Genomic DNA, 57671 nt, shown 5'->3' with positions numbered 1-57671 from the left:
CTCGCCTGGGCCGTGCTGCGCGAAAGCCTGCGCGAGCACGACTGCGAAGGCCTGGCCGTGCGCGTGATGACCGGCTCGCATGCCCAGACCGAAGGCGACGCCGCCGAACTGCGCGCCGAGCTGCGCGACCTGCTCGACCGCATGCTGATCGAGGACATCAAGCGCCAGCAGAACCTGCTCATCCTGCAGGCCGCGCGCGATCCGCAGGCCCTGGCGCAGTACCGCGTGCTGGAGCAGCGCCGGCAGGCACTGCAAGGGATCGCACCGCGCCAGCCTTGAAAAAACGGCGCGGGCTATAATTTAGGGTTAATCGGCAAGAGCGACAGCAGCACCTCCGGGCCCGGCAACCGTGACACACACGCACCACCGCCCCCATACCGCAAGGACTGCACACCAAATGTTCGCCCACACATCTTGCCCCTGAGGGCCCACCCCTCGAACCGCGAAGGCCTCCTGCCTTTGCCGTGCCACCCGCGCCGGTATCGATGGCGCTTGCGTTTCCTTTGTGTGTCCGTTTTTGAATCTGAGGTCGTCCATGCCCGCTCAAAAGTCCGCGAAGCCGCCCAAGTCCGCCCCCGATACTGCCGTGAAGGCCGCGTCCCCCTCGAAATCCGCTGCGGCCAAGGCCGCTCCGGCCGCCAAGAAAGCCCCATCCGTGCCCGTGAACAAGTCCGCCGACAAGCCCGAAGCCTCCGAAGACACCACCGCCAAGAAGGCCAGCCGCGCCAAGGCCGCCGCCCCTGCCGTGGCCGATGACGACGAAACGCCCAAGAAGCGCCCCGGCCGCCCGGCCAAGGCCGCAGCCACCACGACCGCCGCCGCGTCCAAGGCACCCGCCAAGCGCGGCCGCAAGCCCAAGGCCGCGGGAGAAGAATCCTCGGGCGACGATGCCGACCTGTCGGACATCGAGTCCGAACTCGAAGGCGAGGCCGAGCCTGCCGAGGCCGTCGAGGCCACGCCCACGGCCGAGAAGGTCAAGCCCCTGCGCATGAAGATCAGCAAGGCCAAGGAACGCGCCTTGATGAAGGAATTCGGCCTGGACGACACGGTCCTCTCCGAAGAAGACCTGGCCAAGCGCCGCTCGCGCCTGAAGGCCCTGATCACGCTCGGCAAGACCCGCGGCTACCTCACGCAGGTCGAGATCTCCGACCACTTGCCCGACAAGCTCGTCGATGCCGAGACCATGGAAGTCGTGGTCACCATGCTCAACGACATGGGCGTGGCCGTGTACGAGCAGACGCCCGATGCCGAGACGCTGTTCCAGAACAACGTGACGCCCACGGCCACCACCGTGGAAGAAGCCGAGGAAGAAGCCGAAGCCGCGCTCTCCACCGTGGACAGCGAATTCGGCCGCACCACCGACCCCGTCCGCATGTACATGCGCGAAATGGGCACGGTCGAGCTGCTCACGCGCGAAGGCGAGATCGAGATCGCCAAGCGCATCGAAGGCGGCCTGCAGGCCATGATGGAAGCCATCAGCGCATCGCCCGCCACCATCGCCGAGATCCTCTCGATGGGCGAGGAGATCCGTGAGGGCAAGGTCGTCATCTCCACCATCGTGGACGGCTTCTCCAATCCCAACGAGGCCGACGACTACGTGGCCGAAGAAGACTTCGACGAATTCGACGAAGAAGACGACGACGACGGCAAGGGCGGCTCCAAGGCCCTGACCAAGAAGCTCGAAGAGCTCAAGAACGAAGCCCTGCGCCGTTTCGACACGCTGCGCGAGCTGTTCGAGCGCATGCACAAGATCTACGACAAGGAAGGCTACGGAACGCCTTCCTACATGAAGGCGCAGCACTCCATCTCCTCCGAGCTGATGACCATCCGCTTCACGGCCAAGACCATCGAGAAGCTGTGCGACATGGTGCGCGCCCAGGTGGACGATGTGCGCAAGAAGGAACGCGAACTGCGCCGCATCATCGTGGACAAGTGCGGCATGCCCCAGGAAACCTTCATCAAGGACTTCCCGCCCAACCTGCTCAACCTGCAGTGGGTGGAGAAGCAGGCTTCCGCCGGCAAGCCCTGGAGCGCCGTGCTCGCGCGCAACATCCCGCCCGTGCAGGAACTGCAGCAGCGCCTGATGGACCTGCAATCGCGCGTGGTGGTGCCGCTCTCGGAGCTGAAGGACATCAACAAGCGCATGAACGAGGGCGAGACGGCCTCGCGCGACGCGAAGAAGGAAATGATCGAGGCCAACCTGCGCCTCGTGATCTCCATCGCCAAGAAGTACACCAACCGCGGCCTGCAGTTCCTCGACCTGATCCAGGAAGGCAACATCGGCCTGATGAAGGCGGTGGACAAGTTCGAATACCGCCGCGGCTACAAATTCTCGACCTACGCCACGTGGTGGATCCGCCAGGCCATCACGCGCTCGATCGCCGACCAGGCGCGCACCATCCGCATCCCGGTGCACATGATCGAGACCATCAACAAGATGAACCGCATCTCGCGCCAGCATCTGCAGGAGTTCGGCTTCGAACCCGACGCCTCGATCCTGGCCGCGAAGATGGAGATCCCGGAAGACAAGATCCGCAAGATCATGAAGATCGCCAAGGAGCCGATCTCCATGGAAACGCCGATCGGCGACGACGACGACAGCCACCTGGGCGACTTCATCGAGGATGGTGCCAACACCGCCCCGATCGATGCCGCCATGCAGGCCGGCCTGCGCGACGTGGTCAAGGACATCCTCGACGGCCTCACGCCGCGCGAAGCCAAGGTGCTGCGCATGCGCTTCGGCATCGAGATGTCCACCGACCACACGCTGGAAGAAGTGGGCAAGCAGTTCGACGTGACGCGCGAGCGCATCCGCCAGATCGAAGCCAAGGCGCTGCGCAAGCTCAAGCACCCGAGCCGCAGCGACAAGCTGCGCAGCTTCATCGATTCGCTGTAATCCAGCCCAGCCATCGCCCCGGCCGGACCATCCCCTCGCGATGGCCTCTCCCCGCGAAAGCCCCGCACCTCCCTGCGGGGCTTTTTTCATGGCACGGGGACTCCGGCCAGCGCGCCGGAAAGCCTCCTGCGAGCAACCATTCATCCATCCACCACCCAGGAGCCCCGATGTCCGACCCACTCTTCGCCCCCACGCCGCCGCTGCGCATCGCCGTGCTCGGTGCCGGCGCAGTCGGCTGCTACTTCGGCGCCCTGCTGGCGCGTGCCGGCCACGGCGTCACGCTGATCGGCCGCCAGGCGCACGTGCAGGCCGTGCAGGCGCACGGCCTGCGGCTGCAGACCGCCACGCTCGACGTGCACGTGCCGCTGGCCGCCAGCACCGACGCCAGCGCCGTGGCCGGCGCCGACGTGGTGCTGTTCTGCGTGAAATCCACCGACACCGAAGACGCCGCCCGCCAGATGCGCCCGCACCTGGGCCCGCACACGCTGGTGCTCACGCTGCAGAACGGCGTGGACAACGACGAGCGCGTGCGCGCCGTGCTGGCAGGCACGCCGTCCCCCGTGGCCGCCGCGGTGGTCTACGTGGCCACGGAAATGGCCGGCCCCGGCCACGTGCGCCACCACGGCCGCGGCGAGCTGGTAATCGCGCCCTCCCCCATGAGCGGCGCGGTGGTGCAGCAGTTCGGCGCAGCCGGCATCGCCACCGAAATCTCGGACAACGTGCGCGGCGCACTCTGGGCCAAGCTGGTGCTCAACTGCGCCTACAACGCGATCTCCGCCCTGTCGCAACAGCCGTACGGGCGGCTGGTGCAGGTGCCCGGCGTGACGGACGTCATCGCCGACGTGGTGGCCGAGTGCCTGGCGGTGGCCGGGGCAGACGGCATCCACATTCCGGGCGACGTGCAGGCCGCCGTCACCCGCATCGCGGCCACCATGCCGGGGCAGCTGTCGTCCACGGCGCAGGATCTGGCGCGGGGCAAGGCCAGCGAGATCGATCACCTCAATGGGTATGTGGTGAAGCGCGGGGAAGCGGTGGGGGTGGCAACGCCGTTGAATCGGGCGTTGCAGGTGTTGGTGAAACTGGTGGAGGCGGGCAAGGGCTGAGCGGACAGACATCCCGCGCCTTGGGATGCGCCGGGGTCGCCCGCGATCGTCTGGTCGTCAGCGGGAGAGTCCACCGAAGGAGTCATGGATGTCTGCAGCCAGCGCGCGCGGTTGTTCGACGGCGGCGAAATGGCCACCCTCCCGCATGACCGTCCAGCGCTTGACGTCGAAGACCCGCTCGACCCATTCGCGTGGCGGCGTGAGGATTTCGGCCGGAAACGCGGCATAGCTCAACGGCGCTTCGATCCGTTCGCCGTGCGCGAAGCTGAGCGGCGCGGCGGCGTTTTTTTTTCCTTGTACATGCGCAGCGTCGCGCCGACGTTGCGCGAGAACCAGTAGATGGAAACGTTGGCCAGCAGTTCGTCGAGTTCGAACTTCTCGCCCATTGCACCGTGGCCGTCGCTCCAGGCGTAGAACTTTTCCAGCAGCCAGGCAGCGAGTCCTGAGGGCGAGTCGACCAGCGCCTGGGCCAGCGTTCGGGGCTTGGTGGCGTGGATGTGGCTGTAGCCGCCTTCGGCTTGCATCCACTGCGCGCGCGAGGCGAGCCATTGCGCCTCCACCGCCGACAAAGGACGGTCTCCGTCGCCCAGGGGCGGCTGGTAGCCCGCGGAGATGAAGTTCAGGTGCAGCGCGCGCACCGATTCCGGATGGAGCCTGGCCAGCCACATGCTCACCCCCGAGCCGATGTCTCCGCCCTGTGCGAAGAAACTGGTGTAACCCAGGCCGTGCATCAGCGCATGCCACAGTGACGCAACCTTGCGGCTGCTCATACCGGGCTGGGTGGGCGCCGCAGAGAAGCCGAAGCCAGGCAGCGAAGGAACGACCACATCGAAAGAGCGACGACCGGGAAAGCCGTTCTGTTCCGGATGCGTGAGCAGGGGCAGGACCTTGTACATCTCCACGAAGGAGCCCGGCCAGCCGTGCGTGATGACCAGCGGCGCCGAGGCGCTGTCCGCGCCCTTGGCGTGCACATAGTGGACTGCATGGCCATCGACCTCGGCGATGAACTGCGGGAGCGCGTTGAGCCTGTGTTCCGCGGCGCGCCAGTCGAACTCTCGCCTCCAGTATTCGACGACATCCCGCAAGGCGCGGGTTGGCGTGCCGTCCTCCCACCCTGGTGCAGCGAAGTCGTCTGGCCAGCGCGTGCTGTCCAGGCGGCGATGCAGGTCTGTCAGCTCCTGCTCCGGGATGTCGATACGAAACGGTGTGATCTTCATTCAAACTCCTACGTCAACGTGTGGCGGCGGCCAGGAGGGCCTCGTTGTGTTGCTGAGCATCGTATGACGGAGCAGCACCCACGATGCGTCGATACGTACACAGCCCGCTGTCTGGCGCCCAAACGGCTATCGGAGCGTTCTCCGATGCGGATGGCTGCGCCAAACCGCTCCCCCACGATATCCGCCGTGCGGTCGGCGTACTCCTTCCGGAGCACGAAAACAAAAAATGGCCGCAATGCGGCCATCTCCAGATCCCCGGGCTGCCAGCGCTTTTGCGCCGGCACGTATGCGTCACTCCGCCAACGCCCGCATCTCCGCAATCAGATCCGACTTCCCCTCGAACCCGATCCCCGGCAATGCCGGCAGCGTCACGTAGCCGTTCTCCACCTTCACCCCATCCGGGAACCCGCCATACGGCTGGAACAGGTCCGGGTAGCTTTCGTTGCCGCCCAGTCCCAGCCCGGCCGCGATGGCCAGCGACATCTGGTGCCCGCCGTGCGGGATGCAGCGGCTCGGTGACCAGCCGTTCTCCTTGAGCATGTCGAGCGTGCGCAGGTATTCGACCAGGCCGTAGCTCAGGGCACAGTCGAACTGGAGCCAGTCGCGGTCGGGGCGCATGCCGCCGTGGCGGATGAGGTTGCGGGCATCCTGCATGGAGAACAGGTTTTCGCCGGTGGCCATGGGGCCCTGGTAGACCTCGCCGAGCTTGGCCTGCAATTCGTAGTCGAGCGGGTCGCCGGCTTCCTCGTACCAGAACAGCGGGTACTGCGACAGCGCGCGGCCATAGTCGATGGCCGTCTGCAGGTCGAAGCGGCCGTTGGCATCCACCGCGAGCTGCTGGCCGGGGCCCAGGATCTTCAGCACCGATTCGATGCGTTCGCAGTCTTCGGCCAGCGATGCGCCGCCGATCTTCATCTTCACGACCGAGTAGCCGCGCGCGAGGTAGCTCTCCATCTCTTTCCTGAGGCCGTCCAGGCCCTTGCCGGGGTAGTAGTAGCCGCCGGCCGCGTAGACGAAGACGCGCGGGTTGGGCGTGCCGGTGCCGTAGCGCTCGGCCAGCAGTTGGTAGAGCGGCTTGCCGGCGATTTTTGCCACGGCGTCCCACACGGCCATGTCGATGGTGCCCACGGCCACGGAGCGCTCGCCGTGGCCGCCCGGCTTCTCGTTAATCATCATGCGGGCCCAGACCTTGTGCGGGTCGAGGTTCTCGCCGGAATCATGAACCAGCGTGGCCGGGTCGGCTTCCAGCACGCGCGGGATGAAGCGGTCGCGCATCAGCGCGCCCTGGCCATAGCGGCCGTTGGAGTTGAAGCCGTAGCCGATCACGGGCTTGCCTTCGCGGACCACGTCGGTGACCACGGCGACCAAGCTCAGCGTCATCTTGGAAAAATCGATGTAGGCGTTGCGGATGTCCGACTTGATGGGGCGCGTGGATTCGCGGATGTCGACGATTTTCATGAGGGTCGTGTGGTTGGGGGATGGAACGGAAGAAAAGAGCAGGAAGGTCAGCGGGCGAGCGAAGAGCCCCCGCAGATGGCGATGTCCTGCCCGGTGATGGCGGCCGCCGCGGGTGACAGCAGGTAGCCCACCAGCGCGGCGATCTCGGCGGGCTCGATGAGGCGGCCGATGGGCGGCAGGCGCGGCGCGCTGCCGGCGCGCGCCGGGTCGTTCAGCATGACGGTGGCCGTGGCGGCGGGCGAGACGACGTTCACCGTCACGCCCTGCCTCGCCACTTCGGCCGCCCAGCTGCGCGCGAGCGCGATCAGCGCCGCCTTGGTGGCCGCGTACTGGCCGCGCCCGGGCATGCCCTGCGCCACGCGGCTGCCGATGAAGACGACACGGCCCCGCCCGCGCGCGGCCATGGCGGGCACGAGCGCGTCGGCCAGGCGCGTGGCGGCATCGACGTGCAGGCGCCACATGAGTTCGCCGCCCGACAGGTCGAGCTGGCCCAGCGTGCCCACGCGCAGCACGCCGGCGGCATGCACCAGCGCGTCCACGTCCTGCAGCGCTGCCGCCGCCTGCGCGATGGCCTCGCCGTCCGACAGGTCCGCCGGCACCGCGGTGAAGGCCGGGTGCGCGACGACCGGCGGCGCCACGTCCAGCCCGCTCACGCGCCAGCCGGCGGCCAGCAGCGACTGCGCGATGGCATGGCCGATGCCGCTGCTGCTGCCCGTCACCACGGCATGGGCCAACGGGTCCGGGACCACCGGGGTGGCGTCACTCGGCACGGATGTTGCCCTCGGTCACGATCTTCTGCGAGCGCTCCATGTCGGCGCGCTGGAACCTGGCGAAGTCTTCCACGCTGCCGGGCGTGACCAGCAGGCCCTGGTCCTTGAGCTTGGGGCCGATCTCGGCCAGGGCCTTGTTGACCTCGGCGTTCAGGCGCTGCACGAGCGCGGGGGGCGTCTTCGCGGGCGCCCACAGGCCGTACCAGCTGTAGAACTCGTAGCCGGGAATGGTCTCGGCCACGGTGGGCACGTCGGGCAGGTTGGGCACGCGCTGGGCGGAGGTCACGGCGACCACGCGCAGCATGCCGCTCTTGTGGTACTGCAAGGAGCCGAGGATGGGGTCGATGAAGCCGTCGATCTGCCCGCCGATCAGGTCCTGGAAGGCCGGCGCGGTGCCCTTGTAGGGGACGATGAGGTAGTCGATCTTGCCGGCGCGTTTGAGCAGTTCGGTGGAGAGGTGACCGGCCGAGCCGATGGAGCCCACCGCGAAGGTCATCTTGCCGGGGCGGGCCTGCGCGTAGGCCAGCAGCGACTTGATGTCGGTGATGGGCAGGTCCTTGTTGATGGCCACCGACAGCGGCGCCTTGGCCACCAGCGCCACGGGCAGGAAGTCCTGCGTGACGTTGTAGGGCACGGTCCTGAGCGTCATCGGCGCGGTGGTGTGGGTGGAGGCGCTGAACAGCAGCGTGTAGCCGTCCGCCGGGGCCTTGGCCACCGTGTCGCCGCCGATCACGCCGCTGCCGCCGGGCTTGTTGTCCACCACGAAGGACTGGCCCATTTGCTCGCCGAGCTTCTGGGCCAGCATGCGGCCCACGGCATCGAGGGTGCCGCCCGGCGGGAAGGGGATCACCATCCGCACCGGCTTGTTGGGATACGTCTGCGCGAAGCCACTGGCCGCCGCCACGAGGGCGGCGGCGCCCAGGGCGGCGCGGAGGAAATGTTGGCGTTGCATGGTGTCTTGTCTCCGTCGTTGTTTCTTGTGCGGGCACCCGATGGGCAGAGGCTTCATCCCCCTCTGCCCATCTCCTTTCAGCGCTTGAGCAGGCCGGCCTGCTTCACGGCGGCGCGCAGGGCGTCCACTTCCTGGGCATTGGGAGCCTCGGTGGGCGGGCGCACGGTGGCGTCGTCGATCACGCCGGCCAGGTACATGCCGCCCTTCATGCGGGCATGGGCCTCGCCCGTGGGCTCGCCGCCGCCGTAGACCGCGTCCTTGAGCGGCGTGATGACGGCCTGCACTTCCATGGCTTTTTTCAGGTCGCCGGCCTTCACGGCGTTCCACAGGTCGATGATGAGCTGCGGGATGAAGGTGGCGAAACCCACCAGCGCGCCGTCCACGCCCTGCACCATCGAAGCGAGCAGGTATTCGTCGTGGCAGGTCAGGATGGCCTTGGAGGCATCGGCCTCGCGGATCGCCTGGATGTCGCGGGCGTACTTGTTCATGTCGCGCTGGCCCACCTTGAAGGCCTGCAGGTAGGGCAGCCTGGCGAGGTCGGCCAGCAGTTGCGACGAGTACGAGGCGCGCGTCCAGGCGGGGTAGACGTGGCAGACCAGATCGGCCTCGGGGGCGGCCCGGTGGATGGCCTCGAAATACTGCAGCGCGTGGCCCGGCGTGAAGCCGAAGCGCAGCCAGTGGTGCGGGGGCATCACATCCAGCGCCACCGCGCCGGCACGGACGGCGGCGCGCGCATGGTCGGCCGCATCCGACAGACCTTCGCAGACGATGGACGAGATCACCGGCATGCGGCCCTTGAGTTCGTCGGCCACGATGCGCGTGACCTCGGCCCGCTCGGCCGGCGTGAGCGAGAACACCTCGCCCGTGTGGCCGTTGGTCATGATGGCCACCACGCCTTCGTGGCCGGCGAGCCAGGAGGCGAGCTTGCGCAGCGCGGGCTCGTCGATGCGGTGGTCGGGCGTGAAGGGACACGAGATGGCGGGAATGATCCCCCGATAATTCGCGATGGCAGGCATGCTGGGCAGTCTCCGTTCCGGGATGGTTTTGTGGATGGATCGATTGGCGGAGCGGATCATTTCCCGCGCCGGCCCGGCCGTCCAATACCCGAAACGCATACAACTATCCGACCCGAGGAGACGCATGGGCCCAGGCAACCGACCGCTGGATCTGGAATGGCTGGAGGATTTCCTCGCACTGGCCGAGAGCGGCAATTTCTCGCGCGCGGCCGAGGCCCGCGCCATCGCGCAGCCGGCCTTCAGCCGCCACATCCGCGCGCTGGAGGACTGGGTGGGCGCCGAGCTGTTCGACCGGAGCGCGCACCCGGCCACCCTCACGGCGGCGGGCCAGCGCTTCCAGCCGCTGCTCGAGGACGTGCTGGCCCGCCTGGAGGCCGCGCGCATCAAGGCGCGCGCCGCGCAGACCCAAGCGGCCGCCAGCCTGCGCTTCGCGGCCACGCACGTGCTCTCGCTCACCTTCTTCCCGCGCTGGCTGGGCAGCCTCGAATCGCAGCTGCGGCTGGGGCCGATCCAGACCATCTCCGACAGCTACCGCGCCTGCGAAGACCTCGCGCTGCAGCGCCGCGTGCAGTTCGTGCTGTGCCACGGCCATGCGGCCGTGCCGGGCCGGCTGGACGAAGCCGGCTACCCGGCAGCGCGGCTCGCGGACGACGTGCTGCAGCTCGTCTCGGCGCCGCGCGCGGGCGGCCACGCGCCGCTGCACGCGATTCCTGCGCCCGGGGCGCCCGCGCAGGCCCTGCCGCCGCTGCCCGTGCTGGCCTACAGCGACGCCTCGGGCCTGGGGCGGATCATGCGGGCGCTGCGCAAGGGCGTGTTCGACGGCGCGGGGATGCCGGGCCTGCCCGGCGAAGTGGCGGTGGTGTTCACCGCGCACCACGCGGCCCTGCTCAAGGCCATGGCCCTGGAGGGGCGCGGCATGGCGTGGCTGCCGCACAGCCTGATCGCCGAGGAACTGCGGGCCGGTACCCTGGTGCCGGCCGGCCCCGCCGACTGGGACGTGCCCGTGGAGATCCGGCTGTACCGCCAGCGCACGGAGATGTCCGATGCGGCAGAAACGCTCTGGCGCCTGGCAGCCTCTGCATGATTTCTCCCGCATGCCGCCGGATCCATTCAATAGTTTGCTATTAATTTAATAGCAAACCACTCCCGGCGCGCACACTGCGCCGGGGCGCCTGCGGGGCTCAGTCCTTGCGGAAGCGCGTGCCCTGGCCGATCGCGCAGCGGTAGGCCACGGCGGCCGTGCGCAAGTCGTAGCCCGGCAGGTTGAACATCGTGGTGGTGAAGTCCACCGTCTGGTCGGGGCGGATCTGGTAGCGCATGAACTGCACGATGGGCTGTCCGTCGCCCGCGACGGTGAAGTGCGAATCGCTGAACGAGAGCGTGCCGTCCGGCACGATGCGGTAGGACTCGATGCGGCGCCCGCCGCGGGTCTGCGACGGACCGGCGTTGCCCTGGGGCACGCATTGCGACAGGTCGATCGCCACCGAGACGCTGTCGCCCTCTTCCAGCGCATGCTGGATGGCGGCGAGGGTGGAGAGGTGGTCGCTGGCCCGCGCGGCCGGGGTGGCGGCGATCCAGAGCGCCGGGGCGAGGAGGAGACAGCCGATGCGGTATCGGTGCAGGCGGGTCATGGAAATCCTTTCTTGCGTTGCGGAGTGAGGGAAGCACCCGGCGCGCAGGTGCGCCGGGCCGCTGCATGGTAGGCAGGCACCGGCCGGGAAAACGTATCGATTTCCGACAAGCGGAATGCCCCGAACCATGCACCCGGGCCCTTTTTCCGGCCGGCCGGAATCGCCCGGGCCCTTGCTGCACAAGGCCTGCGGGCCGACCGGCGCGGCAGCCCGGGGGCACCGCGAAGGCCGACCTATGCCGATACGCCATGCACTGCATTAGCCGGGCGGCCGGTTGGCACACCGGGCACTGCGTGCCGCAGGGGCCCCCCGGGCCGCTTCGATAATCCGGCCCCATGCAAACAAAGAACCGCGCCACGCTCATCGGGCTCATCGCCATCGCCCTGTGGTCTTCGATCGTGGGACTCATCCGCAGCGTCAGCGAAGGCCTGGGTGCCACGGGCGGGGCCGCCATGATCTACACCATCGCCTCGCTGCTGCTGTGGGCGACGGTGGGTTTCACGCCGCTGCGCAGTTTTCCGCGGCGGTACCTGGCCTGGGGCAGCCTGCTGTTCGTCTCCTACGAACTCTGCCTGGCGCTGTCGATCGGCTATGCGGCCTCCGCGCGCCAGGCCATCGAGGTGGGCATGGTGAACTACCTGTGGCCCACCTTCACGATGGTGGCGGCCATCGCCTTCAACGGCCAGAAGGCGAACCTGCTGGTGGTGCCGGGGCTGGCGATCTCGCTGGCCGGGATCTGCACGGTGCTGGGCGGCGGCCGCGGGGTGGACCTGCCCGGCATGCTGGCGAACGTGCAGTCCAACCCGCTGAGCTACGGCCTGGCGTTCACCGGCGCGGTCATCTGGGCCGCGTACTGCACCGTCACGGCCCGCATCGCCGGGGGCAAGAACGGGATCACGATGTTCTTCATGCTGACCGCGCTGGTCCTGTGGGCCAAGTACCTCGCCACCGGCGCGGCGGACATGGACTGGAGCCTGCCCACCGCGGTGTCCCTGGCCTTCGCCGCCGCGGCGATGGGCTTCGGCTACGCCGCCTGGAACGTGGGCATCCTGCACGGCAACGTCACGCTGCTGGCGGGTGCGTCGTACTTCACGCCCGTGCTGTCGGCCGCGCTGGCGGCGGTGCTACTGCGGGTGCCGCTCACCACCGCCTTCTGGGCGGGCGCCTTCATGGTCTGCGGAGGCGCCATCCTGTGCTGGCTGGCGACCCGCGGCGCCCCGAAGGCCGGCAGCGCCGAAGCCGCTTCCTGAGGCGGCCGCCGCCGCCGCCCGCCCCCGGCCCGTCAGTCCATGGTCACGTGCGCGCTCTTCACCACCTGCGCCATGCGCGCGGCCTCGGTGCGGAAGAAGGCCGCGGCCGGCTCGGGCGGGGTGAGCTTGATCTCGTAGCCCTGGGCGATGAGCGCGTCGCGCGCCTCGGGCATCTCCATGGCGGCCTTGAAGCCGGCATAGAGGCGCGCGAGTTCGGCCCGGGGCAGGCCGGCCGGGCCCACGGGCGCGATCCAGCCGTCCAGCTCGAAGCCCGGCAGGCCCTGCTCGGCGATGGTCGGCACGCCCGGCAGCGTGGGCACGCGCGCCGCGGTGGTCACGCCCAGCGCCCGCAGGGCCCCGGACTTGATGTGCGGCGCGGCCGGCGCCGCCGCCACCACGCCGAGCTGCACCTGCCCGCCCAAGATGTCGTTCATCAGCGGCCCCATGCCCTTGTACGGGATGTGCTTGATGTCCAGCTTCGCCTGCTCCACGAACATGGCCGCGCCCAGGTGCAGGATGGTGCCGTTGCCGGACGATCCGTAATTGAGCACGCCGGGCCTGGAGCGCGCATAGGCGATCAGCTCCCGCACGTTGGCGGCCGGCACCGAGGGGTGCGCGACCAGCACGAACGGCGTGGCGCCCAGGATGGTGATGGGCGTGATGTCGGCCAGCGAATCGAACGGGATGTTCCTGTACACGCTCGGGTTCACCACGTGGTTGTTGGAGACCACGCCGATCACCGAGCCGTCCTTGGGCGCGCGCACGATCTGCGCCGTGCCGGTGATGCCGCCCGCGCCCGGCAGGTTCTCGATCACCACGGGCTGCCCCAGTGCCTTCGCGAGGCTGTTGCCGATGGCGCGGATGGCGCCGTCGGCGCCCGAGCCGGCCGACAGCGGCAGGATGATGCGCAGCGGCTTGTCCGGGTGGCCCTGGGCCCGGGCGGGCCGCAGGCCGCTCCAGGCGGCGGCGCCCAGGGCGGCGGCGGTCCAGGCCACCGCGGCGCGGCGGGTCAAGGCTGCGGCGGGACCGGGGACGGGATCGGCGCGGCCCGGGGCCGGCTGGGTCGGTGGCGAAATCGGCATGTGCATGTCTCCATCGTTGTGGTGGGCCGCGCGGACTGCGCCGCGTTCGGTGAAAGGCCCGGGGCAAAGGCGGTAGGTCAGGCCACGGCGCGGGCCTCCCGCAGCGCATCGATGGCACCGGGCGCGTAGCCCAGGCCCGCGAGCAGTTCGCGCGTGTGCTCGCCCAGGCGCGGCGGATCGGTGCGCACGGGCAGGCGCTCGCCGTCCAGGCGCAGCGGCATGAGGGTGACGCGCGCGCGCTCGCCCGCGCGCTCGCCGTCGGGCAGCGTGATCTCGGCCAGGCCGCCGGTGGCGTTCAGGTGCGGGTCGTCGAAGAGCTGTTCGGGCCGCAGGATGGGCGCGAACGGCAGGCCGTGGCGCTCGAAGACGGCGGCCAGCGCTTCGGCCGTGTGCTCCGCCAGGCGCCGGCGCAGCTCGGGCAGCAGCGTGGCGCGCGCGCGCACGCGGTCGTTGTTGAGGGCGAGGGCCGGGTCGGCCAGCAGGTCACCGTAGCCCATCGCGCCGCAGAAGGTGCGCCACTGCGCATCGCTCACGGCCGCGAGGAAGATCTGCCCGCCGTCCTTCACGCTGAAGACGTCGTACACCGCCCAGGAGGAGATGCGGTCCGGCATGGGCGCGGCGGGCTGGCCCGTCACGGCGTACTGCATCATGTGCTGGCCCACGAGGAACACGTTGTTCTCGAACAGCGCCGAATCGACCTCCTGGCCGCGGCCCGTGCGGGCGCGCTGCATCAGCGCCGCCATCGCCCCGATGGCGCCGAACATGCCGCCCATGATGTCGTTCACGCTGGTGCCCGCGCGCAGCGGATCGCCGGGGCGCCCGGTCATGTAGGCCAGGCCGCCCATCATCTGTACCACCTCGTCGAGCGCCGTGCGGTGCTCGTAGGGCCCGGGCAGGAAGCCCGTGTGGTTCACGTACACCAGCCGATCGTTCAGGCGCGAGAGCGCGGCGTAGTCGAGCCCGTACTTCGCCATCACGCCGGGCTTGAAGTTCTGCGCCACCACGTCGGCGGACGAGGCCAGGCGGATCGCCACCTCCAGCCCCTCGGGGCTGCGCAGGTCGATGGCGATGCTCTTCTTGTTGCGGTTGAACATCGGGAAGAAGCCCGCGCCCGCGCCCAGCAGGTGGCGCGTGCGGTCGCCGTCCACGGGCTCCACCTTGATGACCTCGGCCCCCAGGTCGGCCAGCACCATGCCGCAGGTAGGGCCCATGACCATGTGGGTGAACTCCACCACGCGCAGGCCCGCCAGCGGCAGGGAGCGGTCGTCGGGAGGCGCGGAGGGAGCGGTCGGAATCGTCATGGAGCGGTCGGAAGGCAGATGGGAGGAATCGAAAGCGGGGCAGGACCGGCACTGGCCCGGCGTTCAGGCCAGGGCCGGTACGGGCACGGGCGACTGCGGCACCAGGCCGCCCCGGGGCAGGCCGGCGCGCCAGAGTGTCCCATGCAGGGTCTCGCCCGCGAGCCAGCCCTGCACGCGCTCGCGCAGCGCCAGCAGGGCCGGGAGATGCAAGCCCGTGTCCACGCCCATGCGTTCCAGCATGAAGGCGAGGTCTTCGGTGGCCGCGTTGCCGCTCGCGCCGGGCGCGTGCGGGCAGCCGCCGATGCCGGCCAGGCTGGCGTCGAAGCGCGTCACGCCCGTCTGCCAGGCCGCGTAGGCATTCGCCAGGCCCATGCCGCGCGTGTCGTGGAAATGCGCGCAGGCCAGCCGGTCGCCCACCAGCGCGCGGGCCTTGCCGAAGAGCCGCTCCACGCCGTGCGGATCGGCATAGCCGACGGTGTCGGCCAGGCTCACGCGGTCGGCACCGGCATCGAGCAGCGCCTGCATCAGGCGCAGCACTTCGCTTTCGGCCACATCGCCCTGCAGGGTGCAGCCGAAGGCCGTGCCCACCCCGCCTTCGATCAGCGTGCGGCTGCCGGCGGCATCGCGCGCGGCGCGGATGCGCGCCACCTCGGCCACCACCTCGTCGGGCGTCTTGCGCAGGTTGGCCAGGCTGTGCGCGTGGCTGGCCGAGAGCGGTACCACCATCAGGTGGGCGCCGCATTCGATCGCGCGTTCGGCACCACGCAGGTTGGGCACCAGCACCGAGGCCACCAGCCCCGGCAGCGTGAGCGCATACGCCAGCACCTCGGCCGTGTCGGCCAGTTGCGGCAGCAGCCGCGCGGGCACGAAGGAGCCGACCTCGATCTCGCGCTGGCCCGCGGCGTGGGCCGCAGCGATCCAGGCGATCTTGTGCGCGGTGGGCACCACCGTCGCGATGCTCTGCAGGCCGTCGCGCAGGCCGACTTCGCGCACCAGGGCCGCGGGCCGGGTCTCGAGAGGATGGGAAATCATGGGGCGGCGTCTCCTCGTTGCCATCCGGGGGAAAGCGATGGTGGGAGGATTCTAGGAATTCCCACACACTTCACGATCTCAATTTCGGAAGCCCAAAGTTTCCGTTCAGGAACACCTCGAACCCATGCGCCCCCTTGATCTGCAGACCCTGCGCCTGTTCGTCACCGTCTGCGAACAGCGCAACATCGCCCGCGCGGCCGAACGCGAATCCATCGTGGGCTCGGCGGTGAGCAAGCGCCTGGCGCAGCTCGAAGACACCGTGGGCACGCGGCTGCTGGTGCGCAAGCGCCACGGCGTGGCACCCACGCCGGCCGGCGAGACGCTGCTGGAGCACGCGCGCGAGATGCTCGCCGCCGTGGGCCGCATCGAGCGCGACATGGCCGGCTACGCCACCGGCGTGCGCGGCCACGTGCGCATGCTGGTCACCGCCTCGGTCATGGCGGAATCGCTGGCCGACGACGTGGCCGCCTTCCTGCAGGACCCGGCCCACCGCGACATCCAGGTGAGCATGGAAGAACGCGTGAGCCCCGAGGTCGTGCGCGGCGTGCGCGAAGGCAGCGCGTCCCTCGGCATCTGCTGGGACGCGGCCGATCTGCAGGGGCTGGACACGCGCGGCTACCGCAGCGACCACCTCGCCATCGCGGCGCACCCCTCCCACCCGGTGGCGGCCTGCGGCGCCGTGCGTTTTGCCGACGTGCTGGGCCACGAGTTCGTCAGCATGCCGGCCCTGAGCGCCGTGCAGGTGCTGCTCGCGCGCGCGGCGGCGCTGGAAGGCCGGACGCTGCTGCACCGCGTCTTCGTCTCCAACTTCGATGCCGCGCTGCGCGTGGTGCGCGCCAACCTGGCCATCAGCGTGGTGCCGCGCGAGGTGGCCGAGCCGTTCGCCGCCGTGAGCGGCGTGCGCGTGGTGCCGCTCAGCGACCCGTGGGCCCGCCGGCGCTTCGCGATCTGCTCGCGCGCGGGCGAAGCCCTGCCCGCCGCCGCGGCACTGCTGGCCGACTACCTGGCGGCCCGCGGCGGCGGCGCAGGGCCGGCGGCCGCGGGCAAGGCAGGCTCCGTGGCAGGAGTGCAACAACCCGGTAACACCTGAGTTTTTGCGCGAGGCGCCGGCCGGATATAACTCTGGAGCTATTAAACTTGTAGCAAAGCCATTTCCAAGCTATATTCCGCGGCGTCTCGGGCACCCCCCGCCCCGACGCCGTCTCTCTCTACCGAGCAAGGAGAAGATTCCATGAGCTCCAAGGAAAACGCCGCCATCAACCAGCTGTTCGAGAAGCTCGAATGCCGCTATGCGCTGCGCGTGCTCTGGGCCTTGCGCGATGGCCATCCCCAGACCTTCCGCCTGCTGCAGGACAGCGTGGGCGGCATCACCCCCAACACCCTCAACACCCGGATCAAGGAACTGCGCGAGGCCGGCCTGCTCGACCACGGCACCGAGGGCTACACGGTCACCCCGTCCGGCGTGGACCTGCTCAAGCGGCTGAGCGACGTGCAGGCCTTCGCCACGCGCTGGGTCGCGGCCCGCACCGCCAAGGCCGCGGCGCCCGCCAAGCCCTGAGGGCCCCGCCTCCGTCTCCCGGCACCTGCTGCCACCCCGCCGACCCGCGCCCTGCGCGGGTTCGGTCCATTCAGGGCTCATGCCGCCATATCCATTGGCCATGCAGCTATCATTTCAATAGCAAACCAAGGAGTTTCGCGATGGCATTCACCACCACCCCGTCCGGCCTGCAGTACGAAGACACCACCGTGGGCGAAGGCACCGAGGCCACGCGCGGCCAGCCGGTGCGCGTGCACTACACGGGCTGGCTCTACAACGACGGCCAGCAAGGCGCCAAGTTCGATTCCAGCCGCGACCGCAACGACCCCTTCGAATTCCACCTGGGCGCCGGCATGGTCATCAAGGGCTGGGACGAAGGCGTGCAGGGCATGAAGATCGGTGGCCAGCGCACGCTGATCATCCCCGCCGGCCTGGGCTACGGCGCACGCGGCGCGGGCGGCGTGATCCCCCCCAACGCCACGTTGAAGTTCGACGTCGAACTGCTCGCCGTCGGCAGCTGATCCCCGGCGGGCGACGCGGCGGCGCGGCATGGCCCGCGCCTGCCGCCGGGCCCCGCCCGCCTTCGCTGCGCCTGCGGCACCGCCCGGAGCGCGCAGCCTCCTCCTTCCCCTCCCCCTCCTTTTTTCCTCCCGCCGCGGCCCACCGCCCGGCAGGCTCCGCCGCGCCGTGGTTCGGCAAAACCGCGGCGGCAGCCCGCCGTACTTTCCGCACCTCGGCAACCTTTCACGCACCACCGGGCACCCACCCGCGCAGAACATCCTGCCGCTATCCAGTGGAGTCCTCGTGAAACTTTCCAACATCCTGCTGGGCCTGGTCCCCGCAGCCACCCTATTCCTCGCCGGTTGCGGTGGCAGCGACCCCGCCCCGACCGCGACCGCCTTCACCGCGCGTGCCGTGGTGTCCGACGGCAGCATCCCCTCCACCCAGACCGACAGCAACCTGAAGAACGGCTGGGGCATCGCCTTCAATCCGCAGGGCTTCGTGTGGGTGACGGCCACCGGGACCCAGCGGTCCACGCTATATGACGGCAACGGCGTGCCGCAGACGCTGGTGGTCACCGTGCCGCCCTCGGGCAGCGCGCCCGCCAATCCGACCGGCATCGTGTTCAGCGGCGGCAGCGGCTTCCAGGTCACCAAGGGCGGCGTGACCGGCCCGAGCCGCTTCATCTTCTCCAGCGAAGACGGCAGCATCGCCGGCTGGAGCCCCGCGGCCGACCTGAACAATGCCATCGTCACCTACAGCGACGGCACGGGCGGCGCGGTCTACAAGGGCCTGGCGATCGCCTCCAGCGGCGGCGCGGACCGCCTCTATGCCACCGACTTCCGCAACCGCAAGGTGGACGTGTTCGACAGCACCTTCCGCAAGGTGCAGCTGGCCGGCAACTTCTCCGATGCGCAACTGCCCGACGACTTCGCGCCCTACGGCATCCAGGCCATCGGCTCGCGCATCGTCGTGACCTATGCGCGCCAGGATGCCAACCGCCGCAATGCCGTGGCCGGCAACGGCCTGGGCGCGGTGAACATCTTCAACACCGACGGCACGCTGGCCCAGCGCCTGCTGCCGGCCGGCGCGCCGCTCAACGCGCCCTGGGGCGTGGCCCAGGCGCCCGCAAACTTTGGCGGCGCCAGCAACCAGTTGTTGATCGCCAACGAGGGCGACGGCACCATCAACGCCTTCGACCCCGCCACCGGCCGCTGGACCGGTGCGCTGGCGCAGCGCGACGGCACGGTGCTGAAGGCGAACGGCGTGCGCGGCATCGCATTCGGCAACGGCCTGAACCAGCAGCCGCTCAACACGCTGTTCTACGTTGCCGGCCCCAACCAGGGCCTGAACGGCGCCTACGGCCGCGTGGACCTGCAGAACTGACCCTCCCAGGATCGCCTCGGGCGCCGCTTCCGGGCGGCTGCCGAGGCGTCTCCTCCAGGCCCGCGCGGGAGGGCTGGAGGACGCGGCCTCCCGCTCCGGGCGGGCGCCGTGGAACCGCCCCGGCGTTCAGCCGAAAAGCGCGTCCTGCAGGCGCCGGTACTTCTCGTCCCCCACCAGTTCGCGGATCTTCGGCGCCAGCGCGGCGAGTTCTTCCATGTTGCGCGCGCCCTCCACGGCCAGGTTCAGGCGGAAGCCGCGCAGGCCGGCGGCGGATGTGAGTTCGGTCGCCACGCGGTAGGCGCTCTGGTAGCGGTCCGCCAGCGCCGGGGCCACCCCGGGGGCGGCTTCCGCCGCCTTGCCGGCCGCGGGCGCGGCCGCCTTCAGCACCGCGGGCTTGCCGTCGGCGGACTCCAGCAGGCCCTGGTCGAGCATGGCCTGCACGTCGTCCATCGAGATGCCCATGGCGGCCGTGGCCGCGAGCACCTGCACCACCGTGCGCTGGCCATCGAAGAGGATGAAAGCCGAGCGCTGCCGTGACGTGAGGCCGCCGTGCCGGTCTTTGAGGGCCATCTGGCCTGCGGTGGTTTTGACTAGGAGCACGGTGGACCTCGGAACACGGGAAGCCGCAGAGGCGGCGGGGTGCGGGCCAGGGTCGCATGGGCCCCGCTGTTTGTGAATCCGGGTTTCTGTCCATACGCGGCCGTGGCCCCCTGCCACCGCCGACCGACTCAACCGTGGTGGCAACCCCGGGGCGGCCGCGTCGCCAGGCTCACCAGCCAGGTCGCGAGCAGGCCCGCCGGCACGCCGAACACGCCAGCCGATACCGGGTCGATGCCGAACCACGGCGCCTCCGGCAGCAGCCACGCGGGCGCGAGCGCGCGCGCCGCCTCGGTGGGTGCGGCAAGGTAGTACACCGCGATGCCCAGCCCGCAGAGCATGCCGGCCACCGCCCCCTGCCGCGTCGCGCCGCGCCAGAAGATGCCCAGCACCATCGCGGGCACGAAGGCCGAGGCCGCGATCGAGAACGAGGCCGACACCATGGGCAGGATTTCCGAGCGCTTGAGCGCCGCCACGAAGGCGGCCAGCAGTGCCACCGCGAGCAGCGCGAACTTGGTGAGGATCACGCGCTGCTCGGGCGAGGCCGGCCCGCGGCGCCCGTGCAGGTAGAGGTCGCGCACCAGCGCGTTGCTGATGGTGAGCAGCAGACCGTCCGCGGTGGACAGCGCGGCCGCCAGCCCGCCGGCCGCCACCAGCCCGGACACCACGTACGGCAGCCCGCCCAGCTCGGGGGTGGCGAGCATGATGAGATCGGCCCCGAAGCGGATCTCGCCGAACTGCACGATGCCATCGCCGTTGACGTCCTGCACCGACAGCAGCGCCGGGTCCACGCGCGACCATTGCCCGATCCAGTTGGGCAGGGCATCGAAATGGCTGCCCACGAGGTTCTGCAGCACCTCGAACTTCACCAGCACCGCCAGCGCGGGCGCGCTCAGGTAGAGCAGCGCGATGAAGAACAGCGACCACGCCACCGACTCCCGCGCCGCGGCCGGCGTGGGCACGGTGTAGTAGCGCGTGAGCAGGTGCGGCAGGCCCGCGGTGCCGACCATGAGGCAGAACATCAGCGCGAGGAAGTTGCGGCGTGTCTCGTCGTAGGCCTGCCGCTCCGCGGGCGTGCCGTCCGGCGCCCCGGCATAGGCCTGCCCGTGCGGCGGCAGGCCGCCGAGCGGGCGCGCGCGCTCCTGGCTCTCGCGCATCTCGCGCGTCCACAGCTCGCGGGCGGCCTCGCCGTCGCGCGGCAGCGACGCCAGTTCGCGGCTGGCCGCAACGATCAGCGCCACATCCGCGTTCTGCTCGCGCAGGCGGTGGATGCGCTGGCGGGCGGCCTCGCGCTCGCGCTCCAGCGCCGCGGGCACGTCCTGCAGGCGCTGCTCCAGTTCGCGCGCGCGGCGCTCGTGGGCATCCACCACCTCGCGCTCCGCGGGCGACTGCAGCAGCTCGGATTCCAGCGCGGCGATCTTGCCGAGCTGCGCGCCATAGACCGCCGCCGCGAGCGGATTGCCCAGCTGCTTGTAGGCCAGCCAGGAGACCGGGATCAGGAACGCGAGCAGGATGACCACGTACTGCGCCACCTGCGTCCAGGTGATCGCGCGCATGCCGCCCAGGAACGAGCACAGCAGCACGCCGCCCAGGCCGAGCATGATGCCGATCTCGAACTGCACGCCCGTGAGCCGCGAGGCGATGAGGCCCACCCCGTAGATCTGCGCCACCACGTAGGTGAACGAGCACAGCACGGCCGCCAGCGCCGCGATCACCCGCGGCCAGCGCCCGCCGAATCGGACCTGGAAGAACTCCGGGATCGTGTAGAGGTTCATCGCGCGCAGGTGCGGCGCGATGAGCAGCGCGACCAGGCAGAAGCCCCCGGTCCAGCCCAGCAGGTAGGCCAGGCCCCCGGCCTGCCCGGGCCCGCCCGAGAAGCCCTGCAGGTAGAGCGCGCCCGACAGGCTGATGAACGACGCCGCGCTCATCCAGTCGGCGGCCGCGGCCATGCCGTTGTAGAACGGCGGGATGCGCCGGCCCGCCACGTAGTATTCCTCGGGGTCGGTGGTGCGGCCGTAGACGCCGATGGCCGCGTAGACCATCACGGACAGGAACAGGAAGATCGGGCCGATCCAGTGGCGCGAGAGGCCGCGCTGCTCGGCCCAGGCCATGAGCGCGAGGAAGGCCACCACGCCCGCGGCGTACATCGCGAGCAGCCGGTGCAGGCGCCCATGGCCCGCGGCAGCCGCGGTACCGGCAGGCCGTTCGCCGTCAGCCATGGCGCGGGGCCGCCGGGGCCGCATCGCCCGCGGCCTGCGCGGCAGCGGCACGGGAAACGGCGGCCTGCGCGGCGCGCGCATCCGCGCGTTCGAAGCGGTTCATCGCCACGCAGTACACCACCACGATCGCGATGAAGGCCAGCACCGCGCCCTGCGATGCGATCCAGTAGCCCAGCGGCCAGTCGCCCACGCGCCAGGCGAGGTCGCGCACGAAATAGCAGGCGCCGAAGGACACCAGAGCCCAGGCCAGCAGCAGCGCGGCCTTCAGCCAGAGGTGGCGCGCGTCGTGCAGGTCGGGCGCGAACGGCGCGCCGGCCGAGGGCTCGCGCGCGCCGTCCTCGGCCCGTGGCTGAGGCGGTGGCGGCGGCGCGGGCATGGGCCGGGGGGTGCCGTCAGCCGGCGAGCTTCTGCCAGGTGGCGATCACGCTGTCGGGGTTGAGCGAGATCGACGAGATGCCCTGCTCCGCCAGCCACTGCGCGAAGTCGGGATGGTCGCTGGGCCCCTGGCCGCAAATGCCCACGTACTTGCCCTGCCGCTTGCAGGCCTCGATGGCACGCGAGAGCAGCGCCCGCACGGCCGGGTCGCGCTCGTCGAAGTCGGCCGCGAGCAGTTCCAGGCCGGAGTCGCGGTCCAGGCCCAGCGTGAGCTGCTTGAGGTCGTTGGCGCCCACCGAGAAGCCGTCGAAGAACTGCAGGAACTCGTCGGCCAGCACGGCGTTGGAGGGCACCTCGCACATCATGATGATCTTCAGCTCGTTCTCGCCGCGGCGCAGGCCGTGCTCGCCCAGCAGTTTCGTCACGCGGTCGGCCTGGCCCAGCGTGCGCACGAACGGCACCATGACCTGCACGTTGGTGAGGCCCATTTCGTTGCGCACGCGCTTCAGCGCCTCGCACTCCATCGCGAAGGCCTCGCCGAAGTCCTGGCTGATGTAGCGCGCCGCGCCGCGGAAGCCCAGCATCGGGTTCTCTTCTTCCGGTTCGTAGCGGCTGCCGCCGATGAGCTTGCGGTATTCGTTGGACTTGAAGTCCGACAGGCGCACGATCACGGGCTTGGGCCAGAAGGCCGCCGCGATGGTCGCCACGCCCTCGGCCACCTTGTCCACGTAGAACGCGCGCGGCGACGCATGGCCGCGCGCCACGGATTCCACGGCCTTCTTCAGGTCGGCATCGACGGCCGGGTAGTCCAGGATGGCCTTCGGGTGCACGCCGATGTTGTTGTTGATGATGAACTCCAGCCGCGCCAGGCCCACGCCCTGGTTGGGCAGCTGGCAGAAGTCGAAGGCGAGCTGGGGGTTGCCCACGTTCATCATGATCTTGGTGGCGATCTCCGGCATCTCGCCGCGCTGCACCTCGGTCACTTCGGTCTCCAGCAGGCCGTCGTAGATGCGGCCGGTGTCGCCCTCGGCGCAGCTCACGGTGACGAGCGTGCCGTCCTTGAGCAGGCTGGTCGCGTCGCCGCAGCCGACCACGGCGGGGATGCCGAGTTCACGCGCGATGATGGCCGCGTGGCAGGTGCGGCCGCCGCGGTTGGTGACGATGGCGCTGGCGCGCTTCATGACGGGCTCCCAGTTGGGGTCGGTCATGTCGGTGACCAGCACGTCGCCGGCCTGCACCTTGTCCATCTCGGCGATGTCGCTCACGAGGCGCACGGGGCCGGTGCCGATCTTCTGGCCGATGGCCCGGCCCTCGGCCAGCACGGTGCCCGTGCCCTTGAGCTTGAACTTCTGCTCGGCCTGGCCCTGCTGCTGGCTCTTCACCGTCTCGGGGCGCGCCTGCAGGATGTAGAGCTGGCCGTCGGTGCCGTCCTTGCCCCACTCGATGTCCATCGGGCGGCCGTAGTGCTGCTCGATCAGCAGCGCGTAGCGCGCGAGCTGCTCGACGTCGGCATCGGTCAGCGAATAGCGGTTGCGCAGCTCGGTGGGCACGTCGGTGGTCTTGACCAGCTTGCCGCTGGCCTTTTTCTCCTCGGGCGAGGCGAACACCATCTGGATCAGCTTGCTGCCCAGGTTGCGGCGGATCACGGCCTTGTTGCCGGCGGCCAGCATGGGCTTGTGGACGTAGAACTCGTCGGGGTTCACGGCGCCCTGCACCACCGTCTCGCCCAGGCCATAGCTGGAGGTGATGAAGACGACCTGGTCGAAGCCGGATTCGGTGTCGATCGTGAACATCACGCCGGCGGCGCCCAGGTCGGAGCGCACCATGCGCTGCACGCCGGCCGACAGGGCCACCACGTCGTGCGCGAAGCCCTTGTGCACGCGGTAGCTGATGGCGCGGTCGTTGTAGAGCGAGGCGAACACTTCCTTCATCTTGTGCAGCACGTCGTCGATGCCGACCACGTTGAGGAAGGTTTCCTGTTGCCCGGCGAAGGAGGCATCGGGCAGGTCCTCGGCCGTGGCGGAGGAGCGCACGGCGAAGCAGGCCTCGGCGTTGCCGCCCTGCAGCGTGATGAAGGCGCCGCGGATGGCTTCCTCGAGGTCGGCCGGGAAGGGCTGGGCCTCGACCATGGAGCGGATCTCGGCGCCGGCGGCGGCCAGCGCGCGCACGTCCTCGGTGTCGAGGGTCTTGAGGCGGTCGCTGATTTTCTGGGCCAAGCCGTCGTGGGCGAGGAACTGGCGGAACGCGTGGGCGGTGGTCGCGAAGCCGGTGGGCACGCGCACGCCGTCGGGCAGCTGGGAGATCATCTCGCCGAGGGAGGCGTTCTTGCCGCCCACCGACTCGACGTCGGTCATTCTCAGGTTTTCAAACGGAACGACCAGGGCGGTCGGATCGAAGAGTGCAGACATGGGAAAGCTCCAGAAGTTGAAACCGGGTCTGCGCGCCGAGAAAGGCGGCCCGCGCGAGAAGGCGGGCTGGCGCTGCTGTCACCCATGCGGACGCTCTGGCTTGGCTGTTCTGGTTGTAGGCCGGCGGCGTGCATGGTGGAAATGGGAATAATGGGCGCGATTGTAGGGCGGCCGGCCCCGACGCGTTTGTGGGACATGGCCGGACCGCCCCCCGAGGAAGAACCTGACCCATGCACACGCGCACCGTTTTCTTCATCTCCGACGGCACCGGCATCACCGCCGAAACCTTCGGCAACGCCATCCTGGCCCAGTTCGACATCAAGCCGCGCCACGTGCGGCTGCCCTTCATCGACACCGAGGACAAGGCCCACCAGGCCGTGCGCCGCATCAACCACACGGCCGAGCTGGAGGGCAAGAAGCCCGTGGTGTTCACCACGCTCGTGAACATGAGCGTGCTGCGCATCATCCAGGAGGACTGCAAGGGCATGCTGCTGGACATGTTCGGCACCTTCATCCGCCCGCTGGAGGGCGAACTGGGCATCAAGTCGCTGCACCGCGTGGGCCGCTTCTCGGACGTGAGCCTCAGCAAGGAATACACCGACCGCATCGAGGCGATCAACTTCAGCCTGGACCACGACGACGGCCAGAGCCACCGCGACCTGGACGGCGCCGATGTGATCCTGGTGGGTGTCTCGCGCAGCGGTAAGACGCCCACCAGCCTCTACCTGGCGATGCAGTGCGGCCTGAAGGTGGCCAACTACCCGCTGATCCCCGAGGACTTCGACCGCAAGCAGCTGCCGCCCGCGCTGGAGCCACACCGCAAGAAGATCTTCGGCCTGACCATCCAGCCCGAGCGGCTCTCGCAGATCCGCAACGAGCGCCGCCCCGGCTCCAGGTACGCCGACCTCGCCAACTGCCGCCACGAGGTGGCCGAGGCCGAGGCGATGATGCGGCGCTCTGGCATCCGCTGGCTCTCCACCACCACCAAGAGCATCGAGGAGATCGCCACCACCATCCTGCAGGAGGTGCGGCCGGAGCGACTGGTGTATTGAATTGAGCCCTGCCGGCTTCGCTCAGGAAGCCGCCGGTTCGCACTCCACGCCCTCGCCTGAAATTCCGTGCCAATACTGCATGGAGATTCAACTCCGGGATGGAAATAGTGTCCAACCTCAACTCCCTGAATGCGGCGCACTCGGGTACGCGCAAGCAGATACCGACACCACAGGACAGCGCCAGTCCATCCAGACAACTCAAGGGCACATCGCCCCCGGCCGCCCGCACCCGCCTGTCACCCGATGGCCCACTGGCTGGACTGGACTCACTGCGCAGACAATCCCCGCCCAACGATGGCGAGGCTGTGCGCCACCGGGCGGCGAACACCATCATCCGGGCCACCCGTGAACACATTGCCAACAAGGCAGCCGCCGAGATGTTCGCGAAAGGCAGCATGTGGGAACATGCCGCGCAGGTACTGGTTTGGGACGGCGTACTGAAGAACGTCCAGGATTTCTCCCTGAAGAATCTCTCGTCCGCCAATCTGTCGAAATTGCGCCAACGTTTAGGACAGCTGAACACGGCCGAATCGGCAATGTTCGATGCATTCACTCAACAAAAATTCTTTGCAACGCACTTCACCAATGCCAACCTGCTTGAAAAGCCCCTTTTTTACGACCGCAGGATTTCGCCGTTCGACCACCTCAAGAATTCGGTGATTGAACAGTTGCAGACACTCTGGAACGGATTCCTGGAATCAACCCTTGAGCTTCCTGAGGACGAATCCACTCGATTGGATAAAGGCCCCACGATGGCACTGTATTCACGGCAACGGCTGACGAACGGCCGCATAGGCTTTGATCGCAAGAATACGACAGAATCGGACATCTTCACGAAGGGCGATGACAACGCTGTTTTCTTCGCGCTGGAGTGTGGTAAAACGCCGTCAAAGCTCTCAAGCCGATTTGGCAAAAGCCTGTACCGTGTTCCATTCGATGAACCGGTATTTGAGCAGGTGGCTTGGGGTGCACTCGATGATCTCTTGGATCAAGATGATGAAGATCGTTCTGTTTTCAACAGGATGAAGGATTCCATCGAGCACAGGATGAAGGACTCCATTGAGCCCGCAGAATATGAGGCATTCAAGGCTGTGCACGGCCATCCCAATCGATTATGTCATGAGCACGGTTCAAGCCGCAGGTATATTAAAGCCCAAGCGATGGATTACGACGATATTTTCATCGGCAAAGACCTGATCGCCGGAACCGCCCTGTCGATCATCCACAAACTGCGCACGGTCAATGCGATGATCCACGCGAATGGGGAGCCAAACCCATCGCATGATAATACCCCGATAAACCCCATCGTGGCAAAACTGCTGGCGAGTCGAGACGCCAATGAGATCAATGGATTGATGCGGATTTTCCACTCTCCCGAGATACGTGTCCCTGGGCATTTCTTTTCGAAGAATTTCCAGAAATTCGATCCGGAGGAAATCACGCATATGTCCAACGTGAAAAAAGACCAGAGGCATCTAGAATAAAGCAATCATGGAGGCATCGCCGCAGCCCGCCACCACGGCCAGGATGCCCAGTTCGCGTCAGGCGAGTGTTCGCTCAACAGATACGGCACAGGTAGCCGCTTCAAGGCACTTGCTACATTTTCAATAGCAATTGAATCAGAAAGTAAGCCGACAAGGTCGCATTCGGGCTTCAAACCTCTGCAGATGCCCCTGACTACGGCGTTCCCCCGATGAGGAACTGCGGCGTGCCGTCCGCGGCCGTGGCGGGTGTGCAGGACACGCCCCAGGTGCGCTCGATGGCCACGGCCTCCAGCACTTCGCCCACCGGGCCGAACACCGCGCCGCCGCCGGCCGCCGGGCCGAGCAGCAGCGCATCGTCGGCGTAGCGCAGCGCGAGGTTCAGGTCGTGCAGCACGGCCACCACGCCCACGCCCTCCTCCCGCGCGCGCTGGCGCAGCAGGCCCAGGCAGCGGTGCTGCCAGGCGAGGTCGAGCGCGGCGGTGGGCTCGTCCAGCAGCAGCCAGCGCGCGGCGCCGTCCGCCAGGGGCTCCCAGAGCTGCGCCAGGGCGCGCGCGAGGTGGGCGCGGGCCTTCTCGCCCCCCGACAGGCGCTGGATGCCACGCCCGGCCAGGTGCGCCACGCCGGTGGCCTCCAGGGCGGCCGCGCCGATGGCGTCCTCGCGCGGGCTGGGGCGCAGGCGGTGCGGGAAGCGCCCCAGCTCCACCACCTCGCGCACGGTGAAATCGAAGGCCACGGCGCCCTCCTGCGGCATGACCGCGCGCCGCAACGCGAGGGCCGGCGCGGCGGTGTCCGCCAGGGACCGGCCGTCGAGCGCGATGCGGCCGGCCAGCGGCACACGCTCGCCCGAGAGCATGGACAGCAGCGTGGATTTGCCGGCGCCGTTGGGCCCCACGATGGCCGCCACGCGCCCCGCCCGGAACGCGGCCGAGACGACGGCCAGCGGCGCGCGCCCGCGCACGCCCACGGCGGCCTGCTCGCAGGCCAGCGTGCCGGCCGGGCCGGCGGCGGCGGCGGCGCTCACACGCGCTCCCGGAACTGGCGCAGCATGGCCAGGAAGAGCGGCACGCCGATGAAGGCCGTGAGCACGCCCAGCGGCAGCTCGGCCGGCTGCACCAGGGTGCGCGCCGCCGCGTCGGCCACCAGCACCAGGGCCGCGCCCAGCAGCGCCGCGCCGGGCAGCACCACGCGGTGGTCCGGCCCCGCCGCGAGCCGCACCCAGTGCGGCGCCACGAGCCCGATGAAGCCGATGATGCCGGTGGTGGCCGTCACCGCGCCCACGGCCAGCGCGGCGGCCAGCACGGCCAGGCGCTTGGTGCGCTCCACGGGCACGCCCAGCAGCGCGGCCTGGGCCTCGCCCAGGGCGATGGCGTTGAGCGCGCCCGCCAGCCGCAGCCCCAGCGCGCCCGCGATGGCCACCAGGGCCGAGACGGTGAGCACCGCGCTCCAGCGCGCGCCGCCCAGGCTCCCCAGCAGCCACATCTGCACGTTGCGCAACTGCTCGTCGGTGGAGATGAAGCTCAGGTACCCCAGGCCCGCCATGGCCAGCGCGTTCACCGCCACGCCGGCCAGCAGCATCAGGGCCATGCGCGTGCCGCCGGCGCCCTGCGCCAGCAGGTAGACGAGCAGCGTCACCGCCAGCCCGCCGCCGAACGCGGCCGCCACCAGCGCGATGCTGCCCAGGCCGCGCGGCAGCGAAGGCCACCACAGCGCGCCCAGCACGATGGTGGCGCCGGCCGCCAGCGCCGCCCCGCTGCTCACGCCCACGAGCCCCGGATCGGCCAGCGGGTTGCGGAAGAGCCCCTGCATGAGCGCGCCCGCCAGCCCCAGGCCCGCCCCCGCCAGCAGGCCCAGCACGAGGCGCGGCAGCCGGATGTGGAAGAACACCAGGTGCGCGGGCCCCGGTCCGTCCGCGCCGGGGCGCACCAGTTCGGCCAGCAGCGCGGGCCACTGCGCGGGCGCGATCGCATACGCACCGTGCGCGGCGCCGAAGACGAAAGCCGCCAGCACCAGCGCCGCGCCGAGCGACAGGGCCGCGCCCCGCCCCAGGCGCCGCGGGGGCCCGCCGGCGGCCGCAGCCGAGCGCGCCGTCATGCGGTGGCGTCTTGCATGCGGCGGTGCAGCTCCAGCACCGCGCCCGGCAGCCGCGGACCGAAGCCCAGCAGGTGGTTGGCGTCCATCGCCACCAGGGCCTTGCGGCGGAAGGCCGGCGTCAGGGCCAGCTCGGGCCGGCGCCAGAAGGCTGCCTCGCCGCCCAGGGCCTCGATCCCCTGCGTGGTGTTCAGGAACACATCGGGTGCGGCGCCCGCCAGCGCCTCGGCCGTGAGCGGGCGGTAGCCCTGGAAGGCCGCGGCGGCGGGGTTCACTGCCCCGGCGAAGCGGATCAGCGCGTCGGCCGCGGTGCCGCCGCCGGCCACCATCGGGCTGCCGGTGTGCGAGAGCAGGAAGAGCGCGCGCGGTCGGCGCGGCGCATCGGCCACGCGCTGCCGCGCGGCCTGCCAGTCGGCCTGAAGCCGCGCCCGGAGCGCCCGGGCCTCGCGCTCGCGGCCCGCGACGCGGCCCACCAGCAGGGCCTTGCGCTCCACCTCCTCCCAGGTGTGGTCGGCCTGCACCAGTTCCACCGCCACGCCCGCGGCGCGCACCTGCTCCAGCACCACGGCCGGGCCGGCCTCCTGCGTGCCGATCACGCAGTCCGGCCGCAGCGAGAGCAGCCCCTCGGCCGAGAGCTGGCGCAGGTAGCCCACCTTGGGCGTCTTCAGCGCGGCCTCCGGGTAGAGGCTGGTGGTGTCGGTGCCGACCAGCAGCGCTTCGGCCCCGAGCGCATACACCATCTCGGTGAGCGCGCCGCCCAGCGACACGATGCGGCGCGCCGCCTGTGCGGACGCAGGGCCGGGCACCGCGGCCGCTGCCAGCAGGGCGCCGCCGCGCAGCAACAGCGCGCGGCGGGAGGCATGCCAGGAGGCCGCCGTCATGGCGCGCGCAGCCCCGCCACCAGCGCGCGCCAGCCGGGCAGCTCCCCGCGGCCGGGCTTGCGCTCGCCGAAGAACATCGCCATCACTTCGCCGTCCGCATCGAACACCTCCACCGCCGTGACCACGCCATCGGCCGTGGGCTTCTCGACGGCCCAGGCCTCGGCGATGCGGTCGGTGCGCAGGTGCAGGTTGAAGCCGGCGTCCAGCACGTTGATCCAGCGGGCCGCGGGCGTCTCCAGCGGCTCCACGCGGCGCACCGGGCCGGTGTGGATCTGGATGCAGCCGGCGTTGCCCACGAACACCATGATGGGCAGCGCGGTCGCCGCGGCGGCCTGCAGCAGCACCGCGACCCCGTCGGGCGCGATGCGGCGCGCGAACCGGCCTTCGGCCAGGCGCAACCCCTGCGGCCGGGCCACGCCGAAGCGCGCGAGCAGGCCGAAGAAATCGTGGGTGTCCTGTAGCCCGGCCCAAGCCTGCAGGAAACCCTCCGCGTCGATGGCGCCATCGGGCTGCGGCAGGGGCCGCGGCGGGCGCGGGCGGAAGACGTAGCCCGCGCTCGGCTGGGCGAATCGCGCCGCCACGGCCTCGAACGCGGCGGCATCGCCGGCCTCGCGCAGGTAGACCTTGTGCAGGGCATCGCCGTGCGCATCGAAGAACTGCAGGCTGCGCGCGGACGGCTGCTGCGGGGTGCGGCCGGGCTCGGTGACGGCATAGGCCGCATGCCATTGCTGGAAGAAGAGGCGCAGGTCGATGTCCGGCCCGGGCGCGATCCCGATGCGGCCCTGCGGGCCGCTGGCCGAGACGTTCCGGTAGATGCCGGTCTTCTCGTGCACGGCGCCTTCGTTGCGCGTGAGCGCCATCAGCGGCCCGCAGGCTTGCAGCGCCTGCAGCATCTCCAGCCATGCGCCCTGCAGCGGCGTGGCCTTGAGCGGATGCGCATGCAGGCCGGCATGCGCGGCGATGGCGGCGCCCTCGGGCAGCCCCAGGTGCAGCGCCGCATCGCGGGCCCGGCGGCCGGCGGCACGCGCGGCGGCGAACTGCTCGCGCACCTGCGGCGCGGGCGGGCTGGCGGCCAGCAGGGCGCTCATTGCAGCGCCTCCGGCGCGCTGTGCCACAGGCGCCGCTGCAGCTCGGCCCCGCTGGGCGCCGCCGCGGCTTCGGCGTCGGGGCCGTCCGCCAGGGCCAGGCCGAGGCGCCGCGACCAGCGGTTGTGCAGGTTGCCCGCCATCGCGCGGAAGTGCGGCGTCAGGCCGTCCATGCGCGCCAGGCTCTGCAGGTGGGCGGCGATCTTGCGGCCCATGGCCTCGCGGTCGCCGGCGCGTTCGCTGTGCGCATAGCCGGTCATGAGGGCCAGCGTGCCGGCCAGCAGGGCCTCGGCACAGGGCAGCCCGGGCTCGGCGTCCGCCGGGTGCAGCAGGGGGTTGTCGGAATCGCGCGAAGAGTGGGACATGGCGTGGGGGTCTCCAGGTGCGGGGTCAGAAGTCGGCGGTGAGCGCCACGCGGGCGTAGCGGCCGGGCTGGGTGTAGGCGTCGATGAAGGCCGCGTTGGCGGCCAGGCCGCGCACGTCGGACCAGCGCCAGTACTTCTTGTCCGTCAGGTTGTAGATGCCGGCCGTGAGGCGCAGGTCCTTGCGGATGCGCCACTGGCCCGAGAGGTCGAGCACGGTATAGGACGGCGTGAGGAACTGCGTGGCGCCGTTCACGTCGCCGGCCTTCTTGGCCGCGCTGTGGGTGGCATCCAGGCGCAGCATCCAGCCCGGCGTGTCGTAGCGCAGGCCGGCGGAGAGGCGCTGCGGGTCGATGGAGTTCACCGGCCGGTTGGTGGACGTGTCCTTGCCCTGCGTGCGGCCATAGGCGAACGGCGTGCTGAGCATGCCGCCCGCGAAGCGGCCCCAGCGCACGTCGCCCTTGACCTCGAAGCCGCTGATGCGCACCTTGCCGAGGTTGACCGACTGGAACACCAGCGGATTGCTCGGCGCGCCCGTGCCGCTCACCTGCTGCAGGTCCTCGATGAAGTCGCGGTAGCGGCCCGTGAAGGCAGCCACGTCGAGCGAGACGTCCTTCATGCGGCCGCGCACGCCCACCTCGAAGTTCTGGCTCTTCTCGGGCTTGAGGTTGGCGTTCGGGATGGTGCGGTAATTGCCCACCGGGTTCTCGAAGAAGGCGTTGATCTGCCCGGCGTTGGGCGCGCGGAAGCCCGCCGCGTAGTTGCCGAACACGCTCCACTGGTCGTCCACGCGGTAGAGCGCGCCCAGCTTGGGGCTCAGCTCGGTGCCCGAGAGCGAGACCACCGTGGCGTTGAAGCCCGTCTGGCTGGGCTTGATGCGGAAGTGGTCCAGGCGCGCGCCGGGCGTGATGCTCCAGCGGCCGGCGACGATCTCGTCCTGCAGGTAGAGCGCGGTGCTGGTCTCGGTGGTGTCGGGGAAGCGCTTGAGCGGGAAGGTCTCGCCCACGGGCGGCGTGACGCCGGTCTGCAGGTTCTCGACCTGCGTGCGCGCGAAGTCCAGGCCGTAGGTGATCTTCTGCGACCAGCCGCCCTCCATGCGCAGCAGCTTGCCGGCCTGCAGGTTGGCCTGCCAGGTGCGCTCGTCGTAGGTCACGTCGCGCACGCGGTCGGCGGCGGTGTTGCGGTCCTCGTCGATGACCTCGCGCGAATGGGCGTCCTGGAAGCTCAGCACGGCCTTCAGCTCGTCGGCCACGGCGGAGTCCAGGCGCCAGTTGCCGTCCCAGGTGGCGCGGGTGCGGCGCATGTCGGTGAACGAGCTGGACGACAGCACCGAGGTGGCGGCGAGCGGCGGCGTGGCGCGCGAGGTCAGCAGCTCGTAGTCGGCGCCCTTGTCCACGTGCTCCACCGTGAACACATGGCGCTGGCCGCCGCCGGGGGTGACCACGGCCTTGGCGAGCAGGCTGTGGTTCTCGTCCTTCTGGGGGTTGGGGCGCGTGCGGCTGGCGCTGGCCGAATCGTTCGTGCCCTGGTTGTCCAGCTCGCGCGAGCGCGAGACGCTCGCGCCCACCAGCCACTGCACGGTGTCGTTGGGCCGGCCCGCCACGGTGGCGCCCAGGCGCTTGCCGTGGTCGTCGCCGTCATAGCCCACGCTGGCGCGGCCGCCGAGGGTCTTGCCGCCTTCGAGGAACTGCGCGGGGTCGGCCGTGATGAAGTTCACGAGGCCGGCCATGCCGTCGGAGCCGTAGAGCGCCGAGGTGGCGCCGCGCACCACCTCGATGCGCTGCACGAGGCCGATGTCGAGGTAATCGCGGCCGAAGGCGTTGGCGCTGAAGGCATAGCTGCGCGGCAGGCGGATGCCGTCCACCAGCATCAGCACGCGGTTGCCGTCCAGGCCCCGGATGTTGAAGCCCGCGTTCTGGTCGCGCCCGTTGCCCGTGGCCTGGCCCGCGAGCGTGAAGCGCGCGGGGCTGCGCGCCACCGACACGTTGGGAAGCGCACGCGCGGCATCGCGGATGTCGGTGATCTGCCCCTCCTCGAGTTGGCGCGCATTCAGCACGTCGATGGCCATCGGCAGCAGATCGGGGTCCTGCTCGCTGCGCGATCCGCTCACCACCACTTCCTTCAGGGGAGCGGCGGCAGCGGCTGCTGCTGCGGGCTGCTGCGCCCCGGCACCCGGGTGCAGGCACAGCAGGGCCGCGGCGGCCATGGCCGAGCGGCGCAGCGGCGTGCGGGCCGCAAGCGCCGACGCGGGCGCGCAGGAACCGGAAGGCGGAGGGCTGGACATGCGCCGGCGATGGCGCGGGAGGACGGATACCACGGAGCGGGCCTCTCTCTGCGATGCAGTGACGACAGAGCTGGCTCGGGGGCGGCGCGCCGGTGGTCACCGGTTTTCTGCGCCTGCGTGGCTGGCTGACGGGCCCAAGTATATGAGAATAATTATCAATACGTAACGGATGGGCTTCCCGCGGCGGCTCAGTGCAACAGGGCTCCCGCAACAGCGAAGGCCCCTCGCGGGGGCTTTTTAATTGCTACACTTTCTATAGCAAACTATCCAATGAATCCGGCGGCATGAAGGCATTTTTGCTCAAACATCTTCACGCCCAGGTGGTAGAGCGGCACGGGCAGGCCGCCCTTGCCGAGCCGCAGCCAGATGCGGAGCCCCCGGCATGGGAAGCGTGAATCGGTCGCACCGCGGCCCGCCAAGGCGTTCCATCAGAAAGCCAAGGACGGCAAAGACCACCTCGCACGCGTCTTCACACGCCCCCTGGCGGACCATCGCAGCCGTCTCCTGGATGGCGGAACCGCTCCGCCGGCCCAGGGTGCGCTGCACCGCAGGCGGGAGCGGAAACTCACGCCGGGTCGGAAAGGGACAAGCGCGCCCGCAGCAGGCTTTCGCGGTCCTTGCGCGACAGGCCGTCGCGCCGCAGCGCCTCGTCCAGCCGGAGCGCCACGGCCTGGACATCCGACCGCCCGCTGGCGGCGGCCAGCGCCTTGCCCGCCTCGCCCAGCAGCGGATCGCGGGGGTGGTTCCCGCGCGGCCCATCGCCGGGTAAAGGATCTGGGCGGCCACCCGCAGGCCCTCGCGCCGCGCCGTCTGGTCCGCGCCCTTGTCGCGGCAAAGACGGAGAAAGGGACCATCCCCGGCCGATGGCTGGTCGCGCATCAGATCCATGATGCGCTGGTGCGTCCGCTGCGGCGATGCGGTCAACAGGGATGCCCAGGCATCCAGGCGATCGGGATGGCCCTCCGCTTCGGCCTCCACCGTGCGCGCCCAGTCAAGGATCTGATGGCGTAGCGCGTCGGCCGGCGCGGCATCGTCCGCGCTCTCCAGGGCCTGGGTCACCCGCGCGAGGCTGGCACGCATCCGAACCGCCGCCTCGAACGCCTCGCGAAACCCGGAAGGCCCCTCCGCCAGGGGGTGCTCCGGGCTGCCGATCTGCGCGAACCGGTCGCCGTCCAGCGCCGACAGCAGGTGGTCCAGCGACCGGAAGGACGCATCGGCGCTGCGCGATTGCAGGTGGCGGTCGATCCTGTCGAAAAAATCGTCCTGCAGCGCGGTGCGCTCCTGCGGGGTCATTTCCAGCGCCAGGGTGCCTTTGGTGCCGGAATAGTCGGTACCGACACCGGGAACATCCTTCAGCCGGGCCATGACCGTCTTGGGGCGCAGATCCTCCTGGGCCAGCCGTTCGGCCGCGAACTGGCGCGAAGCGTTGTTGAGCCGGCCCGCCTCGCTGCTGTTGCGCACCTTGTCCACCGCCCTGGCCCACAGGCCACCGCTCTCCGGGCCGGAAGACTCCCCCAGGGCCTGGCTGAAGACGGGATGCTCCAGGGTCAGCACCAGGCTTTCGTCCTTCGGGGCGTCGGCGTCGATCAGTTCGAGGGCCGCGGTGTTCATCAGCACGCCGCCATCCTCGAACTGGATCTTCAGGGAGCCATCGGTCGTGTCGTGCGGCAGGCTCTGCTTGCCTCGCGCCACGATACCGGGCAGCGAAGCGGACAGCCTCGCGGCGTGGGAGACCTCCATCCAGCGCAGGTCAGGGTTGTCGGAGCTGAAGACCGTGAGTTGCCGTTCGGGGCGCGGCGCCCCGCTCTCGCTCACTACGGCGGTGCTGGTGCAGAAGAAGCCCTTGATGCCCGGAACGTCCCGGCCGAGGTGGTCGATGTCGCCCAGGGTCAGGTTGCCGCAGGCGGCCTCGTCCAGTTCGACCTGCAGGCGCGCCCGCTCTTCTTCGCTCCCGGGATGGCCGACCAGGCGCTGCAGGGCGTCGCGGGCCGACTCGTAGCATGCCCGGCGGTGGCGCAGCGCCTCCAGCTCGGGAAGGTCCTCGCCAGCCAGCGCGCCGCTCCGCTCCAGGCCCTCCAGCACGTCGAGCCGCTCACGGGCCTGCAGCCGGGCCTGGATCCGCCGGATATCGGCCCGCGTATCCGCGCGCCCCGACGCGGCGATGCGCTGCAGGGCAGATTCGCGGACCTTGCGGTCGAGCAGGTTCGTGAGGTTGGGCATCTCCGTGCCCCGGTTGCTCGCCATCCGCACGAGCGCGCCGATCTTGCCCGGTGGCGGTTTGGAGGGCGCCCCCGCCGGTCGGGCCTTCTTGCCCATCATGCCGAGCATGTCGAGTTGGTTGACCGTTGCGGCGAGGTCGTCCGGCTGCGCGCCGCTGGCCAGCATGGCGGCCACGAGTGCGCCTGCCGAGGCGCCGCCCACCCGCCGCAGGTGTTCCAGTTGCCCGTGGGCCTGCAGGGCCTTGATCGCACCGGGATAGACCGCGCCCTTCGCTCCGCCCCCGGTGAGTTCCAGGCGACGCAACATGAGGGGCTGCTTCAGGATGGCGGCGCCGCTGGCGTCCAGGTGGATGGAAAAGCCCTGGCCCGAAAATACGGGCGGGGGCAGTGCGGGCGCCGGAGCCGCCGGGGCCGGAGAGCGGGCCGCCGGGAGGTGGATCCGCCGCTGCGGCCTCGAAATCGGGCCGCTGCTCCCCGCCGCTTCCACGGTGCCGGGGGCCTGCGTGCAGCCCAGGAGCGCGGAGGCGGAGTCCCGCCATGAGCGCCGTCGCTGTAGCGGATGCCCAGGCTCCGGCGCAGAGCGGGACGTGTGCTGCCCAAGCCGGGGGACGGCCTCATCGGCAGGTTCGGAAACGCGGGCTCGCGTGGGAGTGGACGACAGTCTGGGGATCATCGCGTCGGAGGTCGGGTGGTTTCATTCCATCCTCCGAAATACGGAATGCCTCTGCCGCGCGAGAAACGAAGCGTTCGGCGGAAAAACGCATGACCCGCCACGCATCCGGTAGCCTTTCCCACGAAGAGGGACAATGTCGGGCAGCCAGCCAGGCCACCCGGCGGTCCCGCCGTCAGGCCGGGGCGCTGGTACGGATCAGGTGGTCGAACGCGCCCAGCGCCGCCTTCGCGCCGTCGCCGGCCGCGATGATGATCTGCTTGTAGGGCACCGTCGTGCAGTCGCCGGCGGCGAACACGCCCGGCACGCTGGTGCGGCCATGCGAATCCACCACGATCTCGCCGAAGCGCGACAGCTCCACCGTGCCGCGCAGCCAGTCGGTGTTGGGCAGGAGGCCGATCTGCACGAAGATGCCTTCGAGCGCGAGATGCCGCGCCTCGTCGTTCGTGCGGTCGGTATAGCTCAGGCCGGTGACGCGGTTGCCGTCGCCCTTCACCTCGGTGGTCTGCGCGTTGAGGATCACGTCCACGTTCGGCAGGCTGCGCAGCTTGCGCTGCAGCACGGCATCGGCCTTCAGCTCGCCGGCATATTCCAGCACCGTGACGTGGGCCACCACGCCGGCCAGGTCGATCGCGGCCTCCACGCCGGAGTTGCCGCCGCCGATCACCGCAACGCGCTTGCCCTTGAAGAGCGGGCCGTCGCAGTGCGGGCAATAGGTGACGCCCTTGGTGCGGTACTTGTCCTCGCCCGGCACGTTCATGTTGCGCCAGCGCGCGCCCGTGGAGACGATCACGGTGCGGGACTTGAGCGTGCCGCCGTTCTCCAGCTCCACCTCGATCAGCCCGCCTTCGGTCGCGGCGGGCCGCAGGGCCTTGGCGCGCTGCAGGTTCATGAGGTCCACCTCGTAATCGCGCACATGCTGCTCCAGCGCCGCGGCGAACTTGGGGCCGTCGGTCTTGCTGACCGAGATGTAGTTCTCGATGTCCAGCGTGTCGTTCACCTGGCCGCCGAAGCGTTCGGCCGCCACGCCCGTGCGGATGCCCTTGCGTGCGGCATATACCGCCGCCGCGGCACCGGCCGGGCCGCCGCCGACGATCAGCACGTCGAACGACTCCTTGGCGGAGAGCTTGGCGGCTTCGCGCCTGGCCGAGCCGGTATCGAGGCGGGCGACGATCTCTTCGACCGTCATGCGGCCCGAGCCGAAGACCTGGCCGTTGAGGAACACCATGGGCACGGCCATGATCTCGCGGTCGGTCACTTCCTGCTGGAAGGCGCCGCCCTCGATCACCGTCGTGCGGATCTTGGGATTGAGGATCGCCATGAGCGACATCGCCTGCACCACGTCCGGGCAGTTGTGGCAGGTGAGGCTCATGTAGACCTCGAAGTCGAAGTCGCCGTCGAGCGCCTGGATCTGCTCGATCACGTCCTGTTCCACCTTGGGCGGGTGGCCGCCGGTCCACAGCAGCGCCAGCACGAGCGAGGTGAATTCATGGCCGAGCGGCAGGCCGGCAAAGCGCAATTGGGTCTGCGTGCCTGCGCGCTGCAGCGTGAAGGACGGCTTGCGTGCATCGCTGCCGTCGGTGCGCAGCGTGATCTTGTCGCTGCGCAGGCCCTGGATGGTCTCCAGCAGTTCACGCGTCTGCGCCGAGGTTTCGCTGCCGTCCAGCGACGCCACGATCTCGAACGACTGCGTCACGCGCTCCAGATAGGCGGAAAGTTGGGATTTGAGTTGGTCGTCGAGCATGGCTGGGTGTCCTTTGCGATTCGAGTTATGGGTCCCGGAGGGCGAAAAAAAGCCGGACGGCATGGCGCGCACGCCATGCTGCTGTCCGGCCGCGGAGCGCCCGGAGGCGCTCGATTCATGCGAACGGTGGGCGCGGGCCGCGTCAGATCTTGCCGACCAGATCCAGCGAAGGCGTCAGCGTCTTGGCGCCTTCCTTCCACTTGGCGGGGCACACCTGGCCGGGGTTGGCGGCCGTGAATTGGGCGGCCTTCAGCTTGCGCAGGGTTTCCTGCACGTCGCGGGCGATTTCGTTGGAGTGGATTTCCTGGGTCTTGATCACGCCATCGGGGTTGATCACGAAGGTGCCGCGCAGGGCCAGGCCTTCTTCAGGGATGTGCACGCCGAAAGCGTTGGTCAGCTGGTGCGTGGGGTCGCCCACCAGCGGGAACTTGGCCTTGCCGACGGCGTCGGAGGTTTCGTGCCACACCTTGTGGGAGAAGTGCGTGTCGGTGGTCACGATGTAGACCTCGGCGCCGGCCTTCTGGAACTCGGCGTAGTTGTCGGCAGCGTCTTCGATTTCGGTCGGGCAGTTGAAGGTGAAGGCCGCGGGCATGAAAATCAGAACCGACCACTTGCCTTGCAGGCTGGCCTCGGTCACCTCGATGAACTCGCCCTTGCCGTCACGGTTCACAAAAGCGGTGGTCTTGAAAGGCTGGACTTGCGTATTGATCAGGGACATTGCTGTTTCCTAGTTGGTGGTTGCTGATGACAAAACAGGAGTTTAGGTTCGTTCACCCAATGCATCCAATTAATTGATTCCATCAAATCGATTGGATGCCACTATGAACGAAAGTGCCTGGAGCACCTGGGCGCGGGGCAATCGCCATACCCGGGAGCGGTGCCGATGAGAACACAACTCAGTGTCACACGCAGCCAGACCGCGTGCGTGGGGGCTTCGCCTTGCGGTGCGGATCGGGCATCACGACAATCGCGCCCAATCCCACACCATTCCATTATTACGAGGAGAGCCCCATGCAAGGCGACGCCCAGGTTATTGCCCATCTCCAGGCCCAGCTCAAGAACGAGCTGACGGCCATCAACCAGTACTTTTTGCACTACCGCATGCTCAAGCACTGGGGTTTCGACCGGCTGGCGAAGAAGGAATACGAGGAGTCCATCGGCGAGATGAAGCATGCCGACCGCATCATGGACCGCATCTTCATGCTGGACGGGCTGCCCAACCTGCAGGACCTCGGCAAACTCCAGGTGGGCGAGGACGTGCCGGAGATCCTGTCCTGCGACCTGCTGTCCGAGCGCGGCGCCCAGGCGACCATCAAGGAAGGCATCGCCCATTGCGAAACGGTGCGCGATTACGTCTCGCGCGACCTGCTGCAAGAGATCCTAGAAGACACGGAAGAGCACATCGACTTCCTCGAGACACAGCTGGGCCTCGTCGAGCAGGTCGGCGTGCAGAACTACCTGCAGTCGCAGATGGGCGAAGCGGAGTAAGCAAAGCAGAACACCGCGGCCGGTCACCGGCATCGGTGTGGTTATCGGTATCGCACGGGCCTTCGGGCCCGTTTTTCATGGGCGTTTGCCGCTTACACGTGCGGCGGACCGAGATGCACGCGGGCTGCGCAAAGTTGCATGGCCTCCCACAAATCTCCCGGAATTCCATGTTTGCAAATGAGAATACGTCTCAAGAAGACTAGAATTCCTCCCATTCAGCCCCAGCCAGCACGCGGAAACCCTTTCTCCCGGCAGCCAGAGGAGCCCGGTTTCGTTTTCGCCTGGAGTTACGTCGTCCATGTCCCGTTCTTCCCGCTCCGCCGCCCGGAGACCTGCCCCAGCACGCGCTGCCCGCGCGGGTGCCTTCTTCCTCAAGACGCCGCTGTGCTGGGGAGCGTGCCTGCTGTCGTCCGTGCCGCTGGCGGGCTGGGCCCAGCAGGAGGGGGCTGGGGCACTGGATGAGGTACAGGTGAATGCCGACCGCGCCGGTGAAGCGGCCACGCCGGCGCGCCGTGCGCAGGCGTCATCGCGCCTGGGCCTGTCGGTTCTGGAAACGCCGCGCGCCGTGAGCGTGGTGGAGCGCGAACTGCTCGACCAGCAGGGCGCCACGACCGAGCGCGACGTGCTGCGCAACGCCTCGGGCGTGGCTTCCCGCAGCGAGTACTACGGCTCGTATTCGCAGTTCTCCGTGCGCGGACTCTGGGCCAACAACACCTACAACTATTTGCGCGACGGTGCCAAGTTCATGCACCTGATCGATCCGCCGCTCTTCAACGTGGAGCGCGTGGAAGTGATCAAAGGCCCGGCCGCGCTGGAGTTCGGACAGGTGGCTCCCGGCGGGCTGATCCACTACGTGAGCAAGCAGCCGCAGGCCGAGGCGTTGCGATCCGTGCGCCTGGGCGCCGGCAGCCACGGCTGGCGCTCGGGCGAGTTCGACCTGACCGGCCCGCTGGATGCGGGCGGCACCCTGCTCTACCGCCTGACCGGCGGCGCGAGCCGGGGCGGCAGCGCCGTCGATGGCATCACGCCCGAGAAGCGCGGCCTGGCCGGCAGCCTGGAATGGCGCATTTCGCCGCAGACGCGCTGGCGGGTGCAGGCCGAGACCTTCCGACTCGACACTACCTCGAACCCGGGGCTCGCGGTCCCGGTACCCACCGACCTGGGCAGTGCCGACGCGGTGCCCGACAGCCGCTTCTACGGCGAGCCATGGCTCACGTCCAAGGGCCAACTGCGCTTTTATTCCAGCGAACTCACGCACCGCTTCAACGACACGCTGGATGCGCGCCTTTACGTGTCGCGCAACGAAACCGACCGCGACATCCTGCTCACCACGCTCACGGGGGTTGCCGCGGGGCGGGTGGGACGCGGCTACTGGCTGGCGCCGGGGCAGAGTTTCACGTCCGACACGGTGCTGGCTGAACTGCGCGGCCGCTGGCAGGTGGGCGCAGTGGAACACCGCGTGCTGGCCGGCATCGACTGGCGCACGATGGAGAGCCGCTACGGCGCGAGCGGCACCGGCAGCCTGCCGAGCGTGGACCTCTGGCGCCCTGCGGCCGGCGTCGCGACGCCCGTGGGCGCCGCGGGTGCAGCCGCCGTGGCCAGCGACACGCGCAATCCCGGCTTCTACCTGCAGGACCGCATGGCCTGGGGCCCCTGGGCCCTGACCGCCGGCCTGCGCCATGACCGCCTGAAAGACACCTACGCCCGCCCGGTGCTCGACGCCAGCAAGACCCAGCCTTCGTTCGCGCTGAGCTACGAGGCCACCCCCGGAACCATGCTGTACGCCAGCCATGCGCGCTCGTTCCAGGCCAACGTCGGCACCCTGCTGGTGGGCAACGTGGCGGCGCCCCCTTCCGAAGGCAAGCAGATCGAAGTGGGCGTGAAGCAGGAATGGCTGGACCGGCGCCTGCTCACCACCGTGGCGCTGTTCGACCTGGAACTGACCAACAGTCCCGCCAACGATGCGGCCAACCCCGGCTATTCGGTGCTCACCGGGCGACAGCGCATCCGCGGCCTGGAACTGGAAGCCCGGGGCCGGATCGCGCCCGGCTGGACCGTGACCGCGCAGGCGACGTTCATGGACCCCAAGGTGCTGGCCGATACCGTGGCTGGCGCCAACGTGGGCAACCGGGTCGCCCTGGCCACGAAGCGCACCGCATCGCTCTGGACGCAATACCGCATCGCTGCGGTGCCCGGCCTGTGGGTGGGCGGAGGCTTCACGCACCAGGGCGACAAGTTCCTGGCCAACAACAACCGCTGGCGCCTGCCCGGCTACACCGTGGCCGACCTTGCCGTGGGCTACGAGATGGCAGGCGGCATGCGCCTGCAGGCCAACCTGAAGAATGCCGCAGACAAGCGCTACTACCTCGACGGCACCAGCAACGCCGCGGGCTTCACCTCGGCCACGCCCGGGGAAGCGCGCGCGCTGCAGGTCACGCTCGACTATGCGTTCTGAAGCCAGGGCCTGATCCCATGAAGCCCACCCGCCCCCTCTGGCGATACCGCCTCGCCATCGCTTCGCGCTCCCTGGCCGCCGCGCTGGGTGGCTATGCGCTCGCTGCGGCGGGTGCGGCCGCGCTGACGCTGGCCTTCGCGCTGGCCATGCCGCGCGTGGAAGCGGTGCTCACCGCCACCATGCTGTCGTGGCTGATCTACGCGGGCGCGGCCGGCTGGGCGTTCTACGCACGCACCGCCTGGTCGGCCTGGGCGGGCGTGCTCGTCCCGGCGCTGGTGCTGGGGATGTGCGTGCTCGGGCCTCAATGGTGGGGAGGTGCGGCATGAGCGACACCACAGGCATGTCGCGGCAGACACCCGCCGTCCCGCCCGAACGCGAAGGCTTCCGCCAGGCGATGTCCTGGGTGCACACCTGGGCCGGGCTGGTGCTGGGCTGGCTGCTGTTCGCCATTTTCGTCACCGGCACGCTGAGTTTCTTCAAGAGCGAATTTAACCTCTGGATGCGTCCCGAGATGCACAGCCTGCCCGCCGCCAGCGCCGACGTGGCCGAGCGTGCCCAGGCCGCGCTCCACCGCCATGCGCCGGGGGTGACGCAGTGGATCATGCGCCTGCCCGATGACCGCATGCCCGCCGCCACCGTGCTCTGGCGCGACAACGGCACCGGCCGCTTCCAGACGCTGCTCATGAACCCTGTCACGGGGGAGAAGATCGAAGCCCGCGAGACGGCAGGCGGCGAATTCTTCTACCGCTTCCACTTCGAGCTGCGCACCGCGCACCAGGGGCGCTGGACGATCCAGGGGCGCTGGGTGGTCGGCGTCGCCACAGTGCTGATGTTCATCGCGCTGCTCACGGGCGTGGTGACGCACCGGCGCATCTTCAAGGATTTCTTCACGTTCCGGCCCGGCAAGGGAGGGCAGCGCGCCTGGCTGGATGCGCACAACGTCTCGGGCGTGCTGGTGCTGCCGTTCTACCTGGTCATCACCTTCAGCGGGCTGATGATCTTCCACGCGCTCTACATGCCCGCCGGCATCGCAGCCGCCTACCCCACGCCCAAGGGCACGGATTCGCAGGCCTACTTCGCGGAGATGCAAGGCGACGAGCCCGGCGCCCGCAGCGCGCGGCGCGGGCGCGGAGCGGCCACCGCCGAGCCCCTGCCGATCCTGGATCTGGGCGCGATGGTGGCCAGCGCGCACCGCACCTGGGGCGACGCCCGCATCGGCAACATATCGGTGCGCCGCGACGACAGCGGCACGGTGGTGGAGATCACCCGGCACGACGGCGACCGCCTGCAGTACGGCCCGGCGCGGATGCGGTTCGACGGCGCCACCGCCAGGCCCCTGGCGCTCATCGATCCGCACACGCCCGCCATTCAGACTTACGGAGTGCTCTACGGCCTGCACCTCGCGCGCTTCGCCGGCCCGGGCATGCGCTGGGCGCTGTTCGGCTTCGGCGTGATGGGCAGCCTGATGATCGCCTCCGGCCTGGTGCTGTGGTCCGTCAAGCGGCGCGCGCAGGCTCAGCGCAAGGCGCCGAATGCCCCGCTGCCTTGGGGCGAGCGGCTGGTGGCCAGCCTGAACGTGGGCCTCATGGGCGGGCTGCCGCTGGCCGTGGCCGTGATCCTCGCAGCCAATCGCCTGCTGCCCGTGCCGGCGCCCGCCCGCCCCGATGCCGAGCTGGCCTGGTTCTTCGGCGCGTGGGGCGTGGGGCTTGCCGTGGGCCTCCTGCGGCCCGACCGGCGCGGCTGGGCTCTGCTGCTCGGCGCGGCCGGCGTGCTGTTCCTGGCGCTCCCGGCGATCAACGCCCTGACCACCTCCACCCACCTGGGCGCCACCCTGCCTGCGGGCGACTGGGTGTGGGCCGGCATGGACCTGTCCTTCCTCGCCGCGGGCGCCGTGTTCGCGCTGCTGGCCTGGCGCCTGCTGCGCCGCCGGCCCGCGGCGGCCATGAAAGCCCCGCGCGCGGCCCCGGCCTCCGCCGGTCCCTCCGGCACCACGCCGGTGCAAGGAGCCTGAGCCATGCTCGAACTGTTGCTGTGCTTTGCCGGCTGGGCCGGCGTCGCCCTCGGAATGGACCGCCACCACGAGGAAACCTGGGGTCGGGAAGGCCTGGCTCCGCGCCTGCGCGCGCTGCGGCGTGCGGGCTGGGCCGCGCTGGCCTTCTCCCTGGCACTGGCGGTGTGGTGGCCCCGAGCCGCCAGCGTATCGCTGGCGGTGACCTGGTGGGCGACGGCGCTCTCCGTGGCTGCGCTGGGAGCCACCGCCGCTGCCACGTGGTGGCCCCGGCACCTGCCCCGGCTGGCGGCGGGCGCCCTGGGTTTCGCCGCGCTGTGGGCGGCCCTGGGGCCCCACGCCACGGGCTGAAGCCGCCCGCGAAAACCCGCTCCCCGCTTCGCTTCCACCAGCCACATTCCCGCCCATCGCGGGGCTGAAGCCAGTTTTTTCCTGAGTCCACTGGTCTCCGGCACCGCCGGAGAGGAAAGACATCGCCATGCGTTCACCCTGCCCGCCCACGCCGGCCCGCACCGCCATCGCGGCCGCAGCCCTCGCTGCCTGCCTCATTCCTGCGGGAGCCCGTGCGCAAGGCACCGCGGCCCTGCCGGAAGTGCAGGTTTCCGGGGCGCAGGACACCGCCGCGACGGAGGGTTCGGGCCAGTACGTCACGCGGGAGATCAGCGTGGGCCGCATGGCACAGTCCGTGCGCGAAACGCCGCAGTCCGTCAGCGTGGTGACGCGCCAGCAACTGGAAGACCGCAACCTCACCAAGGTGGAGGATGCCCTCAAGCAGGTGACCGGCATCACCGTGACGCGCTTCGACGGAGCGGGCAACTACAACACCTTCCAGTCGCGCGGATTCGACCTGGGCTCCATCCAACTGGACGGAGTGGCCATTCCCCAGGGCAACTACAGCACGCTGGACACCGCGATGTACGACCGCATCGAAGTGCTGCGCGGCCCCGCCGGACTGCTGCAGGGCGCGAGCGAGCCCGGCGGCACCGTCAACCTCGTGCGCAAGCGCGCGCAGGCCCGGACGGCCATCGGCGTGGATGCAGCGGCGGGCTCGTTCGGCCTGCGGCGCGGTGTGGCGGACGTGACCGGCGCTCTCAACGCGGAGGGAACGCTGCGCGGGCGCGTGGTCGCCGTCGCAGAGGACCGCGACAGCCATGTGGACACCCTGTTCAACGACAAGCGCATGGGCTACGGCACGATCGAGTGGGACCTCGCGCCGGGCACCACGCTGTCCGTGGGCGGTGCGCGCCAGCGCGTACGCGCCTCCATCGACCAGGGGCTGCCCGCGTATGCCGATGGCCGGCTGCCCGACCTGCCCCGCTCCGCCTTCGGCGGGCTGGCGACCAACCGGCAGGATCTCGAAACCACCGATCTGTTCGCGGAACTGGAACACCGGCTTGCCGGCGGTGGCCGGGTGAGGCTCTCGGTGCGCGACGTGGACCGGGAGGCTTTCTACAGCGCCGCGCGCCCCGACAGCGCGCTTGCCGCCAACGGCAGCTTCACGATGCAGACGGTGGACGGCCTGACCCGCGTGTCGACGCGCAGCTATGACCTGTACACCGAGACACCGTTCGCGCTGGCCGGGCGCACCCATCGCCTGCTGCTCGGCCTCTCGCGCACCGAGAACCGGAGCTACGAAGGCAACTTCGGATACGGGCCCCGCTCCACGGCCAATCTGCTGCGCCCCGACTACAGCCGCCCCTACCCCACCATCGCACTGCCCGGCTACAGCGGCATCACCGACCGCCGGGAGGATGCGCTGTACGGGCAGGTGCAGTGGCAGTTGGCCGATGCGTTGCGGTTGCTCGCCGGAGGGCGTCTGTCGTGGGCCGACGCCACGACGCGCAGCACCTCAACCGGTGCGGTCAGCGCGCGTTCGGCCCCGGGCCGCCAATTCATCCCCACGGTTTCCGCGCTCTACGACTTCCAGCCGAACCTGACCGCGTATGCGAGCTATGCCGAGACCTTCGTCGTGCAGAGCGAGCGCACCGCGGCGGGCGCGCTGCTCGACCCGCGCACGGGCCGGCAGGTGGAGTTGGGCGTGAAGGGGGAATTCCTGCAGAAGCGCCTGCAGGCGCACGCCGCCATCTTCCGCATCCTGGACAGCGACCGCGCCATGGCCGACCCGGTGGTCCAGGGCGCCTCCATCTCCGGCGGCAAGGTGCGTGCGCAGGGTTTCGAGCTGGAAGCGAGCGGGCAGGCCGCCCCTGGCTGGGACGTGGTGGCGGGGTATGCCTACAACGACACTGAGTACCTGCGCGCACCGGTCGCGCAGCAGGGCCTGGCGTTCAGCACCATGACCCCACGGCACAGCGTGAACCTGTTCACGCGCTACGCGTTCACCCACCCTGCCCTGCGCGGCTGGAGCGCGGGAGCGGGCGCCTCCTACCGCAGCGCGTTCTATGCGCGCAGCGGTGCACTGGCGATCGCCTCGGGCGGCTACACGCTGCTCAATGCGCAGATCGGCTACCAGATCAACGACCAGATCGCGCTGGCCCTGTCGGTGGACAACCTGACCGACAAGACCTACTACGAGAAGGTCTCCGGCATTTCCCGCCAGAACTTCTACGGCGAGCCGCGCCGCGTCACCGTGGCGCTGAAGGCGCGCTACTGACTTCCCGGCCGGCCAACAGGCCTTCCGCACTGATTTCTTTTATTCCGTCCACCACCTTTTCAGGAGCTTTTCGATGCCGTCTTCATTCCGCCCCTGGGCCATCGCCCTCTTCGCCGCCAGCAGCGCCATCGGCACCGCCCACGCCCACCAGGTCTGGATCGAGGCCAGCGGCAACCAGGCACGCCTGCAGTTCGGCGAGTACGCCGACAACCTCATCGAGAAGTCGCCGGGCGCACTCGACAAGTTCCAGGGCGTGCCCGTGCTGCAGGCGCAGAAGGCCGGCGCTGCCGCGGCCCGCGTGGAAGGCCAGCGCACGGCCACGGCATTCACCTATGCACTGCCGACCGCTGCCGAGACGCTGTTCGCCGAAGCCACCTATCCCGTGATTGACCGCAGCAAGGGCGGGCAGCCCGCACTGCTCTGGCGTCCCGCAGCGCGCTGGGTGCCCGGATTGGCGCAGGCGGTCGCGGCCACCGCCCCGCTGGATGTGGTTCCGACCGGCCGCGCGGGCGAGTTGCGCGTGGTGTTCAACGGCCAGCCCCTGCCCAAGGCCCAGGTGACGCTGGTCGCTCCTTCCGGCTGGGCGCGCGAAGCCACGACGGGTGCCGACGGTACGGTGCAGTTCGCCCTGCCCTGGAAGGGCCAGTACGTTGCCGAAGTGAAGCATGCCGACAAGACGCCCGGTGAGCGTGCTGGCGAGAAGTTCGGCGAAACGAGCTATCTCACGACGCTCACCTTCGCACAGGCCGACGGTGCAGAGTCGCCGGCCCTGCCGGCTGCGCCCACACGCTGACGTTCCCCCTTGCGCCGGAACGCCGCACCGTGAGGGTGCGGCGTTCCGCGGCCTTGGAGCGGCCAATGAAACTCTTCTGGCGTTGTTGCCGCGTCTTGTCGTACTACCCGTACTGCCTGCGACGCGGCGCCTGGCCAGAACCGCTTCGCCGAGTTTTGTTGGCCGCTCTGAAAGCCCGGCGGCATCCCCGCCCCATTTCCGCCATGTTCCCAGCGGCGATCGACGCATCGCCGCGGGAGGCCCTTTCCTGGATCGCCATGACGCACTTCAAACACGCCCAACACCCACCCGCGCACCCGCGGGCGCTTACCGCCGCCCTGGCAGCCGCTTTCACCAGCCTGTGCGCCCTGGGCACCACAGGCACCCTGCAGGCGCAAGAGCTGCCCGCAGCCGGCAGCACGCCACCCGCCGAAGCCACCCTCGCGCCCGTCACTGTGAACGCGGGCGCCCAGCAGGAAAATCCCACGGGGCCGGTGTCCGGCTTCGTGGCACGCCGTGCGCTGTCGGCATCCAAGACCGACACGCCGCTCATCGAAACGCCGCAGGCCATCAGCGTGATCACGCGCGACCAGATGGAGGCGCAGGGGGTCCAGACGCTGCGCCAGGTCACCTCCTACACGGCGGGCGCGGTCTCGAACTACTTCGACAGCCGCAGCGACACCTTCAAGGCCCGCGGTGGCGATGTGACTCAGTACCTCGATGGACTGGTGCGGTTCACCGGCTACTGGAACGACGCGCGCCCCGATCCCTACACGCTCGAACGCGTTGAATTCCTGCGAGGACCTTCCTCGGTGCTCTACGGTCAGGGCAGCGTCGGCGGCGTGCTGAACCTGACCACCAAGCGCCCACAGGCCGAACGCCAGCGCGAAATCCAGGTCCAGCTGGGCAACCATGCGCGCAAGCAGGTGGCCGCCGACCTTACCGGTCCGCTCGATACCGAAGGCCAGTGGCTCTACCGCCTCGTCGCCGTGGGGCGCGACAGCGACACCCAGGTGAACCATGTGGGCGACGACCGCAAACTCATCGCCCCCTCGCTCACCTGGCGGCCCAGTGCGGCTACGTCGCTCACGCTGCAGGCGCACTACCAGAAGGACAACAGCGGATCGCTCATCGGCTTCTTCCCATGGCAGGGCACGCAGTTGCCCAATGCCTACGGACAGATACCCACGAGCACTTTCATCAGCGAGCCCGGCTGGGACCGCTATGACTCCGAAAGCCGATCCGTCGGTTACCAGTTCAGCCACCAGCTAAACACCGCATGGACCGTCCGCCAGAACCTGCGACGCAACCTCGGCGAAGTGGATTACCGCACGCTCTACACGAGCTTTACCGCCAACCGGGCCACGGGCCGGCCGGCACGGCCGGTGTTCGAGGCCGACAACCGATCCGTGGTGCGGGATGCCAGCTGGACGATGGGCGAATCGCGCCTGACCCTGCTGGACACGCAACTCGAAGGCAAACTGCAATGGGGTGCCGCAGAGCACACCTTGCTCACGGGGCTGGACGCGCAACGCAGCTTCTGGGGCCAGAAAAACTGGCGGGCGCTGGCCCCCGCCATCGATGTCTATGCGCCCGTGTACGGCAACTTCACCGTGCCCACCGCATCGCAGCTCGTCGCCCAGCCCGGCGTGCGCCAGCGCCAGCTCGGTGTCTACGCGCAGGACCAGATCCGCTGGGGCGCCTGGACGGCCACCTTCGGCCTGCGCCACGACAACGCACGCAGCGATACCGACGGCCGCCCGGCCGCCGCAGCCGACGACAAGGCCTGGACCAAACGGGCCGGTGCCACTTACCAGATGGATGGCGGATGGGCACCCTATGTGGGCTATTCCGAATCGTTCCAGCCGTTGGGCGGGGCCGACGTCTATGGCACGCCGTTCAAGCCCCAGCGCGGCGAGCAGTGGGAAGCCGGCGTGAAATGGCAGCCCCCGGGCCGCGGCCTCAGCGGCTTCGTGGCGGTCTACCAACTGCGCGAGAAGAACCGCAAGACCACCGACCCGACCAATCCGCTCAACAGCGTGCAGATCGGCGAAACCAAGACCCGCGGCCTGGAGGCGGAACTCACCGCCAGCCTGGCCCGCACCTGGGACGCGACCCTGGCCTATGCCTACACCGACGCGGTGATCTCCCGCAGCAATACGGGCGACCAGGGCCTGCCCGTGGCCAGTGTTCCAAAGCACACGGCTTCCGCATGGCTGTCGCACCGCTTCGGTTCCGCAGGCCGCGGTGGATGGACGGTGGGCGGAGGCCTGCGCTACACCGGCTCGCAGTGGAGCGGCTCGTCCGCCATCACCACGCCGTCGGCCACCATCGCCGACGCCATGGTCGCCTACGACGCGGGGGACTGGCGGCTTGCCTTCAACGTGGTCAACCTGAGCGACAAGGTCCAGATCACGCAGTGCCTGGCACGGGGCGATTGCTTCTATGGACAGCGCCGGGCCTACACGCTCACGTCCACCTACAGGTTCTGAGGAAGCGGAAGCGCGAGCGCAGCGGGCAGTTGCCACCGGGCCGCTGCCCGCCCATCAGCCCAGCCATGCCTTGGCGAGTGCACCATAGAGCGGTATGCCCAGCACGAGGTTGAAGGGAAACGTGATCCCCAGCGAAAGCCCCACGTAGATGGCGGGACGCGCTTCCGGCATCGCATGCCGCAGCACGGCCGGTACCGCGATGTACGAAGCACTGGCGCCCAGGACGGCCAGCAGAGTGGCCTCCGGCACGGCCAGTCCCGCCAGCTTCGCCAGGGCCAGGGCCAGCACGCCGTGCACCACGGGGCCGGCGACCGCAAACAGGCACAGCAGCGGCCGCGTGCCCTTGAGGCTGCCCAGGCTGCGCGCGGTCAGCAGCCCCATGTCCAACAGGAAGAAAGCCAGCAGGCCCTTGAACAGATCCACCGTGAACGGGTGCATCGCCTGCTCACCCTTCTCGCCGGTGACGACCCCGACCAGCAGCGCCCCGAGGAGCAGCACGGCGCCGCCATCGGTGAAGGCTTCGCGCAATACCTGCCCCATGCGCGGTCCGTCGAATGCACCGCCCCCGCAGGCCATTGCGGCGGTCCCTCCGGTAGGCACGACGGCCGATGCCGGCGCCCGAAGCCAGTGCCCCAACACCACCGCCAAAACGATGGCGGGCGACTCCATCAGCGCCATCGCCGCCGCCATGTAGCCGCCCGCCGGCATGCCCTGCTGCTCCAGCACGTGGCTGGCCGTCACGAAGGTTACGGCACTGACGCTGCCATAGGTGGCCGCCACGGCAGCCGCATCGAACGGCGGCAACAGGCGTTTGATTACGCACCAGGCCATGGCCGGCACGATCAGGGCAAGCGACAGCGCGCACGCCAGTGCCGACGACACCTGCGCCGTCCACCCCGACTGCGCCAGGGCAAAGCCGCCCTTGAGACCGAGCGCCATGAGCAGATACAGAGAGAGGAACCGCGAAAACGGAGCCGGCACTTCCAGGTTGGAGCGCAGGAGCCCGGCCGCCAGGCCGAGCACGAAGAACAGGATCGCAGGGTCGAGAAGATGGTTCATGGAGCCGCATGCTAGGGCTGGACGACAATATTGAAAAATCGATCTTGTCGATTTCATTCATCGACTTATCCCTATGCATGCAACTTTCAGACAGCTGCAGTTGATGCTGGCGCTCGCCGAGACCGGCTCGGTGACCGGTGCAGCGCGCCAGTGCCACGTCACGCAGCCCACGGCCTCCATGCAACTCAAGGAGCTGTCCGATGCGATCGGCCTGCCGCTCTACGAAAGGGTGGGCAAGCGCCTGCACCTGACCCAGGCGGGAGAGGCAGCGGCAGGTACCGCACGCGCGATTGCGGCGGAATGGGAGACGCTGGAGCAGCGCGTGGCTGCGCTCAAGGGCGTCAGCCAGGGCCGTCTGCGGCTGGCGGTGGCAAGCACCGCCAAGTACTTCATTCCGCGCATGCTCGGCAGGTTCTGTGCAGAGCACCCGGGTGTGGACGTCGCTTTGCAGGTGCTCAACCGAGACGGCGTTGTCCAGCGCCTGCTGGCGAACGAAGACGATCTCTACATCCTGTCGGTCCCGCCACGCGGCGTTCCGCACGACCGGCAGGTCCTGCTGAGCAATCCGCTGGTGGTCATTGCAGCGATCGACCATCCGCTCGCTGCGCGCCGGCGTGTGCGCCTGGAGCATTTGCGCAAGGAGCCGTTCATCCTGCGCGAGACTGGCTCAGGCACGCGGCTTGCCATCGACGAGCATTTCAAGGCCCTGGGCTTTGCGCCGCGCGTCCGTCTGGAACTGGGAAGCAACGAGGCCATCAAGCAATCGGTGGCCGCGCGCATGGGACTGGGCCTGGTGTCGAGGCATGCGTTGGCCGCCGACCCCACCGCAGAAGGCATAACGATCCTGCGAGCGGAACGGATGCCCATACCCTCCTCCTGGTATGTGCTCTGGCCCCCGGGGAAACGCTTCTCGCCCATTGCAGAAACCTTCCTGCAGCAGTTGCTGCAGCAGGCCCGGGGGTGGGAAGTGCATTCATAGCCGGCTCCGCCGCCGTGGCCCTGCCGAAGCCCTGGTCCGGCCGGTGCCGGAACAGGGCCGGCTCAGCGGCAGGGTTCAGCGAGTGGCGGCGGGCACGTCAATCCGGCAACACCCATGCACTCAGTTCTTCGGCCTGTTCAAGGCATTGTTCGTGGTGGCTCGCGCCATGGGTCCAGCGCCCCACGAAAAGCAGCGGCGGCACGGCTGCACACGGCACGCGGCCTTCACCCTCCTGCCAGCCTTCGACAAAGGCTTCGTTCAGGGCTTGGATTTCCACCCTGGCCCGCGCCGACGCATCGAGCACGTGCCTGCGGAACGCATTCCAGGCCTTGTCTTCGAGCCCCGCAGGGCCGGGCGGGCCCGATGCCGCATCGGCATCTGCCGGCGTCTCGCTCGCCAAGGGCGAAGGGGGCGTTCCCGGCAGGCCGATCGGCCGGTAATGCAAGTCCGCCAACGGATCGGTGCGCAAGGCATCGCTCTGCCCGTCCTGCGCGCCCTCCCGGGTGCACGAAAAAGACCATGGGCCCGGCCGATCCGCAGCCGGCTGCCAGTCGATCCCGCAGAGGGGCCAGGCAGCCGTCGGGCCCGCCAGCGCGTCGGCGCCGGAGCTTCGGCCCGCCCCACCGCGCACCCCGTCCGCACTTTCGAGGATGTCGCCCACACGCACGCCAAAAGCAGCTGTCGCGCTGTCGAAGGCCAGCGCACGCAATGCATCGCCTGCGGAAGTGGTCATCACACAGAGGTCGAACAGCCGGACGCGGCCGTTCTGCTGGACTTCGACCACATCGCTCATCACCCGTACCTGGGCACGCCCGCCCGTGCGCAACGCCACGGCAACCCGGCTATCCGAACGCGACTCGAGATGCCCGGCCAACGTCTCGGCCCACTTGCGTGCGCCCTCGTTGGCTGCTCCGCCGTCGCTGCAGGCCAGCCCCCCATCCTGCAGACGGAGGTGTTCCAGCACCAAACGCAGAGGGGTCGCCGCAGGGCCTGCAGGGTCGCAGAAGGGCTGGGCAGCGATGCGGGGGTAATAGGAGCGGTCCCGCACCTGCACGAGGGAGTCGGCCAAGCCGGGATCTCTCCAGTCGAGGGCCGCACCCAGCATCCGTACGGCCGCGCCGAGCATGGCCTCCGGATCGCTCAGGCAGTCTTCAAAGAAGTGCCCGCAGCTGTATTCGAGCCCGGGACTGTGCAGCTCCAGGGCCGCATGCTGTACGGCACTGACGAGCAGCGCATGCGCGTCCTGCTCGCCGCCGGCTTCGGCGGCATCCCAGGCCGGTGCAGCCATGCGCACGGACCGGGACGCCGGCGCCACCAGTGTGCGCCGTGTTTCGTAGAGATGGATGTCCAGCCCGGCGCCGAGACGGCGTGCGCGCTGCATGAGGTGATAAGCCGACGCGAGGCCCGAAAGCCCCCCGCCCACGATGGCCACGTGCAGAACATCGTCTGCATCGCCGTGGTTTGACATGTTCGTCGCCTTCTTCCGTTGCGATGGCTGTGAATGTGCATGCACAGCCGGTGGTAATCAAGATGGCCCCGGTCCAACAGCCCGGATAGATCCGTCTGACGGAACGGTGGCCCGGAATTCCCCAAAAAAGCGAATCCATGGGTCTTCCGCTTTACGGATCATCGGCCCTAGAGGATTCAATGCAGCCGCCGCCTGCGAAACGGTCACCCTGGCGGCGAATTACCGTGACTTTCACCGACGTGCAGACGGGAAGGAACGTTCATCGCTCTACCCGATGGCCTGGATCGATCTTTTATGAGATGGCCTGCCGGCCGCTGCATGGAAGAAAAGGGCACAGGCCCGTCCCCCTGCGAGAACCGCCGCCGAGAATCGCCGGCCCCGTCTCTATACGGAGGCCCTGGCGTCTTTTGCGAAATAGATGTTGGCGGCCGAACGGAAAAGCAAAAAGACGATGACCGCGAAAATCACCGCGCCCGGAATCAACGCCAGCTTGATCGGCGAAGTGAAGAGCCCGACCAACAGACCGATACCGCCCCACAAGGCGTACAGGAGACGGCCCCAGGCCAGCCCCTTCAAAATGGCAAAAGCACAAACGATCTGCAAGCCCAACCCGCCGTAGGACAGCACATACTGCACGGATATCGGTAGTGCGCTTTGTTCCATCAGGGCTGCCGTTTCGGGATTTCCGTGCGAAGCCACGGACATTGCCAGAGCCAAAGCGGCAGAAATCAAAAGAAACCACGCGGCGATGGTCACGGACCTCGGACGGATGGATTGCATGACTAACTCCCCCTCATCACAAATATTTTCCTGATAGGAAAGGATTATGGCGAAGGGCCAGGGTAGCGCGGAGCAGACCATGCTCGGATTTCAGCGCCTCAACAAACCACCAGGGGAGGAAGGCGGCGATGCGGCAGCCATCCTGTCCCGCGCTTTCGCCCGCACGTCTGACTTCCCTGTCCGGAAAGAGCCATGCAGGTGCCATGCAATTCCCGAGGCACGTTTCCAGGGGTGCCGGCAAAGCGCTGTCGCACGCCACAGAACAACCTGCGGCTGCCACAGGATCGACAGGCTCCAATTGGATAGCAAGCCCAGGGGCAGAGGCTGCTACCGCCGCGATGGTCGCGAGGCCCCCGGTGTTGCGCGAGGGCAGGCGTGGCCGCCTGCCCTGCGCATCGGCATCACACGTTCGTGATCGACACCGCGCGGGTGTTGAGGTGGGCCTCGATGGCTTCCGGGCCGCCTTCGGAGCCATAGCCCGAGTCCTTGAGTCCACCAAAAGGCAGCTCGGCCGATGGCGATGCCGGTTGGTTGATCCACAGCATCCCGACCTCCAGCCGCTGGGAAAGCAGATGGGCGTACTTCAGCGAACGCGTGAAGGCATAGCCGGCCAACCCGTAGGGCAGGCGGTTCGCCTCGGCGATGGCATCCTCGATCTTCTCGAAACCGCGCACCGCGGCCACGGGACCGAAAGGCTCTTCATTGAAGATGCGGGCCGACACCGGAACATCGTTCAGCACGGTGGGCTGGAAGAAATTGCCGTCGCCGCCGATGCGCTCGCCGCCAGCAGCCACCTCGGCGCCGTGCTGCACCGCGTCCTCCAGCAATTCGGCCATGGCAGTGATCCGGCGCGGATTGGCCAGTGGCCCCATCTGCGTTCCATCGGTCAGGCCATCGCCCACCTTCAGGTTCTGCGCGTGGCGCGCCAGAGCGGCCACAAAGTCCTTGCGGATGCTCTCGTGCACCAGGAAGCGCGTGGGCGAGATACAGACCTGGCCGGCATTGCGGAACTTCGCGCCGCCCGCTGCCTTGATGGCAAGCTCCACATCCGCGTCCTCGGCCACGATCACGGGGGCATGGCCACCGAGTTCCATGGTGACACGCTTCATGTGTTGGCCTGCGAGCGCCGCGAGCTGCTTGCCGACGGGCGTGGAGCCCGTGAAAGTCACCTTGCGGATGATCGGATGCGGGATGAGGTAGCTGGAGATCTCGGCAGGATTGCCGTAGACCAGGCCCACGGTGCCGGCCGGCACGCCTGCATCGGCAAACGCCCGGATCAGCTCGGCAGGGCTTGCAGGCGTTTCTTCGGGAGCCTTCACGAGGATCGAGCAACCGGAAGCCAGTGCCGCAGCCAGCTTGCGCACCACCTGGTTGATGGGGAAGTTCCAGGGCGTGAAGGCCGCCACCGGGCCCACCGGGTCCTTGAGCACCAGTTGCCGCACGGCGAGGCTGCCACGCGCCGGCACGATGCGGCCGTAGATGCGCTGGCCTTCATCGGCGAACCATTCGATGATGTCGGCGGCCGCATTGGCCTCGACCTTCGCCTCGGCCAGGGGCTTGCCCTGTTCCTGCGTGAGGATGCGGGCAATGGCATCGGAACGCTCGCGCATGAGTGCAGCGGCGCGGCGCATGGTGCGGGCACGCTCCACCGCAGGCATGTCGCGCCAGGTTTCGAAGCCCTTCTGGGCGGCTTCCAGGGCGCGGTCCAGGTCGGCCTTGCCGGCATGGGCCACCCGTCCGATTTCCTTGCCCGTGGCCGGGTTGTGCACGGCAATGGTCTTGCCGTCGGCAGCATCCTGCCATTCACCGGCGATGAAAAGGCGTGTGCTCGGATACGTCATGCAAAGTGCTCCTGCGTTAGCTGAGATGGGAGGGTGAAAGGGGAACGGAAGAGAAACTGCGGGACCGGGGTGCCCGGTGCCTGTGGCCACGCGGATCCCCGGACCGGGCGCGGCAGCCAAGGGGCACTATAGGCCGGTTGGCGCGACAGTGCTGTCGCCAGGGCGTTTGCCACACCGCATGTTTCCCATGTTGCGGGCTTTTTCAGTGGCGCAGAGCTATGGTGTCATCCACCTGTGCTCGTGGGCGCACCCTCTCCCCAGCCGCCGCCAAGCGCCCGGATCAGCCCCACGGTGGCCGTGTACTGGGCTGTGCGCACCTGCAGGGCCTGCCGGCGGTTGCGCAGTTCGCTGCGCCGCGCGTCGAGCAACTCCAGTTGGCTTACGAAACCATTGCGGTAACGCGCATCGGAGAGCTGTGTCGCGCGCGCGGCCGAATCCACGGCCCGGCCCTGCGCATCGGCCTGCGCCGAGAGCAAGCGCAGTGCGCCCAACTGGTCCTCCACCTCACGGAAGGCGCCGAGTACCTGGCCTCGATGCGCTGCCAGGGCCTCGTCGAGGCGGGCACGGGCGCCCTCTTCCTGCGCCGCGCGACGACCGCCGTCGAAAAGGGGCAGCGAAAGCAAGGCCCCCACACTCCACGCACGCGCCGACCACTGGAACAGATCCCCCAGTTCCGGGGAGGCATAGCCTCCGCTGCTGGTGAGCGTGATGGCCGGAAACCAGGCGGCCTGCGCGACACCCACACGCGCCTGCGCGGCCAGCACGGCGGCCTGGGCCGCGGACACATCGGGCCGGCGTGCCAGCACCGTCCCCGGCACCCCCGCCGGTATCACGGGCAGCGCGGCCTCGCTCGCCGCGGGCTGCACTGAGAAGCCACTGGCCACTTCACCGGACAGCACGGCCAGCGCGTTCTGCAGCAATACCTGCTGGCGCTCCAACGCCAGGGCTTCCGACTCGGTGGCAGCCACCTCGGTCTGGACGCGAGCGACGTCGAGCTCTGCCACGTCCCCCGCCTGGTAACGCCGCTGGGTCAACCTGAACGTATCGCGGTAGGCGGCCAGGCTTTCGTCCACCAGCGCCCGCTCGCTCTGCACGGAGCGCAATTGGAGGTAGGTCTG

Annotated in this window: 48 protein-coding genes (2 of these 48 running past the window's edge); 20 read left to right on the top strand and 28 right to left on the bottom strand. The window is 69.2% G+C overall.

Annotated features, from left to right (window positions below; genetic code table 11):
- From dnaG to BM144_RS02465, 3 genes are all read left to right on the top strand, one after another.
- On the top strand, positions 1-279 hold the end of the coding sequence (gene dnaG, locus BM144_RS02475) for a DNA primase (RefSeq protein ID WP_092949576.1). It extends 1707 nt beyond the left edge of the window; the window shows 279 of its 1986 coding nt (coding positions 1708-1986); the start codon falls outside the window, past its left edge; it ends in the stop codon at positions 277-279.
- Between the two features lie 256 nt (positions 280-535).
- Positions 536-2896: an RNA polymerase sigma factor RpoD gene (gene rpoD, locus BM144_RS02470; RefSeq protein WP_092949422.1), complete on the top strand. Its 2361-nt coding sequence runs from the start codon at positions 536-538 to the stop codon at positions 2894-2896.
- 167 nt (positions 2897-3063) lie between these two features.
- Complete coding sequence (locus BM144_RS02465; RefSeq protein ID WP_092949420.1) at positions 3064-3999, top strand: ketopantoate reductase family protein; 936 nt, start codon at positions 3064-3066, stop codon at positions 3997-3999.
- A gap of 57 nt (positions 4000-4056) precedes the next feature.
- On the opposite strand, the gene BM144_RS23680 is transcribed toward BM144_RS02465, so the two are convergent.
- From BM144_RS23680 to BM144_RS02440, 6 genes are all read right to left on the bottom strand, one after another.
- Complete coding sequence (locus tag BM144_RS23680) at positions 4057-4233, bottom strand: hypothetical protein (RefSeq protein ID WP_353615061.1); 177 nt, start codon at positions 4231-4233, stop codon at positions 4057-4059.
- On the bottom strand, positions 4230-5216 hold the full coding sequence (locus BM144_RS02460) for an epoxide hydrolase family protein (protein ID WP_353615060.1): 987 nt from the start codon (positions 5214-5216) through the stop codon (positions 4230-4232). Before BM144_RS02460 ends, BM144_RS23680 begins: the two co-directional genes overlap by 4 nt.
- Before the next feature lie 291 nt (positions 5217-5507).
- Positions 5508-6674, bottom strand: a complete 1167-nt coding sequence (locus tag BM144_RS02455; RefSeq protein ID WP_092949418.1) for a mandelate racemase/muconate lactonizing enzyme family protein — start codon at positions 6672-6674, stop codon at positions 5508-5510.
- Positions 6675-6721: 47 nt separating this feature from the next.
- Positions 6722-7444, bottom strand: a complete 723-nt coding sequence (locus tag BM144_RS02450) for an SDR family NAD(P)-dependent oxidoreductase (protein WP_245783488.1) — start codon at positions 7442-7444, stop codon at positions 6722-6724.
- Positions 7434-8396: a Bug family tripartite tricarboxylate transporter substrate binding protein gene (locus BM144_RS02445; protein WP_092949414.1), complete on the bottom strand. Its 963-nt coding sequence runs from the start codon at positions 8394-8396 to the stop codon at positions 7434-7436. The genes BM144_RS02450 and BM144_RS02445 overlap by 11 nt, the downstream gene beginning before the upstream one ends.
- Before the next feature lie 77 nt (positions 8397-8473).
- Positions 8474-9412: a dihydrodipicolinate synthase family protein gene (locus BM144_RS02440; RefSeq protein ID WP_092949574.1), complete on the bottom strand. Its 939-nt coding sequence runs from the start codon at positions 9410-9412 to the stop codon at positions 8474-8476.
- Positions 9413-9536: 124 nt separating this feature from the next.
- Between BM144_RS02440 and BM144_RS02435 the strand changes: the two genes are divergently transcribed.
- Positions 9537-10496 (top strand): LysR family transcriptional regulator, encoded by a 960-nt coding sequence (locus tag BM144_RS02435; RefSeq protein ID WP_092949412.1) that lies wholly within the window; start codon positions 9537-9539, stop codon positions 10494-10496.
- A gap of 97 nt (positions 10497-10593) precedes the next feature.
- Here the strand turns inward: BM144_RS02435 and BM144_RS02430 are convergent, their stop codons facing one another.
- Positions 10594-11043: a VirK family protein gene (locus tag BM144_RS02430; protein ID WP_092949410.1), complete on the bottom strand. Its 450-nt coding sequence runs from the start codon at positions 11041-11043 to the stop codon at positions 10594-10596.
- A gap of 335 nt (positions 11044-11378) precedes the next feature.
- Between BM144_RS02430 and yddG the strand changes: the two genes are divergently transcribed.
- Positions 11379-12293, top strand: a complete 915-nt coding sequence (gene yddG, locus BM144_RS02425) for an aromatic amino acid DMT transporter YddG (RefSeq protein WP_092949408.1) — start codon at positions 11379-11381, stop codon at positions 12291-12293.
- Positions 12294-12325: 32 nt separating this feature from the next.
- On the opposite strand, the gene BM144_RS02420 is transcribed toward yddG, so the two are convergent.
- From BM144_RS02420 to BM144_RS02410, 3 genes are all read right to left on the bottom strand, one after another.
- Complete coding sequence (locus tag BM144_RS02420) at positions 12326-13375, bottom strand: tripartite tricarboxylate transporter substrate binding protein (protein ID WP_092949405.1); 1050 nt, start codon at positions 13373-13375, stop codon at positions 12326-12328.
- A 77-nt stretch (positions 13376-13452) separates the two neighbouring features.
- Positions 13453-14676 carry a CaiB/BaiF CoA transferase family protein gene (locus BM144_RS02415; RefSeq protein ID WP_092949403.1) on the bottom strand — a complete coding sequence of 408 codons (1224 nt, stop codon included), beginning with the start codon at positions 14674-14676 and terminating at the stop codon, positions 13453-13455.
- Positions 14677-14739: 63 nt separating this feature from the next.
- A complete protein-coding gene (locus BM144_RS02410) occupies positions 14740-15708 on the bottom strand; it encodes a hydroxymethylglutaryl-CoA lyase (RefSeq protein WP_092949401.1) in 969 nt (322 codons plus the stop codon).
- A 124-nt stretch (positions 15709-15832) separates the two neighbouring features.
- On the opposite strand from BM144_RS02410, the gene BM144_RS02405 reads away from it, so the two are divergent.
- From BM144_RS02405 to BM144_RS02390, 4 genes are all read left to right on the top strand, one after another.
- On the top strand, positions 15833-16798 hold the full coding sequence (locus BM144_RS02405; RefSeq protein ID WP_245783487.1) for a LysR family transcriptional regulator: 966 nt from the start codon (positions 15833-15835) through the stop codon (positions 16796-16798).
- A gap of 141 nt (positions 16799-16939) precedes the next feature.
- Positions 16940-17266 (top strand): winged helix-turn-helix transcriptional regulator, encoded by a 327-nt coding sequence (locus BM144_RS02400; RefSeq protein ID WP_092949399.1) that lies wholly within the window; start codon positions 16940-16942, stop codon positions 17264-17266.
- Positions 17267-17406: 140 nt separating this feature from the next.
- Positions 17407-17766 (top strand): FKBP-type peptidyl-prolyl cis-trans isomerase, encoded by a 360-nt coding sequence (locus tag BM144_RS02395; RefSeq protein WP_092949396.1) that lies wholly within the window; start codon positions 17407-17409, stop codon positions 17764-17766.
- A gap of 283 nt (positions 17767-18049) precedes the next feature.
- A complete protein-coding gene (locus BM144_RS02390; RefSeq protein ID WP_092949394.1) occupies positions 18050-19132 on the top strand; it encodes a TIGR03118 family protein in 1083 nt (360 codons plus the stop codon).
- Positions 19133-19258: 126 nt separating this feature from the next.
- Here BM144_RS02390 and BM144_RS02385 read toward each other — a convergent pair whose 3' ends face one another.
- From BM144_RS02385 to ppsA, 4 genes are all read right to left on the bottom strand, one after another.
- A complete protein-coding gene (locus BM144_RS02385; RefSeq protein WP_092949392.1) occupies positions 19259-19732 on the bottom strand; it encodes a hypothetical protein in 474 nt (157 codons plus the stop codon).
- 128 nt (positions 19733-19860) lie between these two features.
- Positions 19861-21948: a VC_2705 family sodium/solute symporter gene (locus BM144_RS02380; RefSeq protein ID WP_092949572.1), complete on the bottom strand. Its 2088-nt coding sequence runs from the start codon at positions 21946-21948 to the stop codon at positions 19861-19863.
- Positions 21941-22324, bottom strand: a complete 384-nt coding sequence (locus BM144_RS02375; protein WP_092949390.1) for a DUF4212 domain-containing protein — start codon at positions 22322-22324, stop codon at positions 21941-21943. Before BM144_RS02375 ends, BM144_RS02380 begins: the two co-directional genes overlap by 8 nt.
- Before the next feature lie 16 nt (positions 22325-22340).
- A complete protein-coding gene (gene ppsA / locus BM144_RS02370) occupies positions 22341-24731 on the bottom strand; it encodes a phosphoenolpyruvate synthase (RefSeq protein WP_092949388.1) in 2391 nt (796 codons plus the stop codon).
- A gap of 230 nt (positions 24732-24961) precedes the next feature.
- Here ppsA and ppsR point away from each other — a divergent pair, with 230 nt between their 5' ends.
- Both ppsR and BM144_RS02360 read left to right on the top strand, forming a co-directional pair.
- A complete protein-coding gene (gene ppsR, locus BM144_RS02365) occupies positions 24962-25783 on the top strand; it encodes a posphoenolpyruvate synthetase regulatory kinase/phosphorylase PpsR (RefSeq protein WP_092949386.1) in 822 nt (273 codons plus the stop codon).
- Positions 25784-25890: 107 nt separating this feature from the next.
- Positions 25891-27267: a hypothetical protein gene (locus tag BM144_RS02360; protein ID WP_139225617.1), complete on the top strand. Its 1377-nt coding sequence runs from the start codon at positions 25891-25893 to the stop codon at positions 27265-27267.
- A 193-nt stretch (positions 27268-27460) separates the two neighbouring features.
- On the opposite strand, the gene BM144_RS02355 is transcribed toward BM144_RS02360, so the two are convergent.
- From BM144_RS02355 to ahpC, 9 genes are all read right to left on the bottom strand, one after another.
- Positions 27461-28288 (bottom strand): ATP-binding cassette domain-containing protein, encoded by an 828-nt coding sequence (locus BM144_RS02355; RefSeq protein ID WP_092949382.1) that lies wholly within the window; start codon positions 28286-28288, stop codon positions 27461-27463.
- Positions 28285-29358: a FecCD family ABC transporter permease gene (locus tag BM144_RS02350; RefSeq protein WP_092949380.1), complete on the bottom strand. Its 1074-nt coding sequence runs from the start codon at positions 29356-29358 to the stop codon at positions 28285-28287. The genes BM144_RS02355 and BM144_RS02350 overlap by 4 nt, the downstream gene beginning before the upstream one ends.
- Complete coding sequence (locus tag BM144_RS02345; protein WP_092949378.1) at positions 29355-30236, bottom strand: heme/hemin ABC transporter substrate-binding protein; 882 nt, start codon at positions 30234-30236, stop codon at positions 29355-29357. Before BM144_RS02345 ends, BM144_RS02350 begins: the two co-directional genes overlap by 4 nt.
- Complete coding sequence (locus tag BM144_RS02340) at positions 30233-31324, bottom strand: hemin-degrading factor (RefSeq protein WP_092949376.1); 1092 nt, start codon at positions 31322-31324, stop codon at positions 30233-30235. The genes BM144_RS02345 and BM144_RS02340 overlap by 4 nt, the downstream gene beginning before the upstream one ends.
- Complete coding sequence (locus BM144_RS02335; protein ID WP_092949374.1) at positions 31321-31686, bottom strand: hypothetical protein; 366 nt, start codon at positions 31684-31686, stop codon at positions 31321-31323. Before BM144_RS02335 ends, BM144_RS02340 begins: the two co-directional genes overlap by 4 nt.
- Before the next feature lie 25 nt (positions 31687-31711).
- Complete coding sequence (locus tag BM144_RS02330) at positions 31712-33967, bottom strand: TonB-dependent hemoglobin/transferrin/lactoferrin family receptor (RefSeq protein WP_092949372.1); 2256 nt, start codon at positions 33965-33967, stop codon at positions 31712-31714.
- 300 nt (positions 33968-34267) lie between these two features.
- Positions 34268-36493 carry a patatin-like phospholipase family protein gene (locus BM144_RS22515; RefSeq protein WP_175525915.1) on the bottom strand — a complete coding sequence of 742 codons (2226 nt, stop codon included), beginning with the start codon at positions 36491-36493 and terminating at the stop codon, positions 34268-34270.
- Positions 36494-37031: 538 nt separating this feature from the next.
- Positions 37032-38600: an alkyl hydroperoxide reductase subunit F gene (gene ahpF, locus BM144_RS02320; protein ID WP_092949370.1), complete on the bottom strand. Its 1569-nt coding sequence runs from the start codon at positions 38598-38600 to the stop codon at positions 37032-37034.
- A gap of 142 nt (positions 38601-38742) precedes the next feature.
- The gene (gene ahpC, locus BM144_RS02315; protein WP_092949368.1) at positions 38743-39318 is read right to left on the bottom strand and encodes an alkyl hydroperoxide reductase subunit C; all 576 of its coding nucleotides are present in this window, start codon (positions 39316-39318) and stop codon (positions 38743-38745) included.
- A gap of 293 nt (positions 39319-39611) precedes the next feature.
- Between ahpC and bfr the strand changes: the two genes are divergently transcribed.
- From bfr to BM144_RS02275, 8 genes are all read left to right on the top strand, one after another.
- Entirely contained in the window at positions 39612-40088 is a 477-nt protein-coding gene (bfr, locus tag BM144_RS02310) for a bacterioferritin (RefSeq protein WP_092949366.1), read from the top strand.
- Positions 40089-40386: 298 nt separating this feature from the next.
- Positions 40387-42543, top strand: a complete 2157-nt coding sequence (locus BM144_RS02305; protein ID WP_092949364.1) for a TonB-dependent siderophore receptor — start codon at positions 40387-40389, stop codon at positions 42541-42543.
- A gap of 17 nt (positions 42544-42560) precedes the next feature.
- On the top strand, positions 42561-42869 hold the full coding sequence (locus tag BM144_RS02300) for a DUF3649 domain-containing protein (protein ID WP_092949362.1): 309 nt from the start codon (positions 42561-42563) through the stop codon (positions 42867-42869).
- Positions 42866-44554, top strand: coding sequence for a PepSY-associated TM helix domain-containing protein (locus BM144_RS02295; protein ID WP_245783486.1), 1689 nt, complete (start codon positions 42866-42868; stop codon positions 44552-44554). The genes BM144_RS02300 and BM144_RS02295 overlap by 4 nt, the downstream gene beginning before the upstream one ends.
- Before the next feature lie 3 nt (positions 44555-44557).
- Positions 44558-44902 (top strand): DUF3325 domain-containing protein, encoded by a 345-nt coding sequence (locus BM144_RS02290; RefSeq protein ID WP_092949360.1) that lies wholly within the window; start codon positions 44558-44560, stop codon positions 44900-44902.
- A 127-nt stretch (positions 44903-45029) separates the two neighbouring features.
- Positions 45030-47162: a TonB-dependent siderophore receptor gene (locus BM144_RS02285; protein WP_092949358.1), complete on the top strand. Its 2133-nt coding sequence runs from the start codon at positions 45030-45032 to the stop codon at positions 47160-47162.
- 73 nt (positions 47163-47235) lie between these two features.
- Positions 47236-47955, top strand: a complete 720-nt coding sequence (locus BM144_RS02280; protein ID WP_092949356.1) for a DUF4198 domain-containing protein — start codon at positions 47236-47238, stop codon at positions 47953-47955.
- Positions 47956-48212: 257 nt separating this feature from the next.
- Entirely contained in the window at positions 48213-50426 is a 2214-nt protein-coding gene (locus BM144_RS02275; RefSeq protein WP_092949568.1) for a TonB-dependent siderophore receptor, read from the top strand.
- A gap of 54 nt (positions 50427-50480) precedes the next feature.
- Here BM144_RS02275 and BM144_RS02270 read toward each other — a convergent pair whose 3' ends face one another.
- Positions 50481-51485, bottom strand: a complete 1005-nt coding sequence (locus BM144_RS02270; RefSeq protein WP_092949354.1) for a sodium-dependent bicarbonate transport family permease — start codon at positions 51483-51485, stop codon at positions 50481-50483.
- A 73-nt stretch (positions 51486-51558) separates the two neighbouring features.
- Here BM144_RS02270 and BM144_RS02265 point away from each other — a divergent pair, with 73 nt between their 5' ends.
- Positions 51559-52464, top strand: coding sequence for a LysR family transcriptional regulator (locus BM144_RS02265; protein ID WP_092949352.1), 906 nt, complete (start codon positions 51559-51561; stop codon positions 52462-52464).
- Positions 52465-52561: 97 nt separating this feature from the next.
- On the opposite strand, the gene BM144_RS22510 is transcribed toward BM144_RS02265, so the two are convergent.
- From BM144_RS22510 to BM144_RS02245, 4 genes are all read right to left on the bottom strand, one after another.
- On the bottom strand, positions 52562-53932 hold the full coding sequence (locus BM144_RS22510; protein ID WP_139225615.1) for an NAD(P)-binding protein: 1371 nt from the start codon (positions 53930-53932) through the stop codon (positions 52562-52564).
- A gap of 384 nt (positions 53933-54316) precedes the next feature.
- Complete coding sequence (locus BM144_RS02255) at positions 54317-54688, bottom strand: hypothetical protein (RefSeq protein WP_217644314.1); 372 nt, start codon at positions 54686-54688, stop codon at positions 54317-54319.
- A 425-nt stretch (positions 54689-55113) separates the two neighbouring features.
- Positions 55114-56553 carry an NAD-dependent succinate-semialdehyde dehydrogenase gene (locus BM144_RS02250; protein WP_092949350.1) on the bottom strand — a complete coding sequence of 480 codons (1440 nt, stop codon included), beginning with the start codon at positions 56551-56553 and terminating at the stop codon, positions 55114-55116.
- Between the two features lie 224 nt (positions 56554-56777).
- Positions 56778-57671 carry the 3' portion of an efflux transporter outer membrane subunit gene (locus BM144_RS02245; protein ID WP_139225614.1) on the bottom strand. 567 nt of this gene lie beyond the right edge of the window, so the window shows 894 of its 1461 coding nt (coding positions 568-1461); its start codon lies off the right edge, out of view — the gene reads right to left on this strand; it ends in the stop codon at positions 56778-56780.

The sequence above is a fragment of the Paracidovorax konjaci genome (assembly GCF_900112675.1).
In the GTDB taxonomy this organism is placed as follows: Bacteria; Pseudomonadota; Gammaproteobacteria; order Burkholderiales; family Burkholderiaceae_C; genus Paracidovorax; species Paracidovorax konjaci.
Note: the sequence above shows the minus strand (reverse complement) of the source record. Positions and strands in the feature narration are given on the sequence as shown.

Bases quoted from the DNA above. Each gene is read 5' to 3' on its own strand.
- BM144_RS02410 (WP_092949401.1), bottom strand. From the start codon at position 15,708: ATGATTTCCCATCCTCTCGAGACCCGGCCCGCGGCCCTGGTGCGCGAA.
- ppsA (WP_092949388.1), bottom strand. From the start codon at position 24,731: ATGTCTGCACTCTTCGATCCGACCGCCCTGGTCGTTCCGTTTGAAAAC.
- rpoD (WP_092949422.1), top strand. From the start codon at position 536: ATGCCCGCTCAAAAGTCCGCGAAGCCGCCCAAGTCCGCCCCCGATACT.
- BM144_RS02405 (WP_245783487.1), top strand. From the start codon at position 15,833: ATGCGCCCCCTTGATCTGCAGACCCTGCGCCTGTTCGTCACCGTCTGC.
- BM144_RS02265 (WP_092949352.1), top strand. From the start codon at position 51,559: ATGCATGCAACTTTCAGACAGCTGCAGTTGATGCTGGCGCTCGCCGAG.
- BM144_RS02275 (WP_092949568.1), top strand. From the start codon at position 48,213: ATGACGCACTTCAAACACGCCCAACACCCACCCGCGCACCCGCGGGCG.
- BM144_RS02460 (WP_353615060.1), bottom strand. From the start codon at position 5,216: ATGAAGATCACACCGTTTCGTATCGACATCCCGGAGCAGGAGCTGACA.
- BM144_RS02435 (WP_092949412.1), top strand. From the start codon at position 9,537: ATGGGCCCAGGCAACCGACCGCTGGATCTGGAATGGCTGGAGGATTTC.
- BM144_RS02440 (WP_092949574.1), bottom strand. From the start codon at position 9,412: ATGCCTGCCATCGCGAATTATCGGGGGATCATTCCCGCCATCTCGTGT.
- BM144_RS02345 (WP_092949378.1), bottom strand. From the start codon at position 30,236: ATGACGGCGGCCTCCTGGCATGCCTCCCGCCGCGCGCTGTTGCTGCGC.
- BM144_RS02250 (WP_092949350.1), bottom strand. From the start codon at position 56,553: ATGACGTATCCGAGCACACGCCTTTTCATCGCCGGTGAATGGCAGGAT.
- ahpF (WP_092949370.1), bottom strand. From the start codon at position 38,600: ATGCTCGACGACCAACTCAAATCCCAACTTTCCGCCTATCTGGAGCGC.
- BM144_RS02350 (WP_092949380.1), bottom strand. From the start codon at position 29,358: ATGACGGCGCGCTCGGCTGCGGCCGCCGGCGGGCCCCCGCGGCGCCTG.
- BM144_RS02295 (WP_245783486.1), top strand. From the start codon at position 42,866: ATGAGCGACACCACAGGCATGTCGCGGCAGACACCCGCCGTCCCGCCC.
- BM144_RS02270 (WP_092949354.1), bottom strand. From the start codon at position 51,485: ATGAACCATCTTCTCGACCCTGCGATCCTGTTCTTCGTGCTCGGCCTG.
- ppsR (WP_092949386.1), top strand. From the start codon at position 24,962: ATGCACACGCGCACCGTTTTCTTCATCTCCGACGGCACCGGCATCACC.
- BM144_RS22510 (WP_139225615.1), bottom strand. From the start codon at position 53,932: ATGTCAAACCACGGCGATGCAGACGATGTTCTGCACGTGGCCATCGTG.
- BM144_RS02380 (WP_092949572.1), bottom strand. From the start codon at position 21,948: ATGGCTGACGGCGAACGGCCTGCCGGTACCGCGGCTGCCGCGGGCCAT.
- BM144_RS02300 (WP_092949362.1), top strand. From the start codon at position 42,561: ATGAAGCCCACCCGCCCCCTCTGGCGATACCGCCTCGCCATCGCTTCG.
- BM144_RS02465 (WP_092949420.1), top strand. From the start codon at position 3,064: ATGTCCGACCCACTCTTCGCCCCCACGCCGCCGCTGCGCATCGCCGTG.
- BM144_RS02415 (WP_092949403.1), bottom strand. From the start codon at position 14,676: ATGACGATTCCGACCGCTCCCTCCGCGCCTCCCGACGACCGCTCCCTG.
- BM144_RS02305 (WP_092949364.1), top strand. From the start codon at position 40,387: ATGTCCCGTTCTTCCCGCTCCGCCGCCCGGAGACCTGCCCCAGCACGC.
- BM144_RS02330 (WP_092949372.1), bottom strand. From the start codon at position 33,967: ATGTCCAGCCCTCCGCCTTCCGGTTCCTGCGCGCCCGCGTCGGCGCTT.
- BM144_RS02285 (WP_092949358.1), top strand. From the start codon at position 45,030: ATGCGTTCACCCTGCCCGCCCACGCCGGCCCGCACCGCCATCGCGGCC.
- BM144_RS02455 (WP_092949418.1), bottom strand. From the start codon at position 6,674: ATGAAAATCGTCGACATCCGCGAATCCACGCGCCCCATCAAGTCGGAC.
- BM144_RS02430 (WP_092949410.1), bottom strand. From the start codon at position 11,043: ATGACCCGCCTGCACCGATACCGCATCGGCTGTCTCCTCCTCGCCCCG.
- ahpC (WP_092949368.1), bottom strand. From the start codon at position 39,318: ATGTCCCTGATCAATACGCAAGTCCAGCCTTTCAAGACCACCGCTTTT.
- BM144_RS02290 (WP_092949360.1), top strand. From the start codon at position 44,558: ATGCTCGAACTGTTGCTGTGCTTTGCCGGCTGGGCCGGCGTCGCCCTC.
- BM144_RS02340 (WP_092949376.1), bottom strand. From the start codon at position 31,324: ATGAGCGCCCTGCTGGCCGCCAGCCCGCCCGCGCCGCAGGTGCGCGAG.
- BM144_RS02420 (WP_092949405.1), bottom strand. From the start codon at position 13,375: ATGCCGATTTCGCCACCGACCCAGCCGGCCCCGGGCCGCGCCGATCCC.
- BM144_RS22515 (WP_175525915.1), bottom strand. From the start codon at position 36,493: ATGTTGCGTCGCCTGGAACTCACCGGGGGCGGAGCGAAGGGCGCGGTC.
- BM144_RS02395 (WP_092949396.1), top strand. From the start codon at position 17,407: ATGGCATTCACCACCACCCCGTCCGGCCTGCAGTACGAAGACACCACC.
- BM144_RS02335 (WP_092949374.1), bottom strand. From the start codon at position 31,686: ATGTCCCACTCTTCGCGCGATTCCGACAACCCCCTGCTGCACCCGGCG.
- yddG (WP_092949408.1), top strand. From the start codon at position 11,379: ATGCAAACAAAGAACCGCGCCACGCTCATCGGGCTCATCGCCATCGCC.
- bfr (WP_092949366.1), top strand. From the start codon at position 39,612: ATGCAAGGCGACGCCCAGGTTATTGCCCATCTCCAGGCCCAGCTCAAG.
- BM144_RS02375 (WP_092949390.1), bottom strand. From the start codon at position 22,324: ATGCCCGCGCCGCCGCCACCGCCTCAGCCACGGGCCGAGGACGGCGCG.
- BM144_RS02280 (WP_092949356.1), top strand. From the start codon at position 47,236: ATGCCGTCTTCATTCCGCCCCTGGGCCATCGCCCTCTTCGCCGCCAGC.
- BM144_RS02445 (WP_092949414.1), bottom strand. From the start codon at position 8,396: ATGCAACGCCAACATTTCCTCCGCGCCGCCCTGGGCGCCGCCGCCCTC.
- BM144_RS02400 (WP_092949399.1), top strand. From the start codon at position 16,940: ATGAGCTCCAAGGAAAACGCCGCCATCAACCAGCTGTTCGAGAAGCTC.